The organism is Psychrobacillus psychrodurans (assembly GCF_050209195.1).
Taxonomy (GTDB): Bacteria; Bacillota; Bacilli; order Bacillales_A; family Planococcaceae; genus Psychrobacillus; species Psychrobacillus psychrodurans.
In genome coordinates this window covers 2,594,355-2,652,025 of the sequence record NZ_CP189791.1, presented here as the reverse complement: position 1 = coordinate 2,652,025, position 57,671 = coordinate 2,594,355, and the positions used below count along the sequence as shown (strand labels likewise).

Here is a 57,671-nt window from a genome sequence, read left to right as displayed (position 1 = left end):
AACCAGTTTCAATTGCTGTAGAAACTTTTGGCACTGGAAAGGTAGAAGAAGTTGAATTAGTTTCATACATTCGTGAACTATTCGATCTTCGTCCAGCAGGAATTATTAAAATGCTAGATCTTCGCCGTCCAATATACAAACAAACAGCTGCATATGGTCACTTTGGTCGTACAGACATTGATGTTCCTTGGGAGAAAACAGATAAAGCTGCAGCGTTAAAAGAAAAAGCTGGATTATAAGTAGTATGAACAAAAAAGGCTTTCCTATAATGGAAAGCCTTTTTTCATACAAATAATAACTATCTAATAATACAGCTAATTTTCGTTTCAGGAGGAATTGAACAGCATATATAGTTTTCTTTTACCAGAAAGATCATTAACAAATTATTTTTGAAGGGATTTATAGTATTGACCTTTTTCTACATATTCCCGGATAATTCTTTGTACATCAGCTTTATCGTCTTCATTTAGCTCACGCACCACTTTTGCTGGGCTGCCTAATGCTAATGAATTTGGAGGTATTTTTTTGCCAGGCGGTACGAGACTTCCAGCTCCGATAAATGCACCATCTCCAATTTCAGCACCATCTAAAATAATCGATCCCATTCCTATTAAAGCTCCTTTACGTATAGTACAACTATGTAAAGTCACCTGGTGTCCGATAGTTACTTCATCTTCAATAATAAGTGGCTTATTTGGACTCTGATGTAAACAGCTTAAATCTTGTATACTTACTTTACTTCCAATAATAGTAGGAGCAACATCCCCTCTAATTACCGTATTAAACCAAATTGTAGTCTCTGGACCGATTGTCACATCACCTGTTATTGTGACATAATCAGCTATAAAAGCAGAGTCGTCTATAGTCGGTGTTTTACCTTTATATGGATAAATCATTTCACATACACTCCTTTTGAAATTAGATTATAATTAATCGTATCAGACATAAAGATTGAAAGAAACCTAATACCATGAAATTGCAAGGAAAGAAAAGAGGTTTGTTTATATGTGGAAATGGGAAACAGAAGGAAAGCCTAAAGCAGTAATAGTTATTGTTCATAGTGCTTATGAGCATCACAGAAGATATGCTTGGTTAATTGAAAAGTTAAGAAGTTCTAACTATCATATTGTAATGGGTGACCTGCCAGGCCATGGAGAATTAAAGAAAACAAAAACTATTCATGATGAATCCTTTGAACAGTATAAGAACTACATTAAGCAAGCGTTGCAAGTTGCAGTTACGTATGATCTTCCAATATTTTTAATGGGACATGGCTTTGGAGCCACTTTACTTATAAAAGTTTTGCGTAAACTAGATATTGAATACGCTGGTGTAATACTAACATCTCCATGGTTACAGCTTCAAAAGCTCCCTTCGAAATGGACCAACACACTAGCAAAGTTATCAGTACCACAGAAAATCAATCATGATATTCACTTAAATGAATTAACGAGAAATTATGAAGTGTTCCAACAATTCGCATCAGATCCCACCTATAGAACCTTCATTTCGACAGAATGGTACAAGGAACTCCAAGCACTAATAAAATCTGTGAATCAATTGACCATCTCCATACCAAATAAACCGATTCTTGTTATGACTGGAGAGCGGGATAAGATTACAGATACAAATGCTGCAGCTAGTTGGTTAAGAAAACAAGAACTTTCTGAATATCAATACAAAGAATGGAAAAATTGCTTCCATGATCTCTATCAAGAACCGGAGCGGGAAGAAATCTTTACATATTCTCAGTCATTTATCAATAATGTACTCACGGACATTGGCTATATTGTTTGAAATTAAAATCCTATCTACTAACTGTAGATGGGGTTTTTCTTATTTTGAGCTAAACAAAAGAATGAGTATATACTAAAAGTTGACATAACACCTTTTGGTTATATATAATATAACACCTAAGGGTTACATAACAAAGTTGAAAAAGGAGCTTTTTTCATGAAAGAAAATTTACCTGATATTACGCAAACAGTTTTAGTAGAGGCACCAATACAAAAAGTATGGAATTATGTTTCAACTGCGGAAGGAATCTCTGCTTGGTTTATGCCAAATGATTTTCAAGCTAGGGAAGGATACGAGTTTACTATACAGTCGCCATTTGGACCATCACCATGTAAGGTGCTTGAGATTGACGAACCACATAAACTATCATTTCAATGGGACACAGATGGTTGGTTTGTTACATTTCTTTTGAAAGAGATTGGTACTCAAACTGAATTCACATTGATTCATGGTGGTTGGAAAGATGGAGAAGCACTAGTTCCAAAAGCTAAAATGTCCGGTGCAGCTGTCCGTGGCACGATGGAACAAGGTTGGGTTGGAATTGTACAAAACAAATTTAAGCAAGTTGTCGAAGTTTAATGGAAGAAGTTGTTAAAAAGGTGGATGTTTTTCAAGCGATTGCTGATCCGACAAGAAGAGATGTCCTTAGACTCTTAGCAAACAAAGAGAGGTCTATTGCCGAAATATCTTCCCATTACGATATGAGCAGAACAGCGATTGTTAAACATCTTAATGTATTAACTGATGCAGGTTTAGTGAATGGTCAAAAGTCAGGCAGAGAAAAAGTGTATCATTTACAACCGGAGCCATTGACGGAAGTAAAGCAGTGGCTCGACTACTATGAACAATTCTGGAATAACAAGCTTTCTAGATTAAAGTTCCTAGTAGAAAATGAAGAGTAAGAATTTAATAGTTAAAATAACCCTGTCAGCGCTACTGATGGGGTTATTTTAACTTGGTCAGAGAAGTTCCTTAACTTCTAAAAGGGCAGGATAATTTTCAGTATGTTTAGCTCAGGGGAGCCAGAGTCCTATTTAATTCTATTTCGGGCTCTAATAGGTGCCGTAAATTTTGATATCCCCCCAAAAAAAGTACATTGGTATTTAAATTAGTTGTAAATAAATGAGCTTTATTATATAGTATTAGTGTAATATATAACTAGTACACGAATACACTATGCTGATGGAGATAACAAAAAAAGGGGATGAAAAATTGAAAGGGTTGTTGTTGAGGGAATGGACTCTTTATAAGTCATGGCTTTTCGGTTCAGCAGTATTTAGTATTGGAGTTATTTTAATTCTTCCAATACTATTGCAAAGGTATTTAATAACAGAGGCAGCCATTCAAGAGATAAGGATGGTTTTAATGTTTTTAATGCTTAGTTTTAGTGTTGTTAATCACTTTGCTCAGTTTAATAAATCATTAAATACCGACAATGGAAAAAAAGATATGTGGCTACATAATCCTCATTCTATGCATACATTGATTGGTGCCAAATTATTATTTAGCTTAGGTATTTATTTTGTTAGTAATATTTTCATCACTACAGCAGGGATATATTTCATGTCAAATGTAATTTTAGGTAGCTTCGCGCAATTTCTTATCCTACAGCTTCTAATATTAGTTGTTATGCTATTTGTCGGTATCTCCGTAAGTATTATATGGTTATTCTTCTGGACAATTTATTTGGAAGGTAAATATTGGATCGGAAAATTATCACTTATTGCTACAGTAGTAATATTCTTTTTAATAGCTAGTTTATTACCGAAACTATTTAGTTTTCTTTCATTTAATAAGGTACTGAACCAAGGTGAAATATCTTTAAAATTCATAGAAGGTTATTTACCTACTATTGCATTAAGCAATTTTATCTTTGATATCGGTTCTATTTATATTGTAGAGGAATTATTTAGCTGGATAATGTTTGTTTTGTTATTTTGGAGTGTTTGTAAGTGGTTGGAGAGGGTGGTTACGAGATGACGCAGGATTTCACTCGTGATAAGCCTATTTATAGTCAACTAGTTGACCTAATTTGTGGAGATATCTTAAAAGGAAACTTACAACCAGGAGGCAAAATGCAATCAGTTCGAGAATATTCATTGGAGGTTGGTGTTAATGTCAACACTGTACAACGTGTATATAAGGAGCTTGAATCGATGGGGCTAACAGATACAAAACGTGGTCAAGGAACATTCATCACAACAGACAAGGCGCGTATTTCGCAGTTACGTGAGGATATGAAAATCGAATTGATCAATCAGTTTCTTCAATCTATTTCTGCATTTGGATTTTCAAAGGAAGAGATTGTACAAAGTTTGCTGAGAAAGGATGGGACTAAATGATTCACTTACAAAATGTCTCATTTAATTATCAGAGGCAGGAGGTTATCCAGGATTTAACACTGACGTTTCCTATTGGACAGATAATAGGTATAGCTGGAGAAAATGGGAGTGGTAAGTCAACGCTGTTGAAAATGATAGCGGGTATACAAAGACCTCGAAAAGGAACTATTACAATTCATAAAGCGTCATTGTCTAGATTAAATGCAGTGGACGTTGCGTATTTACCTGATATGGATTTGTTTTATAGCTTTTATACAGCGAAGGAACTTTTCGCATTCTACGCATCTCAATTCCCTGATTTCTCTGTAGAAAAGGCAATGGAAGTAGCGGAATATTTAGAGGTTAATGTAAATGTGAAGTTGAAAAAGCTTTCAAAAGGCAATCGTGGTCGAGCGAAGATGGCAGCCACCCTTGGTAGAAATACTCCTTACTATGTGATGGATGAACCTTTTTCTGGATTAGATCCAATTGTACGTGAGTCGTTAATAAAGGGGCTCATTCGGTATACGAATGTTGAGACGCAATCAATTATATTATCGACCCACGAATTACATGAAGTCGAACCAATACTTGATCAGCTAATAGTTTTAAAAGATGGTAAAGTAATTGCCCAGGATGAATTAGAAGCAATCCGCTTTAACACAAATCAGGATGCAGTAAGCTGGATGAAAAATGTAACGAAAGAGAAGGTGACAGTAAATGAGTAAGCCAATTGTTCAATTAAAGAATATTACCAAAATTATTAGAGGAAAAACACTTATCGATAATATGTCCCTAGAGTTATTTCCTGGTCAAATAACTGGATTTTTAGGTCCAAATGGTGCTGGTAAAACTACTACTATCCGTTTAATGACAGGTCTAATGCATCTTACAAGCGGGACTATTACTATTGAAGGTGCATCTATTGCAGATGATTATGAAAAGGCAATTGCTAATGTAGGGGTTATCGTTGAAAATCCGGAAATGTATAAGTATATGTCTGGCTATAAGAACTTGCTTCATTTTTCCAGAATGCATAATGGTGTAACAAAGGCAAGGATAGATGAGGTGATTAACCAGGTAGGGCTAACTAAGCGAATCCATGAAAAGGTGTCGACATATTCCTTGGGTATGCGTCAACGATTGGGATTAGCTCAAGCCTTGCTACATGATCCTAAGTTCTTAATATTAGATGAACCAACGAATGGTTTGGATCCAGCTGGAATTCGTGAGTTCCGGACGTATCTTCGCAAAATAGCACAGGAGAATAATGTTTCTATTTTTGTCTCTAGTCATCTTCTATCAGAAATAGAGTTAATGTGTGACCGTGTTGTTGTTATTCAAAATGGTAAGCTGATTGATGAACGGATGATTCAAAGTGATGAAAAGACACGTATGCAACTTAAGGCAGAGCCATCTGGAGTAGTAGAAAACTATCTGAGTTCAAATGGCTATGTATTTACATTTCACGAAGGAGTATTTTTACTCGATTTGAAAGAAGAGAAGGTACCAGTACTGATTAACGAACTTGTTGCCCAACAGGTTCAAATTTTCGCTATTTCAGCAGTGCATGAAACGCTTGAAGAGCAGTTCCTTCAAATGACAGGAGGCGGTCAAATTGTTTAGTTTGATACAAAATGAATGGATGAAATTATGGCATAAAAAAGGTACATGGGCCATTTTAGGTATTCTGCTATTAGTAATTATTGGTGTTGGTGTGTTGGATAAGGTGACTATGGAGGAAGTAGATACTTCCAATTGGAAACAGGAACAACAAGTTCTAATTGATGATGCTAATGCGCAGCTTAAAACTCCTGACTTAGATGAATGGTCTATTCAGATGTATGAGGAGCAAAAGGCGATGGCACAGTATCGCTTAGATAATAATGCAGCACCTCAAGTGAATCAAAGTATGGAAGGAAATATGGCATTTGGTGCATCAATCATGGTGTTAATTACATTGTTAACTGTTATTCCGGGAGCATCCATTGTCTCGCAGGAATTTACAGATGGTACTATTAAGATGCTTTTAACACGACCGGTTTCCCGTTTCAAAATATTAACCTCTAAACTAATAACGATTTTCCTATTCGGTCTTTCATTAATAGTATTAACGATTATTCTCACTACAGCAATTGGATTTATCTTATTTGGAACTGCTACTGGAATTGATTTGACTATTGTTGATGGTGTTGTACAGCAAACAAACACGATATCGGATGTATTCTTAACGTATGTGTACTCCCTAGGGGATTTCACTATGTCTATACTTTTTGCATTCTTTATTGGAACGGTATTTAGTTCACCTTCCATTGCTATAGCTTTATCCATGCTATTTTTAATGATGGGACCAATGATTATACTACTCTTACAAAAGTATATACCTGTGGAATATATCTGGTTAACACATTCAGACTTAACACAGCATCTTACAAAAGAATTTTTTGTTGAAGAAACTACTCTCTCCATGTCTCTAACAGTTCTTGTGATTTATGCCATAGTATTTTTGGCATTAAGCTTTATGACTTTTATAAAAAGAGATGTGAAAGCATAAGTAGGCATTTTATGTTATAATTTGTTGGTTGAAATAGAGAATAGAGTTAGGAGATTTGACATGCAAAACCAACATATAATTCGTAACATCATCGTAGAAACACCTTCAAAACCTGGTAATTTTGCTAAAGTTGCAACTGCAATTGGTATGGCAGAAGGCGACATTGGCGACATTACCACACTTAAAAGTGGAGCGTTAACAACTATTCGAGACATTACAATCACTTGTAAATCGAAAAATCAATTGGATCAAGTGATTTCCAATATTGAGGCGATTGATAATGGTGTGAAAATTCATGCCGTTACTGATGATGTATTAAAAGCGCATGAAGGCGGTAAAATTGCTATGAAGAGCAGACTAGATGTTCGCTCATTACGCGATCTTCAACGTATTTATACACCAGGTGTTGCATCTGTTTGTATGGATATTTTACATAATCCTGAAAAAGCTAACTATTTTACTTCCATTGGTACATCTGTAGCTATCGTAACTGATGGAACGGCTATTTTAGGTCTTGGTAACATTGGACCTGTTGCAGGGATGCCTGTTATGGAAGGAAAAGCAGTGTTGTTAGATCAATTTGTAGGATTAAGTGGAATTCCAATTTTATTAAATACAAGTGATCCTGATGAAATTGTTGAGACAGTCAAGCATATTCATAAAGGATTCGGAGCGATATTACTAGAGGATATCGGATCTCCTCATTGCTTCGAAATTGAAGAAAGACTGAAAGCAGAATTACCAATTCCGGTTATGCATGATGACCAGCACGGTACAGCAGTTGTAGCATTAGCTGCTATATTATCCGCTTGTAAAGCTACAAATGTGGATATTAAAAAAGCAAAAATTGGTCAAATCGGATTGGGTGCAGCAGGTCTAGCTATTTGTCGTATGTTAATGGCATATGGGGTGGAAGAAGTTTATGGTTTAGATCGTCAAGAGGCTGCTCAAGAGCGTTTGCTTAATTATGGCGGTCAAACTTTAGAATCATTGGAAGCAGTAATGGAAAAATGTGATATTATTGTTGCTACAACGGGAGTTTCTGGTCTTATTAAAGCTGAAATGGTTCGTAAAGGACAAATAATATTAGCATTGTCTAACCCAAACCCAGAGATTCTACCATCTGAGGCAATCGCAGCAGGTGCAGCTTTTGCAGCTGATGGACGTTCCGTAAACAATGTTATCGGGTTCCCAGGTATCTTCAAGGGTGCTTTAGATGCAGGAGCAAAAGAGATTACATATCCTATGTTAATCGCTGCGTCTTTAGCAATTGTTAATCACACTAAACCGGGCGAACTCATTCCTAATCCATTGGATCCAACATTGCATCACATAGTAGCTAGAGCAGTAGAAGAATCTGCCAATCAAGGAATTGAGTAGTTAAGAAAAGCGCAAGCTCCCTTTAAGGTTAAAACCTGTTTTTATCTTTTTCGAAGGGCTTAAACAGACTTGTTGCTTACTTTTACCGGGTTATTTTTTGAGAGATGTTGGTCGTGACTGACGTCACGACTAGCATCTCTTTTTTCGGTAATTTACTTGATTTACAGCAGTATTATATACTTTCGTAAATAAAAAGAAGATTTCGGTCAAGATGCCGAAATCTTCTTTTTGAATTTGTCTTCATAATTAGTAGCTTCTATTAATGCTTTTTCTTCCGTAGGAATTCGAACGGAAAGCATAGCAAGATTTAAAAGGGTAAAGGCAATACCTGTAAAATATGCTTGAAACATAAATGGTAATAATAATATCTCTAAACAAACAACTACATAGTTTGGATGCCTCATCAAGGTATAAGGGCCGCTTTTAACGACATTTGCATCAGGTAAAATGATGATTTTAGTATTCCAAAATGAACCTAAAGACGCTAAGCACCAAACACGCAATAATTGAACAAATATAAAGAGTAAGAGAAAGAGAGGGAATAAAGGTGAAATCGCGCGATCAAAAATAAATACTTCTACAATAAGACTTATAAAAAAACAAACATGCATCGTTACCATATAGGGATAGTGAGATGCACCAACTTCATAAGCGCCTTGCGCAAGCATCCTTTTTTCATTGTGTTTAGCGATAGCTACCTCGATAAGTCTCTGAATAATCACTAGTGAGATAAGAACGAAGAACAACAAACTAATCCCTCCAATTTAGTAATACAGCTTCTCCACAAAATCCAGGACCTAATGCTACTAGTAATCCTAATTCTTCGTTTTTACGTTGTACCTTCATAAACTCCTCCAATACAAAAAGTACAGTAGGGGAGGACATATTCCCATGATTTTTTAGTACATCTCGTGAGATATGTGTATGTTCTTCCGTTAATTCCAAAGTTTCTTCATAGGCTTTTAATACTTTTTTTCCTCCTGGATGAGCAACAAAGTTTGCTAATTGATTTTTGTCCACATGCTGTTCACCTAAGAATTCATCTACAAACGGTCCTAACCAAGTAGAAATAATAGAAGGAATACTCTTGGAAAATACAACATGCAATCCATTGTTTTTGATATCCCACCCCATCACATCTTCTGAATCTGGCATCCACTTAGAAGCTGTTGAGATTATGTGGGGAACAGATTTTGTAGTAGCTAGGTTTACATCATCTCCACAAACTAATACACATGCAGCCCCATCAGCAAATAACGATGCGCCGATTAAATTACTCTTCGAAAAGTCATTTGGTTGAAAGGTCAAACTACAGAGTTCTACACAAACTACTAATACTTTTGAGGCTGGATGTGCCTTGCAATAATCGTAGGCTCTACTAATCCCAGATGCACCTCCGGCACAGCCTAACCCCCATAATGGAATACGTTTTGTCCGATCAGAAAAAGGCAAATGATTCATCACTCTCGCATCTATACTTGGAGTGGAAATTCCGGTACTACTAACAAATATTATTGCATCAATCTCACTAGGAAGCAGGGGAGATTCTAAAAAAAACTGGCTATTCAAACATTGTTGAATTACTTCGACACTATATTGTGTAGCCAACTCAATATATAAATTATTACGTTCTTCAAAGCTATGTTCACTTTGGTGCCATTCTAAAGGGACACAAAAATTGCGAGTTTGTATATCCCCATTTTCAAACACTTTTAATAATCTATTTAATTGAGGGATTTTATCTTGAAATAGCTCTTTTGTTAGTTTTTCAATGTTTGATTGTTCTAAAGAATATGGAGGGGTATATGTACTTATGGAAGCGATTTTCGGCATAGTGTCACTCCTTTTAAAAAAGAAAGTATATAAAAATGTCCTGTGTAGAATGGATTTACGGGCTAAAGAACGGATAATCCTATGATTTCCGTTACATATGGACGCTTTCAACGGGCGAGGTCGAGCCTTCTCATACGCTACCTGAAGGGGCTCGACTTTTCTCGCTTATCCCGTTGAAGTCGCACATTCCACTGCAAATAACTAGTGTGTTGTCTTCTATTTTAAGATTTGGTAAAGCTTATCTCATAGATGATAAGATGGGTCCAATTTTATTTTGCTAACACACTATTTGTGATTGCTGTTGAATTAGAAATGCTGTTATTCAAGTGATGGATGCAGACAGTAAAATCTCTTCATACTAGAGTTCAGTTCAACATTACCTTAGTGATGAAATAGTAAGTACTATTGACTTTATTTATCCGTTTACTTCAAGTTGACATGAGTGTTTTTTTCCAGTTTTTCTTATACTTATATTTCCCTTATTCATACTAAATATACAGTTATTTTTGCTCTTTCATCTTTTCGATAGCGATGATAAAGGGCGGGTCATTTTGTTGGTTAAGAAACTGATAGCTTAATACGTGGACAAAGGATTGTGATAAATTCTGCACATAATGGAGAATTGAATCCTTTTCTTCTTTACCACCCTGATGTCCATGGTAAACTACTAAAACTATTATTCCACCAACTTTAAGTAATTGAAGTAATGATTCAATTGCCCGCTGAGTAGAATCTCCTCTAGTAATAATTTCATGATCACTTCCAGGCAAGTAACCCAAGTTAAATATCGCAGCTGAAACTTCCTGCTGGATATAAAAATGTAAATTTTCATGCCCATCTAGAATTATAGTTGCTTTGTCTAACTTATTTGCCTCTTCTAATCTTTTGGTAGTTGCTACGATAGCTTCCTCTTGAACGTCAAATGCATACACATGGCCGTGCTCTCCAACAAGCTCTGTTAAAAACAACGTGTCATGTCCATTTCCTGCTGTTGCATCTACAACTATATCTCCTGATTCAACTGTGGACATTATCAATTGTTTTGCGAAAGGTAAGATTCGTTTTAGTTTCATCTTGAAACACCACTGTTTTCATAATATTTTCCTTGGTAACTCTCTCTTGAAGCAAGCTCTGCATCTATTCCATTTAATACATCCCATTTGTTGACACTCCACATTGGTCCTATCATTAACTCTATTGGACCATCTCCCGTTATTCGCTGCACGACCATCTCAGGGGGTAAAACTTCTAGTTGATCTGCTACAAGCTGGATATAAGAATCACGGTCCATGAACTCAAGCATTCCTTTTTCATACTGTTTAACCATAGGTGTTCCTTTTAATAAATGAAGTAAATGTATTTTAATCCCCTGGACATCAAGCTTGGCTACTTCTCTTGCGGTTTCCATCATCATTTCCCGGTTTTCTAAAGGTAGGCCATTTATTATATGCGTACATATAGGAATTCCATGCTTTCTTAATTTGGTTACCCCTTCTATATAGGAAGGAAAATCGTGAGCACGGTTCACCAAATTGGCAGTTCGCTCGTGAATAGTTTGAAGTCCAAGCTCTATCCATAAAAATGTTCGTTTATTAAGCTCTGCCAAATATTCAACCACATCATCGGGTAAACAATCGGGTCTTGTCGCAATAGACAGTCCTATAACTCCTTCTAAAGCAAGTGCCGCTTCAAATTTCTCTTTTAAAACAGGAAGGGGGGCGTGCGTATTCGTATAAGCTTGGAAATATGCTATGTATTTTCCGTTTTTCCATTTTTCATGCATATTTGTTTTGATTTTTTCGAATTGGACTGGAATGGGGTCTACTTTATCGCCAGCAAAGTCTCCGCTTCCGGCTACACTACAAAAAGTACAACCGCCAAATGCTACTGTCCCATCTCTGTTAGGACAATCAAAACCAGCATCTAAAGCTACTTTAAAAATTTTCATACCGAATATATCTCGTAAATAACGATTCCATGTAAAATATCGTTTCCCATCAGAAGGGAATGGAAATTTATTATCGTTCATATAATTCACTCCTTAACAGGATTATTTTAACACGACTTTGTAAAGTTTTGTCTAATCTTCTTGAAGTGCCTTTTGAAAAGGAATACAATATTCTGAGTGCAATAGAAATGAGGTGTTTAAATTGCCAAAAGCAGTGTGGTTTTTAATAATCGGAATGTTTATCAATACAATGGGAAATTCTTTTTTATGGCCGTTACATACAATATATATGCATAAGCATCTAGGTCAAACGCTCACAATGGCGGGATTCGTGCTTATGATTAATGCGGGAACAGGAGTTATTGGTAATTTACTTGGAGGTTATTTGTTTGACAGAATTGGTGGATATAAATCCATTATGTTTGGAATTATATTATCAATGGCATCACTATTGATGTTAACGTTTTGGCATGGATGGCCAGAATACATATGGTTCGTAGCTATCCTAGGTTTTAGTGGTGGAATAATATTCCCAAGCATGTACGCTTTAGTAGGAAGCGTCTGGCCAGAAGGCGGAAGAAAAGCTTTTAATGCAATTTATCTGGCTCAAAACCTAGGGGTGGCTATTGGTCCTGCCGTTGCAGGCTTAGTTGCTGATCATAATATCAATAATATCTTTCTAGCAAATCTATTAACCTATGTACTATTTCTAATTGTTGCAGGAGTTTATTACCGTAAAATGTCAGTGGCTCCAAATGTAAATGCTTCTGTATTGAAAAACAATAAAAAAATTAAACAAAAAGCACCATTCTATGCAATGATGATTGTATCAATTGGTTACATGCTTACTTGGGTAGCTTATGTACAATGGACTTCCACCATTTCTACACATGTGTTGGATTTAGGTATTACTTTAAAAGAATATAGCTTGCTGTGGACGATTAATGGTGCTCTAATACTAGTAACTCAGCCACTTATTAAGCCAATTATTAGCAGGCTAGAGCATCGAATAAAAACACAGATGATCATTGGAATAGTAATATTCATGGCTTCCTTTGTTGTTGTCTCTTATGCAGAAGATTACACAATGTTTATCGTTGCAATGGTTGTCCTAACACTCGGAGAGGTATTCATCTGGCCAGCTGTACCGACAATAGCTGGACAGTTAGCACCGAAAGGAAGAGAAGGATTTTATCAAGGTATTGTGAACAGTATGGCTACGATAGGAAGAATGATTGGTCCATTTGCTGGAGGAATTTTAGTTGATGTATATGGAATACAGGCAATGTTCTTTGTTTTTACTTTACTTATAGCATTAGCGATAGTTCCTACCCTTCTATATGATCGACCGCTTAAGAAAGTAGAGCTTGAGAAGGATGTGATTTGATTTTGGACAATTTTCAAAAAAACTTACCAACTTCTGTTCTTGCTGAAATTTTAGAAAATGCTTTTCAATGGTTTGTTGTGGTAGATGCAGATTCGAAAATTCTATATATTAATGAAGATTATTGTCGTTTTCTTGAAGTAAAGAGAGAGGAAGCTATAGGTAAACCTGTAGCTGACATTATTGAAAACACGAAAATGCATGAGGTGATTAAATCAGGGATTCCTGATAATGCCTCCCCGCATTATATAAAAGGAACATATAGGTAGTGACCCCTTAAAGTTAGAGTTTTTATTATGCAGCTAATTGGCTGGCATGAGTTCGATATTTTACAGGACTCATGCCGGCTAATTTTTGTTTAATCCGTTCATTGTTATAGTAATTGATGTACGTTTCAATCCTTTGTTTTAACGCATCATAAGACATCAATTCTTCACCGTAATACATTTCTTGTTTGAGTAAGCCAAAGAAGTTTTCCATCGCCGCATTGTCTGCACACGTTGCTTTACGAGACATACTCTGGAATATCTTGTTTCGCTTTAAAGTCTTCACCCAAGTATTGTGTTGATAATGCCATCCTTGATCCGAATGTATCGTTGTACGGTAATTTGCGTGCGCTTTAATAATCGGTATTACCTGCTCTAAAGATGCCATCACAAAGTCAAGTGTAGGACGTTTAGACATACTAAAGCTAATGATTTCACAGTTGTACAAATCCATAATCGGACTTAAATATAGTTTTTCTTCTCCTGTACACTTGAGTTCTGTTACATCTGTCACAAGTTTTTGTAAGGCGTGTGGCGTTTTGAATCGGCGGTTTAAACGGTTTTTTGAGACTTTACCTACTTTGCCTTTATACGATCTATAACGAGATTTACGAACGAATTTCACACACTTTAAATCCATTTCCTTCATGATTCGTTGTACTTTCTTATGATTAATCACATGTCCCTGCGCTTGTAATTCCGCATGGATTCGACGATAACCATATCGTCCTTCATGCTTTTCAAATAGTGCTGAAATCAGTGTTTTCCATTCCTGATCTGAATCTTCATTGTTCATTTGATTGATGTGATAATGATAGGTCGCTTCAGGAATCTCAACGATTTTTAGTACATCTTTTAATCGGAATCCTTCTTGCTTGAGTTCGAATGCCAACGTAGCTTGTACTTTTCGAGATAGGCATCCGGGTTCTCCTGAAAAGCTTTTAACTTTTTTAGATATGCGACCTCAAGGCGAAGAAGCTCGTTTTCACGTTCTAATTCTTCTTCACGAGACATTGTACTTTCTTGTTTGGTAGGTTTGGTTTTGGGTTTTTTAGACATAGGAGGCCGTCCCTTCGCTTTTTCTTGCAGGCCTTCTATCCCTTCTTTTAAAAAAATGCGGCTCCAACTCACTATTAACGCTGGATTATTCATATTAAATTCAATTGCCGTATCTTGATAAGAAGCACCTGTTTGTCTCATAAAGTTTAATACATCGAGCTTGAATTGAACAGAATAAACCTGCTTTGTCTTTTTTCTGGATAAGCCCTCTACCCCAAATTCCTTATAAGCACGTACCCACTTATTGATTTGTGATTTATTTGGAATTTCATATTTCTTCGCTAGTAAACTAAACCCAAGAAGACCATTTTGATATTCTTGTACCACCTGCAATTTAAATTCTTCACTATATTTTGCCATAGAAAAAACACCCCAAAAGTTAGATTTTTTTACTCTAACTTTTGGGGTGCAGCACCATATGCTTGCCAATCGTGTACCTCTTTTTGTTGATGGTAAGATTGTAGGAGCTTTCGGTAGTGTCATCTTTCGAGATATGTCCGATTGGAAAAAGCTAAGTTCTCATGTTCAGACTACAATGGAAAGAATTCAGTTGAATCTAGAGGATAATAGTTATAGTGAGTATAGGTTAGGAGACATAAAAGGAAGTTCTCCAGCCATACGGAAGACAAAGGAAACAATTGAAATAATAGCTCCTAGTGATCTTCCGGTATTAATCGAGGGGGAAAGTGGAACAGGGAAGGATATGTTTGCACACAGTATTCATCAGCTATCCGAACGTTCAGACTTTCCATTTGTAAAAGTAAATTGTGCGGCAATTCCTGCAGATTTATTGGAGAAAGAGTTGTTTGGTGTATATAATCCGCTTACTGGTTTAGTGCAAAATGGACGAGTTAAACAAGCCGATAATGGAACTCTATATATAGATGAAATTAGTACACTCCCTCTTACACTCCAAGCAAAACTGTTAAGGGCTATGCAGGATGAAGAAATTTTGCCACTGAATTCGGAGAACAGTGAAAAAGTAAATGTTCGTATAGTTGCTTCATCCAATATATCCCTCTCTCAATTAATAGAGGAAAAGAAATTCCGTGAAGATTTGTTTTATCGTTTACAAGCAATCACCTTAAGAATTCCCCCTCTAAGAGAAAGAATGGAAGACTTCGTAGATTTACTCAACTATTTTCTGCAAAAGTTTATGCTCAAGGCTGGGCGAAGACATGTCACGTTAGCAACAAAAACGCGAGAGATACTCCAATCCTATCACTGGCCAGGGAATGTAAGAGAATTACAAAACATACTGCAGGCTGCAGTTTATTTGGCTGAAAACGATATTATTTTGCCATCAGCACTTCCTGCTCAGGTGAAGCTTAGGAATGTACCATCTTTCCAAACTACTGGAACACTCGAAGACATTTTAGCAGCAGTAGAAAAGAAAGTTCTTCAATCATACCTAGAAGAAGAATCCGATAAAATACAAATTGCAAAACAACTTGGTCTAAGCAGATCCACATTATATGAAAAAATCAAAAAACACAACTTATGAACTAAATCCGATTTTTTGGACATCAATCCAAAAAATCGGATTTTCTATTTTTTGAATTAAACCGTTGTTTATTAGTTTTAATATTATAATAATCCGAAATGTCGGATTATTATCTTTTGAAATGCAAAGGGTACCGTCACAAACTCTATTGATTGAAAATTTCGATTATGATTTAATTACCTATGAAAGCGCTTTTATTTAAGAATTGAAGTTTGATAGATGATTCAATAAAGCCGATTCAACTGCAGAGAAACGGCGGAAGATTTAACTATAAAAATTAAGGGGGATTTGTTTATGGGTGGTAGTATTCTAATGAGTATGATTGGTTTAATAGGGGGACTTGCGTTATTAATCGGTCTAACTTTGAAAGGTGTAAATATTATTATAGTTGGTCCAGTATCTGCACTATTCGTGGCATTAATGAGCGGTATGCCACTATTTCCACAATTAGTGGAAGATGGTGTACCAAACTTTGTGACAAATTATATGCAAGGATTTACAGGATTTATCATGTCATGGTATTTAATGTTTTTATTAGGTGCTGTATTTGGAAAGGTTATGGAGGATAGCGGTGCTGCAGATGCAGTTGCAAAAATGATAGTGGACAAATTAGGGATGAAATTTGCTGTTTTAGCTATTGTTATTGCATGTGCTATCTTGACATACGGGGGAGTAAGTTTGTTTGTTGTAGCTTTTGCTGTGTATCCAATGGCTATATCTTTGTTTAAACAAGCTGATTTGCCACGTCGCTTTATACCTGCAACACTTGCTTTAGGATCCGTAACATTTACCATGACTTCCGCTGGATCTCCGGAAATTCAAAACTGGATTCCGATGGATTATCTAGAGACAACACCTTATGCAGGTGCAGAAGTAAGTATTATCGTAGCAGCCTTTATGGCGGTATTTGGTTACTGGTGGCTGAAGAAAATTATTTCGAAAGCCGTAAAGAATGGTGAACGCTTTGAAGATAGAAAAACAGATCCTACTTTTGATACATCTCGTGCATTACCAAATCCGTTTCTAGCATTTATCCCACTAATAGTAGTATTAGTTATTTCTTATATTTTCCACGATGAACTAAAGCAATCGGCACTAATCTTGGCGTTACTTGGTGGAATTATTGCAACATTTATTGTGAGTTGGAAATACTTTAAAAGTCCATGGGAAGCAGTTTCTGCTGGAACAATAGGGGCTATAATAGCAATTGGAAATACAGCTGCTGTAGTCGGTTTCGGAGGTGTAGCAAAAGCTGTTCCTGCTTTTGGTGTAGCAGTGGATGCTATGGCTAGTATACCGGGATCTCCATTGATAGGTGCTGGTGTCGCGGTATCGGTGATCGCAGGTATGACCGGATCTGCTTCTGGTGGTCAAACTATTGCATTGCCATTATTAGCTCCGGGTTACATTGAAGCAGGGGTCAATCAAGAAGCTTTGCATCGAGTTGTAGCAATATCATCAGGGGCACTTGATTCCCTACCACATAATGGTTATGTGGTAACGACAATTCAATCGATCTGTGGTGAAAAACATAGTGCAGCCTATTGGGCTGTAGCTGCAACAACAGTTGTAACACCATTAATAGGATTAGCAATTGCGATAATTCTTTTTTCTATTGGATTAGGTATTTGATTATATTAAGCGAATCTTATGGTAAGTTGGGGGTAATATAAGTGGTTAAAGATAGAGTTCTTCTTATTACTGGAGCAGCACAGGGCATAGGCTTTGAGATTGCTCAGGAATTTTATAAAGCTGGTGCGAAAGTTGTTTTAACTGATATAAATGAAGAGAAGGTAAAGGATGCTGCCATAGATTTAGGAAATGAAGTACTTGGTATTAAATGTGACGTGACAAAAGAGGAAGACATAGTCAATTCTATAAATGCTACTATTAAAGAATTTGGAAGGATTGATATCCTTATAAATAACGCAGGTATGCAGCATGTTTCAATGCTAGAAGATTTTCCGACAGAACGTTTTGAGCTATTGATCAAAATAATGCTAACCGCTCCGTTTATTGCAACTAAACACGTTCTTCCGCATATGCGGGAGAACGGATTCGGGAGAATTATTAATATGGCCTCTATAAATGGTTTAGTTGGTTTTGCTGGTAAAGCAGCTTATAATTCAGCCAAACACGGCGTAATTGGTCTTACAAAAGTTGCAGCTCTTGAGACAGCGGCAGATGGAATCACAGTGAATGCCGTATGCCCAGGATATGTGGACACACCGCTTGTACGGAACCAATTTAAGGATTTAGCGAAAGTACGAAATGTTCCAGTTGAAGCCGTTTTAGAGGAAGTATTATATCCTTTAGTTCCACAAAAACGATTGTTAGACGTAAAAGAGATAGCTGATTTAACTATGTTTTTAGCAAGTGAAGCTGCAAAAGGTATGACTGGGCAAGCAGTTGTTTTAGACGGTGGTTACACGAGTCAATAATTATAATTATTGACTTTAAGCGATTGTTTTTTAAACGTCCGATTTAATAATCGCTGTGTTTTATTAAATATCACTAGATAGGGAGAAAGAATTCATCTATTCAAATATTCAGGAATATAGTTTGCTAAGTTATCGGATATTTGAGAAAATAATAATGTGTCAAGCTTACTTGAAAGGGGATTGGAAGCATGAAACCTATTTACAATTCAGCTAAAGAGGCTGTTGCAGGGGTGCAAGATGGAATGACTCTAATGGTTGGAGGATTTGGACTTGTCGGAATTCCGGAACAGCTAATATTAGCGTTAGTTGAAAAAGGTGTGAAGGACTTAACGGTTATCTCCAACAATTGTGGTGTGGATGAGTGGGGTCTAGGGCTGCTACTTAAAAATAAACAGATAAAGAAAATGATAGGTTCATATGTTGGGGAAAATAAAGAGTTTGAAAGACAGGTAATATCTGGTGAGATTGAGGTGGAATTGACACCACAAGGAACGTTGGCAGAAAAAATTCGCGCTGGTGGTGCTGGAATTCCTGCTTTTTATACTCCTGCAGGTGTAGGAACCATTGTAGCGGAAGGAAAGGAAGTACGTGTATACGACGGTAAGGAATATGTATTAGAAGAAGCACTTCGAGCTGATTATGCTTTCATACGGGCAGCTAAGGCAGATAAATTTGGGAATCTTATTTATAATATGACAGCGCAAAACTTCAATCCAATGATGGCAGCAGCAGGTAAAATTACCATAGCAGAAGTGGAAGAGATTGTGGAAACAGGCGACCTAAATCCTGCCCAAATACATACACCGAGTATTTATGTTCAAGGTCTGTTCCAAGCAGAACAGGAAAAAAGAATCGAACGTTTAACGACACGTTCTTAAGGAGGAGTTTCGATTGAATACACGTGAAAAAATTGCAAGAAGAGCAGAAAAGGAAATCGAAAATGGAAACTACGTTAATCTAGGAATTGGGATTCCGACTTTAGTAGCGAATTTCATCTCTCCAGATAAAACTGTCGTTTTACAATCTGAAAATGGTTTGCTTGGCATAGGTCCATATCCAACTGAGCAAGAAGTAGACCCAGATCTTATAAATGCCGGTAAGGAAACAGTGACTACTATTCCAGGTTCAGCTTTTTTTAATAGTGCAGAGTCATTTGCGATGATACGTGGAGGACATGTCGATGTAGCCATTTTAGGAGCGATGGAGGTTTCTGAAAAAGGAGATCTTGCAAACTGGATGATTCCAGGGAAGATGATAAAAGGCATGGGCGGAGCAATGGACTTAGTGCATGGTGCTAAGAAAATTATTGTCATTATGGACCATTGTGCAAAAGACGGTTCTGCTAAAATTAAAAAACAATGTGAATTACCTTTAACAGGTAAAGCAGTTGTGAATAAAATAATAACAGAACGGGCAATGATAGAGGTAACCGAGGACGGACTTGAATTGAAGGAAGTTTTCGAGGGTTATTCTGTTCAAGATATTATCGACGCTACAGAAGCGGAGCTTATTATTAAAGATGTTAGAGAAAATGTAGCGATTTAAATTAAAACAGCGAAAGTATTGCTGATTTAAGTCAACCCTCTGGACGGCAATTATCACAAAGAGTAATTGATTAAAGTGTAGCTTGTATTTTAATACAGAATCCATTATCATAAAAACTAATAGAAGTTGACTGAGATAAGGAATAGTAGATAAATATCGTTTCTTTAGAGAGCTAGCGATTGGTGTAAGTTAGCGTTACGAATTATTGAACTCGCCTTTGAGTCTGAATAAGTGAACGATTAGTAGCTTATTCCGTTTTCCGCGTTAAGGAATCAAGTTGAGTGAAGTTTTCACTAATTTGGGTGGTACCGCGTGAGTATATCTCTCGTCCCTTAGTTTTTTAAGGGGCGAGTTTTTTTATGTCTAGCTTTAGCGCCTAGCCCCTCAAGTTGCTTCAGGGTTTCAAGAAAAGGCAGAGGATGCCTGTCCGTGAAACCTTTCCAGCACTTGTCGAGACTTGCATAGGCGCTAACGCTTTTCTAAATTTAAGGAGGAGTTACGATGAGCTTTAATCATGAAGCGATTGAAAAAAAGTGGCAAAAGTATTGGCAGGAAAATAAAACCTATAAAATGACAGATGATCCATCCAAACCAAAATTTTATGCATTGGATATGTTCCCTTATCCTTCAGGAGTTGGCCTACATGTAGGGCATCCACTTGGGTATATTGCAACGGATATATTAAGTGCATTTAAACGTAAGCAAGGCTATAACGTTCTTCACCCAATGGGTTGGGACGCTTTTGGTCTTCCAGCAGAGCAATATGCAATTGATACTGGGAATGATCCCGCAGAATTTACTGCGAAGAATATTGCTACATTTAAACGTCAAATGACCGATTTAGGATTTTCATTTGACTGGGATAGAGAAGTCAATACGACGGATCCTTCTTATTATAAATGGACACAATGGATTTTCATTCAACTGTACAAAAAAGGCCTAGCATATGTAGATGAAGTGCCAGTAAACTGGTGCCCAGCATTAGGTACTGTTTTGGCTAATGAAGAAGTAATCGATGGTGTATCCGAGCGTGGGGGACATCCAGTAGAACGCCGTCCAATGCGTCAATGGGTGCTTCGTATAACTGCTTATGCAGACAGACTTTTAGAGGATTTAGATGATCTTGACTGGCCGGATAGCTTGAAAGAAATGCAACGTAATTGGATTGGGCGTTCAGAAGGTGCAGAGCTTACATTTGAGGTAGCTGAAACTAACGAATCATTCCGAGCATTTACAACTAGACCAGACACTATTTTTGGTGCAACGTATGCAGTATTAGCACCTGAGCATAAGCTTGTGGATGTCATCACAACTGCTGACCAATCAGAAGCAGTGCAAGCTTATAAAGATCAAGTGAAACTAAAAAGTGACTTAGAACGTACAGATTTAGCAAAACATAAAACAGGTGTATTTACAGGTGCTTATGCGGTTAACCCTGTAAGTGGGGAGAAAATGCCGATTTGGATTGCAGATTATGTGTTAGCTACCTATGGAACAGGTGCAATTATGGCAGTTCCTGCACATGATGAGCGCGACTATGAGTTTGCGAAACAATTTGACTTGCCAATAGTGGAAGTAGTTTCTGGTGGAGACATCGAAAAAGAAGCTTACACAGCAGATGGTACACTTGTTAACTCAGAGTTCTTGAATGGCTTAAATAAACAAGAAGCAATAGCAAAAGCAATTCAATGGTTTGAAGCGAATGGTAAAGGTGAGAAGAAAATTACGTATCGTCTACGTGATTGGTTATTCAGCCGTCAACGCTATTGGGGCGAGCCAATTCCAATTATCCATTGGGAGGATGGTACTTCGACACCTGTAGATGAGTCTGAATTACCATTAATGCTTCCGGTAACAACAGATATTAAACCGAGTGGAACAGGTGAATCACCATTAGCTAATATTACCGAATGGGTAAATGTTGTAGATCCAGTAACAGGTAAAAAAGGTCGTCGTGAGACTAATACTATGCCACAGTGGGCGGGTAGCTGTTGGTATTACCTTCGTTATATTGATCCAAATAATAACGAGGCACTTGTCGATCCAGAACTAGCGAAACGTTGGCTACCAGTTGACATTTATGTAGGTGGCGCAGAGCATGCAGTACTTCATTTATTGTACGCACGTTTCTGGCATAAGTTTCTTTATGATATTGGTGTTGTTACTACGAAAGAGCCATTCCAAAAACTATTTAATCAAGGAATGATTCTTGGTGAAGGTAATGAGAAAATGTCTAAATCAAAAGGGAATGTAGTAAACCCTGATGATATTGTAAAAAGTCATGGTGCCGATTCACTTCGTCTATACGAAATGTTCATGGGTCCACTGGACTCTTCGAAGCCATGGTCAACAAACGGTTTAGATGGATCAAGAAGATTCCTTGATCGTATTTGGCGTTTACTTGTCGATGAAGAAGGTAAGTTGAGTTCTAAAGTTACGGACATTTCTTCTGATAATATGGAAAAAGCGTATCACCAAACTGTTAAAAAAGTAACTGAAGACTTTGAAGCAATGCATTATAATACTGCCATTTCGCAAATGATGGTATTTATCAATGAAGGCTATAAAGCAGAGCAAATTTCTAAAGAGTATGTAGAAGGATTTGTGAAGCTTATTTCTCCAATCGTTCCACATATTGCGGAAGAGCTTTGGAGTATCCTTGGACATGATGATACAATCGTTTATGAATCTTGGCCAACTTTCGACGAATCTAAGTTGGTAGACAATGAAGTAGAAATTCCTGTTCAAATTAAAGGAAAAGTCCGTGCGAAATTACATGTTGCTAAAGATGCGACAAAAGAAGAGCTAGAAGCATTAGCTCTTGCTTCTGAACAAGTGCAACAATGGTTGGAAGGTCAAGAAGTGAAGAAAATAATTGCGATTCCAGGTAAAATGGTCAATATCGTAATCTAATGTAGATTTTAAAAGAAGTTATAATAAGAATGAATAAAACATCTCACCTCTAGTTTCTTAGAGGTGAGATGTTTTTTCGATTATACCAATTTAGACTGTGAATAAATATTTTTGGGAAAAATATCCGTTTAGCAAGTAAAAAGCGTTAGAGCGCAAGTAAACATAGACAGAGAGCAAGTAAACCCAATACAATCACAAGTAAGCTACAGGTAGAAGCAAGTAAACAAAAGGTGAAAGCAAGTAAACATAAAAAAGAATCAAAACGATCTAACTTTAATCATGTCTTGAAAGACCTCTAAAATGATATGATAGAAATAGATATGGAATTGTAATTTTCTATAAGCCTTATAATAATAAGAGGGGAGTTTAAGCAATGAATAACTTTATTAAAAGAGTGGGGACTACATACATTCCTGTTGTAGATCCAGAGAAATCATCGAAGTGGTATCAGGAAATGCTAGGCGCAGTTGAGAACTTTAGAAATGATGATAAAGCAATCTTAGAATTTGCTGATCAAAGCTTTTTTCTTGTTAAGGCTCAAGTAGGGGAACGATCTAGTTTTTTTGATAGCTATCAACAGGAACATTTTACAATGACTTTTGAAGTGGATGGTATAGAGCAATTAATAGAATTTCATGAATTTCTTAAGAAAAAGGAAGTAAGTGTCGGGGAAATTGAAGATCGGGGCCATCCAGGTAACAATTTTGTTTTCCGCGATCTAGATGGAAATGTGTTCGATGTATGGAGTGAATTGAGTCCTACTTTCAAAGTGAAATAGGATTAGAAAGATATAGTGTTGTTTGAGCGATTATGGAAATTTTTTATAGAAGGAAGTGCTAAACGATGAATTTGGAAATGGTAATGCAGGAGCTTGAAGCACTTGGTAAGGATAGAACTAAAAAAATGTATATATCCAATGGTGCGCATGAACCGCTATTTGGTGTTGCTACAGGCGCTATGAAGCCAATCGTAAAGAAAATAAAAATAAATCAACATTTAGCTGAAGAGTTATATGCTACCGGGAACTATGATGCAATGTACTTTGCTGGAATCATTGCAGACCCTAAAGCCATGACTGAGTCGGATTATAATCGTTGGATGGACTCGGCGTATTTTTATATGCTATCCGATTATGTAGTCGCTGTAACTTTATCAGAGTCAGATATTGCCCAAGAAGTAGCAGATAAATGGATTCAAAGTGGAGAAGAACTGAGAATGTCTGCTGGTTGGAGTTGTTACTGTTGGCTTCTAGGAAACCGTAAAGACGTGGAATTTTCAGAAAGCAAGATCTTAGATATGCTTGGCATGGTAAAAAGTAGCATTCAGGAATCACCTGAAAGAGCAAAATCTTCTATGAATAATTTTTTGTACACAGTGGGGACTTCTTATTTGCCTCTACACGAAAAAGCACTTGAGACCGCAAAGGAGATAGGTATAGTAGAACTCAAGAAAGACGATAAAAAAAGTAGTTTCCTAAATGCTTACGAAAACATACAAAAAGAAGTCGATAGAGGAAGAATTGGCTTTAAGCGCAGGCATGTAAGATGTTAAAAAAAGTGATTTAGAAAGTATAAAAAGCATTCTACAATGGATGCTTTCAGCTTGACGAGAAAAGTATTTTTATAAACTGTTATGAGTAATAATAAATATCTTTAAAGAGGTTACCCTATCTAAATAAAAATATATATAGTGGAAACCTTTAAGGAGTTGTTTATAAGGCAAGGACCACCACGAAGACTCCTTTGGGAACAGCGTGAGCAGAAGCCCCCGCAGGAAAGACATTGGTCGAACTTTGTTTGACCAATGTCTTTGCGAGTAACCGCAGGAGCATATGTTTTCCCAGTGACGAGGAGGCTGAAGCCAAGCTCACGCAAAGCAAAGTGGTGGTCTTGCCGATTTTAGTATACAATTCTATGCTCCAAAAATTGAGTTTGTCTACAGTCTGAAAGCATTCCACAATGAATGCTTTTTATTTTTATCAATTTTTGGTGTTGTACAAGAATTCAGAAGTATTTGTATAGATCTGTGCACTAGAATCGGTACAAAATTTGTCGGCTAATATGTCTCAGTTCCTTATACAAAAACTTTTTTTATTATTTTTGTTGCAAATACAACGATATTAAGTTAAATTTAATTTATATTTTTTATTGCATTTGCAACAAAGTGGATAGGAGGCTTATTATGAAGGATATCTTGCGCGAAATTGGAATGATAGCTAGAGCGTTAGATTCTATAAGCAATATAGAATTTAAAGAATATGATCTTACAAAAGGACAGTATTTATACCTTGTGAGAATATGTGAAAATCCAGGGATAATTCAAGAAAAGTTAGCTGAAATGATAAAAGTAGACCGAACCACAGCTTCTCGTGCTATAGGAAAACTTGAAATCAATGGCTTTATTGAAAAGAGAGATGATAAACATAACCAAAAAATAAAAAAACTATATCCCACAGAGAAAGGTGAAAACATCTATCCTTTCATAAAAAAAGAAAATGATTATTCAAATATGAAAGCATTAGTTGGATTTTCCGAAAGCGAAACAGAAATCATTAGTACTCTTCTCCAGAGAGTTAGAAAAAATATAGAAATAGATTGGGAATATGTAAAAAAGGGAAACAAGAGAAATTATTAATAATTTTAAGGAGTGACAAATTTAAAGTGATAAAAACAAAACTGTGTACCCTTGGAGATCTACATATACTTCAAAAAATTAGTAGCGAAACATTTAACGAAACATTTGAGCATCAGAATTCGCCGGAAAATATGAATGCCTATATGGAAAGAGCATTTAACTTAAAACAACTTGAGAAAGAATTAACCAATATATCTTCTAAATTCTTTTTTGTTTATTTTGAGAACGAAGTTGCTGGATATTTAAAGGTCAATACCAATGATGCTCAATCTGAAGAAATGGGTGATGAATCACTAGAGATAGAGAGGGTTTATATAAAGAAAAAATATCAGAAACATGGACTTGGAAAATATCTTCTAAATAAATCACTGGATATTGCTCTTGAGTGTCATAAAAAGAAAGTCTGGTTAGGCGTTTGGGAAAAAAATGAAAATGCTATTGCTTTTTATATAAAAATGGGATTTGTTCAAACTGGAGCCCACTCTTTTTATATGGGTGATGAAGAGCAAATAGACTTTATAATGGTCAAAAAACTTATATAATTATTTTCGAAAGGGTGATTATTATGTATACTCCGAAATACTTTAAGGTCACAAATGTTGAGGAAATTTGGAATTTTGTTCAAGAAAATTCTTTTGGAACGCTTATCACCACAGTGCAAGAGAAACCGATTGCCACTCATTTGCCAATGCAGATAATTAAAGAAGGAGATGATTATTATATAACTGGGCATATGGCTTATGGTAACCCTCAATGGAGAACGTTAGAAATCTGTGAAAATATATTGGTTATGTTCCAAGGACCCCACGCTTATATTTCTTCTTCTTGGTATGAAAAAGAAAATGTCCCAACATGGAATTATCAAGCTGTTCATGTATATGGTAAAGCGAGCATCTTAAGCGAAGAAGAGTTAAAACAGGACCTAACAAAGTTGCTTCAAAAATACGAAAAGCACCGTAAAAATCCAGTATTGTGGGATGGGCTATCGCCTCAGTTATTAAACAAAGAACTAAAAGGTATTGTTGGATTTAAGATCAAAGTACAAGAAATTCAAGCAGCATATAAACTAAGTCAAAATCGTAATGAAGAGGACTATCATAATATCATTAACAAACTTTATGAAGAAGAGGATTTGAATTCTCATAAAATGGCAGAAGTGATGAGTAGGAAGTTAAGACAGGACAAATAAAGATTATGTTCCTTTTAAAGAAAGTATCTTTTCATTTGGTATCCAAATACGTACTTTCCTGGTTATAGCAGGATGACGGACAGACAAACCCTATTAGATTACTGATAAAAAAGAGGGTGATCAGACGTTAGTCACGATCAACCTCTCTAAAAATTATTCTGTAAAAATAGGACAACAAACTGCCCAAAGCCTAATGAAGACGATAGAAACAAGTTTCGAACTTAAAGGGGAGGGCTTCCTTTTACCCGGTATTTCGTAAGGTTTTTATTTCATTTCCCAAGAAGTCCAAATGGTCCTATTTTCCATAAGTGGGGATGAACCCTACACTTATGGAAGTTAAGCGCTATTTATCTCATTTTACGTTGCTTATTTCAAGACTTTCGATAAATGACTGCATCATTCGATTACCTTGCTTTGTTCCTATGGATTCTGGATGAAATTGAAGTCCATAAAGAGGGTAAATGACATGTTTGATAGCCATTATTTCATTGTCATCTTCTGCTCGTGCAATCACTTCCAATTGGTCTGTTAAAGACTTTTCTTCAATTACAAGAGAATGATATCGCATGACCGAAATTGGTTCATTAAAAGACTCGAACAAAGCATAATTTTTATACGAAAGGGTGGATATTTTTCCGTGCATAATTGTTTTTGCTTGCACTATTTTTGCTCCAAAAGCTGCCCCAATCGACTGATGCCCAAGACAAATACCTAAAATGGGATACTGTTTGTATAGCTTCCGAATTATTTCGATGGAAATACCTGCATCAGCGGGAGTTCCTGGACCGGGAGAGATAATAATGGCCATCGGATTCAGTTCAACTATTTCACTTATAGTAATGGCATCATTGCGAATGACTTTAACCTCTTTGCCAAGCATACTAATTTGCTGATATAAATTATAGGTGAAGGAATCGTAGTTATCGATTAATAAAATCATCGTTGAACCTCCAAAAGAGCCTTTGCTTTATTGATCGTTTCCTCGTATTCACTCTTTGGAATAGAATCATAGACTATACCGGCTCCAGCTTGGACATGGGCGTAATGGTCCTTGACAACCATAGTTCGAATGGCGAGCGCTAAATCCATGTTACCAGTAACCGAAATATAGCCAACCGCCCCCGCGTAAACACCACGTTTCACAGACTCTAAATTATTGATAATTTGCATTGCTCTAATTTTCGGGGCTCCAGATACAGTACCTGCTGGTAGACAAGTAGTTAACACATCTAGAACATGAGCATCTTTTTTCAATCTGCCTGTCACTTCCGATACAATATGCATGACATATTTATAGTACTCAACTTTCATATATTTCTCGACTTGAACTGTTCCGACTTCAGCAATTCGACCGATATCATTGCGACCTAGATCAACGAGCATCAGATGCTCTGCAACTTCTTTTTCATCTGTTAATAACTCATTTGTTATGAGAGCATCCTCCTCAACGGTTTTTCCGCGCGGTTTAGTCCCAGCAATAGGGTTCGTTGTTACTAATCTATCTTTCACTTTTACTAAGCTCTCAGGAGATGTTCCTAAAATGATATAAGTTTCAAAATCCATATAAAACATATAAGGAGATGGATTGGAAGTGCGAAGCTGTCGATACAACGAGAAAGGGTCTCCATTAAGAGGAGTAGTAAAGCGCTGAGATAATACTATTTGAAAAATGTCACCCTTAATAATGTGATTTTTCGCTTTTTCCACCATCTCCGTAAATTCCTTTTCTTGCATCTGCGGCTTAAAAGAGAGCGTTGGCTCCATACTTTCAGGAATTATTGGTCCCTGCTGAAGCTCAGAGTAAATCTTTTCAATGGCGTTAGTCATTGCATTTTCAGATCGTCCATTTTGGAATAGATCAATGGCCGCAATAGTAACAGTTTGTTTCAAATGATCGAAAATGATAAAGGTATCGTAAAACATGACATGTACATCTGGCATTTCTAGATCGTCGTTTAATAGAACTCCAATTTTCTCAGAGTAGAATGCAGTTTCATAGCTAAAATATCCAATTGCTCCTCCAAAGAAAGTAAATGGATAAGGATCTCGATGTATTGGCAATATCTTTTTAAGCTTTTCTATTACAGATTTTTGTTCTTCTTCTATTTTTCCATTTTCATAGGACAATGAATATCCATGCTGGTTACCTGTTAATTCCCTGATGGGATCCACTGCGATAAAGGAATATCTTCCACTTTCCTTATGCTTTGCGGAGGATTCAAATAACATTTTTTTCTTTCCAAGCAATGAATGATAAATGGAAATAGGAGTCATCATATCCCCTTGAATTTCTTTCATTTGGTAGCTTCTCGTCTCAACTGTCATAACTTTTCTCTCCTTTTCTCAACTAATCTCAGCTCAACTAAACACAAAAAGGCCCTCCATCAAAGGACGGAGAGCCGTGGTGCCACCTTTATTGATCACTATTGTAATCCACTTATTGCAACCAAACAGTTGCTAGTCCTATAACGTAGACGAACGCCAAAGCCTACTGAAACTAATTGTTCAGCATTGGAGCTAAGAAGCCCATTCACTTTATAGCTTGCACTGACTTGCACCACCGTCAGCTCTCTGAAGCAATTCATAAAGCTACTATTCTTCCTCATCGCTTATTATAGTTTATTGTATTATAAGTTATTTTAAAATTCAATCGATTTTGCGGCACTCATCCCGGCAATTTTTCCGGTAACAAGGGCAGAGGTGATATTGTAGCCACCTGTATAGCCATGGATATCCAATATTTCACCACAAAAATATAGTCCTTCTTTTTTCCTTGAAGCCATAGTTTTAGGTTCTATTTCTTTAATGGAGACACCTCCACCAGTAACAAAAGCTTTTTCTAAAGGTTGTGTACCGTACACAAAGACATTAAATTGCTTTAACTCATGAGCAAGTGCACGAATCTTTTCGTGTGCAAGATTTTGGCCATCTTCACTCTCTTGAATAGCGGTGCGCTGTAGTAAAAATAAAAGCCATCGTTCAGGTACAATACCTTTCCAAACATTTTTCACTGCTTTTTTTGGATCTTCTTTAATAGCGGATAGCAAAATTTGGAAAGTTTCTTCCTCATTTTGTTCCGGAAGACTGTCAATTCGAACTGCAACAGGCTGTCCTCCATTTTTCTTTTGTTCCTTTACAACGAATTGACTGCATCTTAAGACTGCAGGGCCACTTAAGCCAAAATGGGTAAATAACATATCCATTTCGTGTGTGATAATTGCTTTTCCTTTTTTATTTAACACTGAAACACCCGCACCACGAAGCGCTAGACCTTGAAGTTCTTTCGACTTGATAAATGCCTCATTGGACAATAAAGGTACCTCTGTTGGATATAAGTCCGTCACAGTATGTCCAGCTTTTTCGGCCCATGGATAACCGTCCCCGGTTGATCCGGTTTGAGGAACTGCTTTACCGCCGACCGCTACTACGATTGCATTAGAAGTAATTTCTTCACCTGAAGCAAGTCTTACGCCAATTACTTTTTCATCATTCATCAATAACTTAGAAACTACTGAATTTAATTTAATTTCTACCTGTAATCTTTTTAATTCATCTAAAAGAGCATTTACAACATCCATAGCTTTATTGGACACTGGGAACATTCTACCGTGATCTTCTTCTTTTAAGGGCACTCCAAGATTTTCAAAAAAATCAATGATATCTTCATTATTAAAAACAGAAAACGGGCTGAATAAGAATCGACCATTTCCAGGGATATTTTTTACGATTTCTTCCTGAGGTAACCTATTAGTAACATTACAACGACCGCCACCAGATATAGCAAGCTTTTTCCCAAGCTTATTTCCTTTTTCAATAAGAAGCACTTTCCTTTTTTCTGCACCAGCTGCCGCAGCAGCCATTAATCCTGAGGGACCCCCGCCAATTACAATAACGTCATACATAATAAATTCACACTTTCGGTTTTTTCTTTATTATACATGATTGTGGTTTTGTTTAGACAGTTGTAAACTGTAAGATAGACATTTTAACTTCATTAAGCTAATATTTTTTGCGACGAGTTAGCTCAGGAGCGGAAGTATCCCACTTCTATAAGAGGTGTGGTGAATACAAATATGTATTCAACTAAGTGGTGTCTACAAAGCCCTGCTTAATAAGGTTAAGGCCTCTGGCGGATGCTGCAGATTCTCAAGCAAGGTCGAGATAAATCTGCGAGCACTGTTTTCTGCGACGAGCTTGTGCAGGAGTATATTCGTAGAGGCGAATATGATAAGATTGGACGGGTTAGATGGCATCAAATTTATTGAAAGGGACAATGATCCTAACGGTCGGTCTCTTATTATCAAGAATACTAGGTGTTCTTTATGTAATACCTTTTTATCAAATAGTAGGGGAAGAGTATATAGCGCTTTATCAATATGCCTATACACCATACTCTATCATGCTGGCAATTGCAGTTTCTGGAGTTCCAGTGGCAGTTTCAAAATTTGTATCTAAATATAACGCTCTAGGAGACTACGCTACTGGTAGAAAGCTAGTAAAATCGAGCATGCTACTTATGGCAGTAACAGGATTCTTAGGCTTTTTAATTCTTTTTTTCCTTGCTGATCCTATAGCTCATCTAATTATTAAAGATGATGAGGCAGTGTTTTCAGTAGTTGATGTAGCTTCTGTGATTAAATTTGTGAGCTTTGCTGTTATTGTAGTTCCACTAATGAGCTTAGTAAGAGGTTTTTTCCAAGGCTATCAACATATGACACCTACTGCAGTTTCTCAATTGTGGGAACAAATTGTTCGAATACTTTTTGTACTAGTCGGTGGCTTTTTTGTTGTTTACATATTTAAGGGTACTGAGAAAACGGCGGTTTCGTTTGCAGTATTTGCAGCATTTTTAGGGGCAATTGCAAGCTTGGTCGTGTTATTTTGGTATTGGAAAAAACTTAAGCCAGAATTTAATGATTTGCTCACGGGCTCGGGTAAACCAAGTTCAGATATTTCTTTATCGAATATTTATAAAGAAATGCTGATTTATACAGTACCTTTTGCACTTGTGGGAGTGATAAATCCTTTATTTCAATTTATCGATATGATTACATTTAATAATGCAATGTCTACGATTGGAATAGGTGGTGATGTATCTAATACTTTGTTAGGTATGTTGAATTTTAGTACTCATAAGCTTGTAATGATTCCAGTTATGCTTGCAACAGGTTTTAGTATGACGTTGATTCCCTTGATTACTAGCTATTATGCCAAACAAGACTTTGTGCAGGTTCGTAAATCATTGGACCAATCTTTTCAAATTTTATTGTTTTTGACGGTTCCTGCAGCAATGGGGATTTCCGTATTAGCAGATGAATTTTACTTTGTGTTTTATGAGGCGAGTGAAAGAGGGGCCGCAGTGCTTGCGCATTATGCACCAGTTGCTATTTTGTTTGCATTATATCCAGTAACAACTTCTATACTTCAAGGAATTGATCGACAAAAGCTAATTATTTTAAATTTACTACTTGGAATTCTAACAAAGCTGGTGCTCAATACGCCACTTATTAAAGTGTTTGAAACAGATGGAGCTATTATGGCAACTGCATGTGGATATATGGTCGCAATTGGGTTAAATCTATTTGCTATACACAAAACTTTACATTACAGATCGACTATGGTCATTCGTAGGGTAATGCTAATCTTAATCGTGAACCTAGCCATGTTGACTCTTGTGTTTTTATCAAAATGGACACTAGGACAGCTAATGACGATTGATACTAAGCTAGAAGGGCTGTTATCAATTATTGTTTGTGCTGGTATAGGAGCTGCTTTTTATGCATTTGTTACTTTACGATTGGGACTTGCTCAAAAACTATTTGGTGATAGACTCACCCGTTTTACGAAAAAAATTGGTTTCTAGGAGAATTAAATGCGATTAGATAAATTTCTATCTCATATGGGATATGGTACGAGAAGAGAAGTAAAAATATTGGTCAAATCGAAAGCTATTCAAGTAAATGAAGCTGTTGTTAAAGACAGCTCCATGCATGTAAATGAATTTAAGGATAAAGTAACAGTTTACGGAGAAGTAGTTGAATATAAGGAGTTCATCTATCTAATGATGAATAAACCACCTGGAGTAGTCTCTGCGACAGAAGATTCTAGGGATCAAACAGTTATTGATCTATTAGATGATGATGTTCGTCATTTTGAACCATATCCGGTGGGTAGATTAGATAAGGATACAGTTGGACTTCTTTTATTGACAAATGACGGAGCTTTAACACATCGACTTCTATCCCCAAATAAGGATGTACCAAAAGTGTATTATGCCAAAGTGGAAGGTGTAGTAGACGAATCGGATATTACGGCCTTTTCCAATGGTGTAATATTGGATGATGGTTATCATACAAAGCCTGGCATACTAAACATCTTAAAGAGTGGTCCTATTTCCGAAATAGAATTATCTATTACGGAAGGGAAATTCCATCAAGTGAAAAGAATGTTTGAATCGGTGGGGAAAAAAGTAGTTTATTTAAAAAGGTTATCAATGGGGATGTTACTATTAGATAGCTCTCTTGAAGAAGGAACGTATAGAGAATTGACTGAAGAAGAATTAGAACAAATACAGCAAAAGAATGACCTCGCTTAACTATTGAGCTTGGTCATTCTTTTCATATTGTTACTATCTAAGATGTCAATTTAACTCGTTTGTTCGTCGTGGTCCATTTGCCTCTTGTCGGACTAATGACTAAGTCATTAAAAGCAAGCACATTCAAATCTCGTTGAATCGTGCGAGGAGTGATGCCAAATTCATCGACTAAGTCTTGTGTTGTAACTGTTCCGTTATCTCGGATGAACATATACATGTCTTTAATTCGAATTAACATCCGATCAGTAGTTGGTTTCAAAAGTAACCACTCCTTCATCATGATATCTCTTGGCTAGACTAGCGGACGACTTGGGTGAAAAGCAACTGAGTAATTGCAATTTACAGCCCCTTTACTAAATTGTAGTCAAAATATTTACTTTCTGACAATTCCATTATAGTAGATTTCTATTGAAATTTCTATAGAAATTATGATATTTACAAATAATTCACATTTCTTTTTAGTTTTGGAATAGGCTATTAGAACATTAAAATTAGCGTAATCTAAGTATTTTAAGAGCACCAAATACTGTCTAGGAATATAAATGGATGATATTTCCCTTTCGCAAGTGAATTCCTTTTGTAAGCAAGTAAAAAATAGTGAGAGCAATTAAACTAGCGTAAAAAAACGTAAATAATTGATAAGCCAAAGTAATAAATGCTCTTCAGGACGTTGACCAAAGTTTAAAACAGGCTATAAATTACCTTCTTTTTTTGTGTCTTACGCTATAAAAAGTGTAAAATGGAATATAAGTATTATTTAGGAGGAAGCAAATATGAACTGGTTAGAACTAGCAGAATCGAAAAAAGCAGATATCATAGCAGAATTGCAAAGATTAATACAAATTCCAAGTGTAATGGATGAAAAAGCTGGTAATGATGAAATGCCTTTTGGTCCTAAACCATTAGAAGCTCTTTTACACATGTTGAACGAGGGTGATCAAGAAGGATTTGTAACTAAGAATGTTGATAACGTAGCTGGACATATTGAAATGGGTATAGGTGAGGATATTTTAGGAATCCTTTGTCATGTAGATGTTGTCCCAGAGGGTAAAAACTGGACATATCCAGCATTTGAAGGTGTAGTGGCTAATGGTAAAGTGTATGGTCGCGGTGCTATAGACGATAAAGGGCCAACGATAGCTGCTTGGATGGCGATGAAACTAGTGAAAGAAGCCGGAATTGAACTTTCAAAAAAAGTACGTCTCATTATTGGAACAGACGAAGAAAGTGGATTCCGATGTATGGATAGATATTTTGAAAAAGAAGCAATGCCCGAAATGGGGTTCGCTCCAGATGCAGATTTCCCGATTATTAATGCAGAAAAAGGAATCGCAAGTTTAATTTTTACTCAAACTGGCTCAGCTGACACAGAAACGATTCAATTTTTCCAAGCAGGAAAACGTACAAATATGGTACCAGATGAAGCATTTGCAGTATTGTTTGGTGGCCTACATATGATAAAAGAAAAATTCCAAGAGTTTGCAGCTGAACATAATGTAGAAGGAGAAGTCACACAAGAAGGTCCTATGGTTAAAGTACTTGTCTATGGTAAATCAGCTCACGCAATGGAACCGGACGATGGCGTTAATGCGGGGGTTGTATTAGCGAAATTCTTGCAAAATATTAATTTGACTCCTCATTCTAAAGCATTCGTTAACTTTTTAGTGAATTCATTTGGGGAAGATAGTAGAGGACATTCACTGGCACTCAATTTTACAGATGAAATTTCAGGGGAAACGACTTTAAATCCAGGGGTCATTCACTATTCGCCTGCACAGGGATCTTGTACACAAGTGAGTATGCGTTATTCTGTCAGCTATCCCTTCGATGAACAATTAAGTGCGTGTAGAGATGCACTTTATGGTACAGGTATTACATTGGATCTGGGTACTAATTCTAAGCCGCATTATGTCGATAAAGAAGATATACTTATTAAATCATTACAGAAAGTATACGAAAGACATACTGGAGAAAAAGCAGAGCTATTATCTATCGGTGGTGGCACATATGCGAGGGTACTAGAAAAAGGGGTAGCGTTTGGTATGGTTTTCCCTGGTAGAAAAGATGTAGCGCATCAAGTGGATGAATATGTAGATATCGAGGATTTAGTTAAAGCAACTGCTATTTATGCAGATGCTATAGTTGAGCTTGCAGGAATTTCAAATTCGGAGGGGAAATGAGTATGGTAAAAATATTATGGAATGATCAATTTGTAAATGAGGAAGATGTGAAAATTGGATTCGAAGATCGTGGATATCAATTTGGAGATGGAATTTATGAAGTCATTAAAATATATAACGGAGATATGTTCACTGCTACAGAACATATTGATCGCTTATATGCGAGTGCTGATAAAATTCAACTAGTAATTCCATATACAAAAGATGTCATGCACAAAATGTTATATGATTTAATCGAAATGAATGAGCTTAAAGATGGGCAGATTTATCTTCAAGTTACACGCGGTACTAGCATGCGTCAACATAATTTCCCGGTACCGGCGGTTGAATCTGTATTAACAGCGTATACAAAGGAGACTGTACGTCCTCTTTCGCAATTAGAAAATGGAGTGAAAGCTTGCTTTGTAGAAGATGTTCGCTGGCTTCGCTGTGATATTAAATCGTTAAATTTATTAGGAAATGTTCTTGCGAAACAGGAAGCGATTAGTAAAGATTGCTATGAGGCGGTATTACATCGTGGAGAAACGATTACAGAAGGTTCATCGTCTAATATGTACGGCATTAAAGATGGAGTTTTATACACCCATCCGGTTAGCAATTTAATACTTAATGGTATTACTCGCCAAGTTATTTTAAGTTGCTGTGAAGAAATAGGGTTATCGGTAGTTGAAGAGGCATTCACAAAATCACAAGCACTAGAAATGGATGAAATGATTATGTCTTCTACGAATGCGGAAGTAATGCCAGTAATTTCAATTGACGGTCAATTAATTGGCAACGGCAAACGTGGCGAATGGACTGAAAAAATTCAAGTGGCTTTTGAAAAAAGAATTCCTTCGTCCGTTAAAATATGAGCAAACATTATTTTATCGCTATAAAGATTCCTGAGCCGGTTGCAACTGAAATTATTCGGGAACGTGATAAAACAAATTTACTACAGACACATAAAGTACTACCCGTAGTTGAGGATCTTCATATAACGCTCTATTATTTAGGTGAAGTTGAGGAAAATACATTAGAAAAAATAATTGATTCTCTTCGCCTGTTAGAGTGGGATTCTTTTGAACTGAAAACACATGGTGTGGCACATTTTGGAAACAAATCCACTCCACGCGTTGTGTATACTGCGATAGAAAAAAGTAATCCTTTGCAATTCTTACAGCAACAAATTGTACATCTTTTAGCGAATTTTATTGAAGTACAGAAAAAAAACGAATTTACTGCCCATATTACAATTGCAAAAAAATGGGCTTCTAAAGAATCGCTAAATTTAACAGAGTTTACACTACATGATTTAGCTTTTGACGTTCAAAGTTTCTCTATTTTTACGATTAATACGAATCGTTCTCCGCGTTATGAAGAAATGTGTATAGTTAAGTGGAGGAGGGATGAAAATGGCACAACTAGTTAAACTGCAAGATTATATCTCGCGTTATGAAATTGATTTAAAAAGGTACCCAACTCAATTTGTGCGATTAAAGAAACAACAGTGGGATCGAACAAAGGAAGAGTGGGAACGAGGATCCTTTAATTCTGATTGGATCGAAAAAGAACAGGAAGTTGTTGTAGAATACGAGAAAAAGTCACTTTTCTCTATTCTTTTTCCAAAGCATAAAAAAGAATTAGTAGAAGATATAGAATGGCAAAATGATGAATTGACCCAAGGGGTACCAATACCAGAAGAATCTACTACGTTACTTTTTGAACCAAAGCTAGTATATAAACCTCAAACAAAAGAAGAGTTAAAGCGAATGTATTTGGATCAGTTATTTCATTTTCAATTAAAATGGGCAAGCTCCACTTTACGTGAAAAGTCTTATGTTGATCCAAAGTATATGCGTGATTCCATGTTGAGGGATTTAACTCAGAAACTACCAGATAATTATTTTTTATTTTATTATCCTATTTTAAAGCTTAAGAAAGCACCAATTGAGTTAGATATTATACTTATACTTCCTACTGAAGTTGTATGCATTGTCGTTCTTGAGGACAAAACTTCCGATGCGTTTATAGGAAGTGGGGATCGGTTCTGGCTAAAGAAAAGTGGAAAAGAAGAGAAAAAAATATTAAATCCAACGATTAATCTAAATCGAATGGAATCTATATTAGGTCAGATCTTCCAAAAGCAAGAAGTAGAGTTACCGATAAAAAAAGTAATACTTTCAAGAAATGGCTATATAGATTATCCTGGAAACTCTTATCAAACCGAATTTATCGATACTAGAAAATTTCCAGAATGGTTTTTATCATTGAAATCTTCCCATTCTCCGATGAAGCATATGCAATTTAAAGCAGCACAAGCAATTTTAGACCTAGTACAAACCACTTCGTACTCAAGATCTAGCTCGGATTTAGGTAGTGCGGAACAAAATGAGTAATATAGTTTTTATCGTAAATGAGCATGCAGGCAATGGGTTAGGTAAAAAGGTGTGGAGAAAATGGAAAAAGGCTATCGATTTTCCCCACACCGTATTTATAACAGAAAGAAAAGGTCACGCAACTGAAATTGCAAAGAATTGTGCAGAATCTATGAATGATTTGCTAATTGTTGGTGTTGGCGGTGATGGGACTATCCATGAAATTATCGTTGGTGTATTGAGTTTTAAACATGTTCGAATTGGTATAATTGCTGCAGGCAGTGGGAATGACTTTAGCCGAACTTTCTCCGTTTTTCATACACCAAAGGACATTCAGGAGTTTGTATTTAGAAAGCTTCCAACAAAAATGGATATTGGTACCGTACAAACTTCTGATACAACCTACCAATTTGTTAACAATGCAGGTTTTGGGTTTGATGCAAAAGTGGCTTATCTTGCTAATTATTCTGTGTGGAAAAGCAGGCTAAACCTATTGCGACTCGGTAAACTTGCATACATAATATATCTCATTAAAGAATTATTTACATTTAAAAAATTTTCTTTTACCTTACATAATAAAGATGAAGTTATCCGATTTGAAGATGTGTGGTTTTTTGTTGTTTGCAATCAGCCGTATTTTGGAGGTGGAATGAAAATTTCACCAACGTCTATACCCAATGATCAATTACTTGAAATGACGGTTGTAAACAAATTATCAAGATGGAAATTATTATTTATTTTTGGTACAGTATTCTTTGGAAAACATACTAAGTTTAATGAAGTTACACAGTTTCAAGCATCAGATTTTAATATGGAGATCCATGATGAGGTGTTTGGTCATGTAGATGGTGAGTTTACTTGTGTAACCGATAAAGATACAGTTTATACATGTTCAGTACTAGCTAACGCGTGGAATATAGCAAACCGTTAAAGAAAAAGGAGTTTTAAAAATGAGGTTAAGAAATAAACCATGGGCAGAGGATTTTATCAATGCTCATCCAGAAATAGTCATACCAAACCCAGAAGAAATCAAAGGGAAATGGAATGTAGAGTTTAAGAATGATTATCCATTACACATCGAAGTAGGTTCAGGAAAAGGACAATTTATAACAGGAATGGCTAAGCAAAATGCAGAAATCAATTACATTGGTATCGAGCTATATGATAGTGTAATTGTGTCTGCATTGGAAAATGCTATTGCTGCCCAGCCATTGCCGAATTTACGATTATTGAAAGTTAACGGTTCAGATCTAGCGAAGTATTTTGAAAAAAACGACGTAGACCGTGTCTATCTTAATTTCTCAGATCCATGGCCAAAAACTAGACATGCTAAACGGCGCTTAACACATGCAGAGTTTTTAGAGTTATACAAATCTATTTTGGTTGACCATGCTGAAATTCATTTCAAAACTGATAATCGAGGTTTATTTGAATATTCCTTAACTAGTATGTCAGCCTTTGGAATGCTTATCAAAGATGTTTCACTAGATTTGCATGTTAATATGCCTGAGGACAATATTATGACAGAATATGAAGAAAAGTTTTCCGCAAAAGGTCAACCGATTTACCGTGTGGAAGCAAAATACGTATAACTTCATTCAGCAGATGAATGATTCAACTCAGTTGGGGTCCAAAATCCCTGCTGAATAAAGTTAAAGCCTTCGGTAGATGCCACATAGGAATTTATCGAGCTCGATAAATTCCTATGTGAGCACGGTTTTCTGCGATGAGCTTGCGTAGGCGCATTTCCTGCGGCGCTGCCGAGGCATATTTGATTAGGGGGTCAGAGGATGGACACGTTTAAATTTCATGAAATGTCATTCACATGGTTAAAGGGAGGAACAACTTTTATGGACGGGGGTGCCATGTTTGGAGTTGTTCCAAAACCATTATGGGAAAAGAAATATCCTGTCAATGAGAAAAATCAAATTGAACTACCTTCAGATCCACTACTAGTCCAATATAAAGGGAAGAATATTTTACTGGAATCAGGTCTTGGTTATCGAAAAATGACTGAGAAACAATTACGAAACTATGGTGTTACGGATCAATCTCAAGTGGAAGATAATCTTGTAGAATTAGGATTATTACCTGAAGACATCCATATTATCATGATGACTCATCTTCATTTTGATCACGCTTGTGGCCTAACAAAATGGGGAGGAGACCAAATAGTATCTACTTTTCCAAATGCCAAAATATATGTTTCCGATGTTGAATGGAATGAGATGAAAAATCCCAATATTCGTTCTAAAAATACGTACTGGAAAGAAAACTGGGAGGCAATTGAGAGTCAAGTTATACCATTCACTAATTCTTTCGAGGTAATAGAAGGAATCGAAATGATTCATACAGGAGGTCATAGTGACGGACATAGTATTGTTGTATTTAAGCAAGCAGAAGATACTGTCATACATATGGCAGATCTAATGCCTACACATGCACACCAAAACCCACTATGGGTGCTTGCATACGATGATTATCCAATGACATCTATATTTGCAAAAGAAAAATGGGTCAAACATGCACTTCAACATAATTATTGGTTCAGCTTCTACCATGATGCTTTCTATCGAATGATCAAATGGTCGGAAGATGGAAAAGAAATAATGGATATAGTGGAGAGAAGTCGGTGAATAAAAAACGAGCAGTGACATTTAGTCATCGCTCGTTTTTTATTTTTGTCAATAATTAGCCATTCAAAGGTTCGAACGGATTAGAGAAAGATGTGGATAAATTTACCTTTCCGCAAGTGAATAGCCTTGGAGTGCAAGTAAACACACGATGCGCGCAAGTAACTTATAATGGAAAGTAAGTAAATTTCTCGTTAGAGCAAGTATTTGGCGGCTTTACGCAAGTAAATAGCCTTAGAGATATCAGAGAGAATTTTTCTAACAAGCTAAATGGCAAGGATGTTTTAACTGAAATTTTCAAAAGACACAGAAAATGGTTTATCATGATGAACCACTCTTTTCCAAAGCTTAGATTTTCACCAAATCCACAACGGATCCTGTTTTTGCATCTGCAGCAAACTCAAATTGCTCAAGTTCACCGTTTTTTACACGAGAAATTCCACCTTTATAAACTTCCATACTAATGGCTGCTTTTTGAAATTTCTCAGGCGTCATATATATCCATGATCCATCAATTGGACCCTCTTGTTTAAAAGAATTTTTAATTTCGTTTAATACTAACTCTGCTGAACGATTGAAATCCATCTTATTTGTAGCTTTGCTTGCAATAACACCAATAACAATTCCAGTTCCAAGGCCCATCATATAATCCCTTAATTTCATTAGTATTCCTCCCTAACCTATTTTTTTTAGTGTATCATACATCTTCGTTACGATTAAATTTTTCGGTTTACGAAGTTTTATTGTAGTAAACCAAACAATATTTTATTACAATAGAAGGTGAAGATAATTATCTATATAGCTTTAGGAGGCTTTTTTATATGAATGAAGAAACGCGCTCACTATTTAAAACGTTGACAGAACTACCAGGAGCTCCTGGAAACGAATATGCTGTTCGTGCATTTATGCGCAACGAACTAACTAAATATTCAGATGAAATTGTACAAGATAATTTAGGCGGGATATTTGGGCTAAAAAAAGGGGATGAAAATGGACCGAAAATTTTAGTTGCAGGTCATATGGATGAAGTCGGATTCATGGTATCTGGTATAACTGATAATGGAATGATTCGTTTTCAACCATTAGGTGGTTGGTGGAGCCAGGTTTTACTTGCACAACGAGTAGAAGTTGTCACTAAAAATCAAACGATTCCTGGTGTAATTGGTTCTATTCCTCCACACTTGTTAAGTGATGAGCTTCGAAACAAACCGATGGATATAAAAAATATGCTAATTGATGTTGGAGCAGATGATAAAGAGGATGCTCTACGAATGGGTATTAAACCGGGTGACCAAATCTTGCCTGTTTGTCCTTTTACCCCAATGGCAAATGATAAAAAAATTATGGCAAAGGCTTGGGACAATCGTTATGGCTGTGGATTAGCAATTGAACTTTTAAAAGAAGTACAAAACGAGCAATTACCGAATATGCTTTATTCTGGTGCAAATGTTATGGAAGAAGTTGGTCTTAGAGGTGCACAAGCATCTGCAAACATGATTAATCCTGACTTATTCTTTGCTCTAGATGCAAGTCCTGCAAATGATGCTTCTGGTAACAAGAATGAATTTGGACAGCTAGGAAAAGGAGCACTTCTTCGAATTTTCGACCGTACAATGGTGACTCACCGTGGTATGCGTGAATTCGTCTTAGATACTGCAGAAACAAATAAAATTCCATATCAGTATTTCATCTCACAGGGTGGTACAGATGCTGGACGTGTTCATACATCAAATGAAGGTATTCCAAGTGCTGTAATTGGTATTTGCTCTCGCTATATTCATACTTCGGCATCTATTATTCATACAGATGATTACGCTGCAGCAAAAGAACTTATTCTTAAACTAGTTAAAACATGCGATCGTACAACTTTAGAGACAATTAAAGCGAACGTATAAAAAAGGATGCCTCTTGAGGCATCTTTTTCTCTAGAAAGAAGGGGTAATGTATGAAAATATTAATAGGTACAAATAATAGAGCTAAAACAAAAGCTGTTAAAGCGATTTCTAGTATTTATTATCCAAATGCTATATTTGAGAATATAGAAGTTCCATCTTTAGTTTCCGATCAACCGATGAGTCAAGAAGAGACTAGGCAAGGTGCTATTAACCGAGCTAAGCATCTGATGGTAGGTTCGGATGCATTGTTTGGGATCGGTTTAGAAGGTGGTGTTCAAGAAATAGATGACCAGCTGTACATTTGTAATTGGGGGGCACTGGTGACTCAAAATGGTGATGTTTTTACGGCAACTGGAGCCGGTATTCCATTGCCTAAGGAAATAGCGGAACAATTACTGGCTGGTGCGGAACTTGGACCTGTAATGGACGTCTTTACTAATAAGAACGAGATACGGCACGATGAGGGAGCAGTTGGTGTATTTTCAAATGGACTTGTTAATAGAAGTGCTATGTTTGAGCATATAATGTTATTATTGATTGGGCAATTTGAATTTTCCTATAAGCCCTTGTAGTTGAAATCGTACGTGATCACCGTTAAAATATATAGCAGTTATGCACTGAATGGAGGAAAGAGAATGACTCGAAAATGGATGCGATTATTTATCGCGTCAATAGCTGTCATTTTATTAGCTGGATGTTCTTCTTTAGAGGAACAAACTGCAGATGGACTTGAAAATGCAAAAGTAGCATTTCAGGGTGATGCAGAAAAACCAAATGAAAAAGTGAACGAAATGAATATATTTATACCTAGTGGTTTTTCAATAGAGGAAGAATCGGATGAGACGAATATAATTCTTTCGAAAGGAAAAGATTCATTTATTCTCTTCATTAATCCGAATGAATTACCGAGCAGTAAACTATATTATGATTTGATGTCGTCAGATAATAATCTAAAGGTTTTAGAAGAAAAAACATTTGAGCAAAACGGACGTTTTGGATTTGCTGCGGTTATTGAAAACAGTGAAGAAAAGTATGAGCTTATAACTAGTATTGGTGGTATTAAGCTAACAACTATTTCAGAGCAACAAGATATTGCAAATAATTTAGAGAAAATGATGTTAATTGTTCGCTCAATTCCAACAAACTAGAGGAGTGGTACATATGCAAAATCTAGCTTCAGTAGATCAATTCAGAGAACTAAAGCAACAAGGAAAAGTCGTATTTAAATTTACAGCTGACTGGTGTCCAGATTGTCATTTCATCGATCCTTTCATGGGAGAGATTGAGGAGAAATTTGGGGATATTACTTTTATTTCTGTAGACCGTGATCAGTTCATCGATTTATGTATCGAGCTTGATATATTTGGTATTCCTAGTTTTCTAGCATATGAAGATGGCGAAGAAAAAGGTCGATTTGTTAGTAAAGACCGTAAAACTAGAGAGGAAATTGAATCATTTCTTCAATCGATTTAATCCATCAAACGGTTCACCTAGTGGACCGTTTTGTTTATGAAAGGAAAAGATAATAGATGAAAGCACTTGAACTTGTAAGACTATTAAAAACTAAGCTTTCCGAAGATATATACACTTATGATTATAATAGAGAAACAAATAAGCTTAGATTGACTCATAAAGCAACAGGGAAAGGAATTGAAATTTCAATCCCTCCAATTTTAGCCAAATATGAAACGAAAAAAGAAGTGGCGATTAATGAAGTCGTATATACGATAAACGAAACTTTTCAAGCAATGGAAAAAGAAATGGCGGGAGAAATAGATCCATCATTATCTGTATATCCAGTTATCCGATCAACTTCTTTCCCACTTAAGTCTAATGAAGGTAATCGTTTTATCATAAAAGATCATACAGCAGAAACACGTATATACTATGCAGTCGATCTAGGAAGCACTTACCGGTTACTAGATGAAAAAATGTTAGCAGATTGGAAAGTAAGGGAGACGGAAGTCCGTGAACGAGCACTCTTCCAAGTTAGAAATTTAGAGAACCGCTTTAAAACCGACGAGGTGGCAGGTAATATTTTTTATTTCTTTAATAACAACGATGGATATGATGCAAGCCGTATACTGAACGAATCGCTATTAAAGGACATGAAAAAGAAAATTACCGGTGATATGACTATTTCTTTACCCCATCAAGATGTTATGATAATTGGTGATATTAGAAATGAAACAGGTTACGATGTTCTGGCGCAAATGACGATGCATTTCTTCACCGTAGGAACTGTGCCTATTACTTCATTATCTTTCATCTACGAAAATGGAGATTTAGAACCAATATTTATCATGGCGAAAAATCGAGTATCAAAGGAGAACGAAAACGAATGAATATTTTTTACAACAAACCTGGAGTTGGGGATGTCTTATTAATCCAATTAACACCTCAAAAAACAGAAAAAGTTATTACGGAAACCAAAGGTGATGTTACACAAGTAATAGATGTGAAAACTAACGAAGTATTGGCTATAAATATATTTGAATTTAGTAAATACAAAGTGTTGGATCTACAAGGTAATGTTCCTTTAACCACAGAAATAGTAGAAACTATCCAACAAATATTAGAGAAAAACGGTGCTTCTTTTACACTAGAAGTAGACCTATCTCCAAAGTTTGTAGTGGGTCACGTGGACTCATTAGAACAGCATCCAAATGCCGATAAGTTAAAAGTATGCCAAGTAAATGTTGGAGAATCGACTTTACAAATCGTATGCGGCGCTCCTAATGTAGAAGCGGGACAAAAAGTAGTAGTAGCTAAAGTGGGAGCAGTAATGCCATCAGGAATGGTTATTAAAGACGCTGAACTTAGAGGCGTTGCATCAAGTGGAATGTTATGTTCCGCACGAGAATTGGCAATTCCAGATGCACCAGAAGTAAAAGGAATTCTTATCCTAGACGAGCAAAAAGAAGTTGGAAGTGAATTTTTAGTTTAATGAATGAAAAGCATACCTCAGCGGTGTGCTTTTTTTGTTTATGAATAGAACAGAATATAAAATGTGCAGTAAAAACCGGGTTCTTGAAAAATAAAGAAATTATATTACCATTACGATTTTCGCGGTCGTTCCTCAATCTCCTCGCTTCACTGGTGGGTCTTCACTTAACACTAATCCCTCTAACGTCGCTTTGCGTTCCAGTCATCAATTCTATGAATATGCAGGGGCATCTAAAGACACTATTCTTTGCAGTTTCTCTATTCGATTCTACATATTTAATCTATGAATTAGTAAAGTAATTTGGTTGAATTATCCAATGCGCAAGTAAAATTTAATAGTCCGCCAGTAAATATAGGATTTGAACAAGTAAATCCTCCACGAACGCAAGTATTCAGCAGATGGGAGCAAGTAAGCAATTGGTGAGAGCAAGTAAAGAAAAATTTAGGTCAAATCATTCATTAACTATAAGGATGTCATTGCTTCTTGAGTCTATAAAATCAGTGTTTCTGGTATTTATCATATAAATTAGCGTTAGAGCGATCGAAATCGCATCTTCGTGCCGCCTGTTCTATAAATTGGAAGATCTTTTAGCCAGTTTTTCTCTCGGAATAGTACATGTCGGTTACAAGTGTTCGTATGTAATTTACTCGTGGAACGGTATATTTATCCATATATATTGAATTCCCAATACATAAGTGGCATTTTTCAATTGGTTAAATACCTAAAACACATGATTTTTTTCCCATTCTATCTTATAAATACAGACGAAACCTATTATTATTGGTAGAATAAGAGGTATCTTTTAGAAAGAGTGATGAATTTGAATTGGTTAAAAAAATTATTTGCATCAGATGAAATAGAATTTGAAGAGGAATATGAACAGCAGCAACAACAGCAACAACACAATGTACATTCTACAACGAAGAAAGCTCCTTTTCGTTTTCCGTTAATTTCAGATGAAGAAAAAAATGGAGCATTATCTGGTTATCCAAAGGAAGAAAAAATAGTTGAAACATATAAAGAGGAACCTTACTTCAAGGAACCCGAATATAAACCATTACATGCACAAAACTTATGGCAGCAACGTGCACAACCTACTGTTATACATCGTGCAGAGAAGAAAAAAGTGGAAGAAGTTCCAGCTATAAATCGAAAGAAAAGAGCATTCACACCTACCGAAGTTCCTTCACCGATTTATGGGTTCTCTAAAGCAGTAATAGAAAATAAAGAAAAAGAACAAGAGATTATAGAAGAATCAGAACCAAAAAACGAACCAGTAATTTCGGAAGTATTAAATAAACCAGAACCTATTGATCCAGAACCAGAAGTGATTGCTGCTGAAGAATTATTGTATGTATCTGAACTCGAAGAAAAGGTTGATGTAGTAGAAGAGGATGTGCCAGTCACCGAGTTAGTAGAAGTTGTACAAGCTGAAGTAGCGGTAACGGAAGCATTAGAAAAAAATGAAACTGTGCCTAATACGGAGTACTTAGAAACTGAAAAACCTTTAAAAGAAAACATTAGACCTTTTAATGTTCTAATGTTGAAATCAGATAAAAGTAAAATGAATAGAATAGATACTATGAACAAAATATCCCCTGTAGCTAATAAGGCGGTTACTACAACAGCGTCAACAATTCCGAGGGAACAAAAACAAGTAATGAATCAAGAATTAAAGTCAAAAATAGTAGAAGAGCAAGAAGAGGTCCAAACTAATTATGTAAGACCTTCTTTTAGTCATTTACTTCCTCCTGAAATGAATGTGGAGGATAGAGAATGGATGGAGGAGCAAGCATTTACATTAGTTGATGCGCTATCTCATTTTCAAGTTGCGGGTGAAATTGTTCAAATGGTACAGGGACCAGCAGTCACACAGTTTGAAATCACGGTTGGTCAGGGAACAAAAGTAAGTAAAATACGTAACTTAGCAGACGATCTCAAACTTGCATTAGCAGCAAAAGATATTCGTATTCAAGCTCCAATTCCAGGGAAGAGCTCTATTGGAATTGAAATACCAAACAGGAATTCTCGTGCAGTTCGTTTATCTGAAGTTATAAATACAGATATATTTTTACATTCAGAGTCCCCGTTAGAAGCAGCCTTGGGATTGGATTTAACAGGTAAACCAGTCACTCTTGATTTACGTAAAATGCCTCATGGACTTATTGCAGGAGCAACAGGGTCTGGGAAATCTGTATTTATTAACTCATTATTAGTAAGTCTGTTGTATAAAGCAACGCCAGATGAAGTAAAATTATTACTAATCGATCCTAAAATGGTGGAGCTCGCACCGTTCAATCACATTCCACATCTTGTCAGTCCAGTGATTACGGATGTAAAAGCCGCAACTGCTGCGTTAAAATGGGCAGTGGAAGAAATGGAACGACGCTATCAATTGTTTGCACATATTGGGGTACGAGATATTACTAGATATAATACACTTGCGACAGAAAAGCGACAGTTTGCACAAAAGCTCCCATATATCGTCATTGTTATAGATGAGCTTGCAGATTTAATGATGATGGCACCAACGGAAGTAGAAGATGCTATTTGCCGAATTGCACAAAAAGCAAGAGCATGTGGGATACATTTAGTATTAGCTACACAACGTCCTTCTGTAGACGTTATTACTGGGTTGATCAAAGCTAATATACCTACTCGAATTGCATTCTCTGTATCATCACAAATTGATTCGCGTACAATTCTAGACCAGCAAGGTGCGGAACGTTTACTTGGAAAAGGAGATATGCTTTATCAAGGGAATGGCATGTCTAGCCCAGTACGTATCCAGGGAACCTATGTCTCTGATGATGAAATTGAGAGTGTTATTGAATATGCTAGAAGTCAAGGCAATCCTGACTATATGTTTGAACAAGAGGAACTTCTACAAAAAGAAATCACTTCAGAGCAAGATGATTTATTCGAAGAGGCTTGTCGTTTTATCGTAGAACAAGGTACTGCTTCCACTTCGTTATTACAACGTAAGTTTCACCTTGGATATAACCGAGCAGCACGCTTGATAGATGCTATGTATGAGAATGGATATATTACAGAGCAAAAAGGAAGTAAAGCAAGAGATGTATTGTTAACGAGTGATACTTTAGATGAAATTTTTAGTTAATAATGTTATCTCGAATAAGATTTCCACTTCAAGGTATGTCAATTTACAAAGTGAAAGTAAAAGTCCAACTGACTGTAAAAGTCCGATATAGAGCATAAACAAAATGCACCACACACCGTGTGGTTTCTTCAATGTTTATTGCATACAGCGCATAACGGGTCAATAGAATGTTGGTCACTTAGGGTATTGACAGGACGCGGCGTTTTTTGCTTAATTTCCATATTCAATCAGTGGGGTTAAAGAACAACCCACTAACAGAAGTTTCACTTTTTTAAAGGTTTATACGAATAAGTGGTATAATAATGAATACGTCTAAATAGGCGCATGTAGTATTTAATGTATATAAGTGGGGCTAATCCCAGGAGGTTTCTACGTATGACAAAGTACCATTTTACAGGCATTAAGGGGTCTGGAATGAGTCCATTAGCGCAAATCTTACACGATACAGGCTATGAAGTTCAAGGTTCTGATATTGAAAAGTATTTTTTTACTGAAAAACCATTACATGATCGAAATATAGAAATATTATTATTCGATGAATTGAATATTAAAGAGGGTATGACTATTATTGCTGGAAATGCGTTTCCCGATAGCCATCCCGAACTAGTCAAAGCTAGAGAGCTTGGCTTAGAGATAATTCGTTATCATGACTTCTTAGGGAATTATATGAGTCAGTTTACCTCTGTAGCAGTTACAGGAGCTCATGGTAAAACATCTACTACTGGTTTGTTATCTCATGTATTAAGTGGATACGAACCTACATCCTATTTAATCGGGGATGGTACCGGAAAAGGTATGTTAAATGCCTCTAACTTCGTGTTCGAGGCTTGTGAATATCGCCGTCATTTTTTAGCGTACAATCCGGACTATGCAATAATGACCAATGTTGATTTTGATCATCCAGATTATTTCCATGATATTGATGACGTATTTCAGGCATTTCAGTCAATGGCGATGCAGGTGAAAAAAGGTATTTTTGCTTGTGGGGACGACAAATACTTACAACAGATAAAATCGGAAGTTCCTGTCGTTTATTATGGTTTTGGAGAACATAATGATTTTGCTGCACGCAATATCGAAATTACACCAAAAGGTACATCTTTTGATGTATTTGTACGCAACGAATTTTATGATCGCTTCTCCATTCCGTTATTCGGTGACCACACTATATTAAATGCTCTAGCAGTTATCTCTCTTTGCCATTACGAAGGAGTTCCTGCAGATACTATCCAAAAAGGTTTAGAAACCTTTGAAGGGGTCAAAAGAAGGTTTACGGAGACGATAGTGGGTAATGATATTATCATTGATGATTATGCTCATCATCCTACAGAAATAAAAGCAACTATTCAATCTGCTAGACAAAAGTATCCAACTCATCAAATTATTGCGATTTTCCAACCACATACTTTTACAAGAACTCAAAAGTTTTTACAAGAATTCAGTGAGGCATTGAGTTTGGCGGATCGGGTCTATTTATGTGATATTTTTGGATCTGCGAGAGAGAATGTAGGGAATTTAACAATTTCAACACTAGGAGATATTATCGAAGGTAGCCATATTCTAACAGAAGAAAATGTAGAGGATTTGCAGACAAAGGAGCATTCAGTTTTCTTATTTATGGGAGCTGGAGACGTTCAAAAATATCAACAAGCTTTTGAAGCAAAGTTAAATAAATAATAAAAAAGCTTAATCTATTTGGATTAAGCTTTTTTTTGAAGGATATTTAAAAGAAAAGTAGTATAGTATAGGTAGGAAGTTTAATTTGATTTGATTAGGGTAAAATTGTATTAAGACATATAAGTTTTTAGGAGGATGTACAATGGAAAATCTTTTATACATAGCCGCTATTATAGCCGCTGTTGCATTTCTAATACTTTGTATTAGTTTAGCAATGACATTATTTTCAGTTAAGAAAACACTTAATAATGTAGCGGGCACATTAGATGGGTTAGAAACAAATCTACAAAACATGACAAAGGAAACAGCTGAACTTCTTCATAAAACAAATGATTTAGCAGAAGATATACAAGCTAAATCGGAGAAGTTAAATACAGTAGTCGATGCAGTTAAAAATGTAGGAACTTCTGTAAATGGATTTAATCATTCTATTCAACGTTTAACAACTTCTGTAACCTCTGAAGTTGAGAAAAATGAAGAAAAAATTGCCCAGGTTGTCCAATGGAGTAACGTTCTATTAGGTGTTCGCGACAAATGGAGAGAACGTAAAGCGTTAGAACGTGCTGGATATTATACCTATGAAAACGACAACCATAAACCACTATAATCGGAGGGATTTACATGACAAATCAAAAACAAACTAAACCTAATTACAATGAAGCAACTTATAATCATGAATATTATGCAAACCAATCATCTTATAATCAGCAAGGTCAATCGCATTATCCACCGGTACCATATTACAACAGTGATTCACGAGAGGATATTTACCGTGAAGAAGAAGTAAATGGTAAAGATTTTATCATCGGTGTGTTAATAGGTGGTATTATTGGTGCAACCACTGCATTATTACTAGCACCAAAAACAGGAACAGAGCTTCGTGGAAACCTTTCTACACAGGCTAGTCAGCTTAAAGAAAAAACGATGGACTTTTCAACAACTGCAAAAGAAAAAACAACTCAACTTTCTAAGCAAATTCAAGAGCAATCTGGACAATTAGTTGATAAAGTAAAAGCCATTAAACCAACTGCCTCTTCACCACTAGATGACGGTACCGCTTCGTCTGAAGGAGAAGAACCAATGGAATTTATGGAAACAATCTCTCATACAACAGAGGAATTAACGGAACAAGAAGAAAATGCAACAGCAATTGCAGAGGCTATCAAAGAAGCGGTTGCTGAAGAAAAAAAGTAATTCAATAGAAAGTAAAAAGCATTGCGTAAGCAGTGCTTTTTTGTTTTCTAAAAATTCAAGAGGTAATTTCCTTCATAATAGAGAATTTATGTATGAGACAATCATTATAGGGGGGAAGTTATGGGTTATATTGAGGATTTACGAAAAAGTGTCGGCAATCATCCTTTAATCTTAGTGGGAGTTGCAGTTGCAGTAATGAATGAAAGAGGAGGATTGCTGTTACAAAAGCGTAGTGATGGTATATGGGGTATTCCCGGAGGGTTTATGGAATTAGGAGAATCTACAGAAGAGACTGGTAGAAGAGAGGTTTTAGAAGAAACTGGAATAGAAATTGGTAAACTTGAATTGGTTGGTGTTTTTTCTGGGAAACAGTATTTTGTTAAATTACCAAATGGAGATGAATTCTACCCCATTACAATCGCTTACGTTTCTAAAGAAATTACTGGTGGTGTTCTTAAGGCTGATGGTCAAGAGACAATAGAGGCTAAGTTTTTTACCATAAATGAGTTACCAGAGGGACTTAATCCTCTTATTAAAAATCTTCTCAGGAAATACCTTTCTTTATAAAGTAGTCAGGCACAAGGCTACGGCCACAAGTAAAATACTTTCACGAAAAAATGCTTTTTGCATAAAATAGAGTGAAAATGATATTAATTTACTGGGGGGTTATTGAATTGAACAAAAACAATTTCAATTTTGAACAAGATAATTCGGACCTCCAATCAGACAGTCAAGCCGCTAAAATCGCTGTAATTGCAGGAGCGATAAGTACGTTTGGCGATGCACTTGCCACTTTGTCTGCGATTCTTGCTATAGAAGAAGAACGACAAGAAAAAAATGGTTCTAGTGATAATAGAAATTTACAGAAACAGATTGATAATCTAACTTATGAAATCCAAAAAATAAAAAACCAGATAAGTAGTCAGAATCGATACTATCTATAGTAGTAATCCAATTTGTTTTAACCTTTTGGCAGTACACTGATTGGATATTATACAGTACTAGGGAATTTCACAGCGCTTACATACTTCATTTATTGCATGTATAAGTATGTAAGCACAAAATCATTTTACATAGTATTCAAATAATAAAAGAAAGTTTATTGAAAGTATAGTAAAATTTGTTTATAAGGTTCAATCGAAATCACGAATCGTTTTACTAAGATAGGAGACTAATTATGAGAGCCATTATATTTGATTTTGATGGGACATTGGCTAATACTTTGCCCATTTGTTTTTGTGCTTTTAAAAATGTGTTTACAGAATATGATAATAAGGATCTTAGCTCTGAAGAAATAAAGGATATGTTTGGTCCATCCGAAACAGGTATTATTAGAAACAATTTATCGAATCCTAAAAAGGAAATGGCAATCGAATATTATTATGAAAAGTATTCTGAACATCATAAAAGTTTAGTAGAGGTTGATCCTGAAATTTTAGAGTTGTTAAGGTACTTGAAAGAGATGGATATAAAAATAGGGATTTTTACTGGCAAGGCAAAAAGAAGCTTAGATATCTCTTTAAAAGTATTAGAAATGGATGGTATGTTTGACGTTATAATAACAGGTGATGATGTTACAAATCCGAAGCCTGATTCAGAGGGATTACTAAAGGCTTTATCTCTATTAGAAGTTAATAATTCGGATGCAATATATATTGGAGATAGTGATGCAGATGTGATTGCGGGAGTACAAGCTAATGTATTTACAATTGGTGTGCAATGGTTACCAGAGTACCAAACAGCTACATTTAAGGAAACACCAAATTTACTTATAAAAAGTGTAAAGGAATTTAAAAGTTTCTTCAAGGTAGTGACCAATGAGTAAAAAGTGGTTAGAGTGGGCAAAAAGAATACAAGCTTTATCACAGTCTGGATTAGCCTTTTCTAAAGATGTTTACGATTTAGAACGGTATGAAGAATTACGTAATATTAGTATAGAGATAATGGCAGAACATACGGCACTAGAAATGGATAAAATTAGAGATATATTTGCTAATGAAACTGGTTATCAAACTCCAAAAGTCGATGTTCGTGGCGTGGTTTTTAAAAGTAATGAGATTTTAATGGTCAAAGAAAATATAGATGATAAATGGGCTTTGCCAGGTGGCTTTTGTGACATAGGACTGTCCCCCTCTGAGAATGTTGTAAAGGAAATAAAAGAGGAATCTGGCTTTGATGTTGTACCTATAAGGTTAATTGCTCTATTGGATAAAAATAAACATCCACATCCACCAGAAGCTTATCACTATTATAAGATATTTATATTGTGTGAAATTATTGGAGGAAAACCTACTATAGGTATTGAAACGAATAATATTAAGTTTTTTTCCGAAGATAATTTACCGCAGCTTTCTACAAATAGGAATACGGAGTCACAAATAAAAACACTCTTTGAATTCTTGAGGAACCCTGAAAAAGAAACGATATTCGATTAAAGTAAGGAGCGAGTACATATGAAAGTGAGGTTGATTTAATGAAAAGATATTTAGGCTTGATTTCGTTGTTGTTGATCATTTCTTTTATCTTTTTAGGTTTTATTTTCCCTCAAGTATTGCATCCCTTACCTGAGTCATTGGATATTTGGCTGTTGTTACTATTATTATTTGGGTCATTTTTCGCTGCACTTTTTAGTGTGAAAGGGCGTTTAAAAACAATCACATTACTTATTTCTTCACTTGGTATGTTAGGTTTATTGGTCTTAACTATTTTCGCAATTGGTATGATATTGTTTGGTAATTTTGGTACATAGACAACAGAGTAAAAGGGGAAAATATGGATAAAATATTTCATGAAATAGCTAATTGGATTACAACAAAGGACAAAAGAGTCACGCTTGGAATCTCGGGTCATGGTGCATCTGGAAAGTCAACGTTTTCTAATAATCTTATGAAGATTTTGGGGCAGGACTGTGTGAATTATATCAATACAGATCCTTACATTATCAGTTCTAATCTTAGAAAGTACGCTTTTATCGATTATGAATATAAGAACCAACATTATCATGATAAAATTACAGCTTGTCATCCTGCCGCTCATAATATATTAGCTTTGGAGAGAGATATTCATATGATGAGAGATGGTTTAGACGTTTATACAATAGGTACGAGTTACTCAAAGAGCACATTACTTTCTTCGCAAAACAAGATTAATATTGTAGAAGGCATGAGCGTCGCATTTACTAATCCTGATCTGTATGATCTAAAAGTGTACTTATATACGGATGGTGAAACCGAATTAATGAGAAGGAGTATACGTGATGTTTCTGAAAGAGGAACAGATATAAATTATTTAAGAAAATCTCATGAAATGCGGACAATTCAATATGAATTATTCATGCATCCTTATCATAAAAACTTTGATATAGTTTTTAAAAATTCCAATGAAGAGTATATCCTTGAAAAAGATTTTTTCAATTTATTTGAGAAGTAAGCTGTATTGTCGGTGGGGTTACCAGTCAGGGAAAGCATATTTAATACGAGGAGAGAAATCATTGCAAAATACATTTCATCATTTAGCTAGGGGAATCTGTATAAAGGATAATAAAGTTCTACTTGCACAAGCGACTGGATATACAAATACCTTCTTACCTGGTGGACACATTGAATTCGGTGAAAGTGCAAAGGATGCTCTAAGTAGAGAGATAGAGGAAGAATTAGGTATAACCTCTAGAATAGGTAGACTGCTTGGATTAGTAGAACATAAATGGGAGAAAAAAGGCATATTAAATTGTGAAATAAATCAAGTATTTGAGGTCGAAAGCGATGAATTTGTAGCAAATATCAACCCAAAGTCAATTGAATCTCATCTTAATTTCTTTTGGTGTAATGCTGATGAGTTGAGTATTATAAACTTACAACCTTATCCGCTTAGTAATCTAATAAAAAAATATTTAGACGGAAATAAGGAAATCTGGTGGGAAAGTACATTAAACGCAGAAATTGATGATTCAAATAGGAACTAATATTTCCTTTTTCGTTAAATGTAATAAAAATCAATAAAAGAGTTCAATTCATGAATTAGGGGCTGTTTGTGTGATTAATTTATAAATGGTATTTTATTGAATTTATTTTATAATTACTTGATGCATTAAAAAATGAATGTCTACGTGATATCACGTAGACATTCATTTTTTTTAAAAAGTCGATTTTGTTGATTGGAGCGGAAGGCGGCGACTCTAGCGGGAATAGCATGCGTTGAAGCCCCGCAGGAACGCAGTGACGAGGAGATTGAAGCCATGCCCGCGGAAAGCGTCCGCCTGGAGCAGAAATCAACGTTTTTATGATTTCACTAACTAATGAATATACTTTTATGAAAATAATTCTATTACTCTTTATATTAATTCATCCAAACACAATCTCTAGTTGATCTCCGCCGAATATTTCTTCATCGAATCGTGAAGGCTGTCCGTTTTTTAATATTTGGAAGGAACCAGCTTGTGTAGGCATATTCCATTCTGTAAAACGAAAAACGTCTTGAAAAATCCAAGGAGTACTATTTACTTCTTGCCATTGAATGTTTGATTCATTAGGAATAATATCAGTGGAAGTCAATTGTACGTTGTCCTTATGGACAATTGCACATTCTTTCGAAAGTTCCACCGGATTGTTTTGGAACACAACATTTATTTGATCAACTAATTTCTTATCAAGCTGATGTGTAAGTTGTTCTAACGTTGGAGAACCAGAAGTTTCCAGTTGTATAATGTCATTCTCTTGAACAGGATAAGATAGTTTTGCCGGACTCCCATTTAGGAATAATCTTGCTGAAAGCGTCGGGATAAAATGGTTTTTATTATTTATCGTAACTGTAAAAGGTTGAAGCTGAGTCAAGAAATTTTCTTTATGAATAGCATACATAACTTGTTCTATTGTTTGCGGAGTCTCTACGGTAATTTTGTCATTCTCTTGCAACACAGTGTCTAAAGATACCTTTTGGCCATTTAGTTTAACTGTCGGTTCTACTATATACATAACCCCTTGGAATGTAATAGATTTAATAGTCGCATCGTCCAATAGATCTCGCACTGTAGCAAATCCTTCTTTACCATCAATTCCCTCTAACAATTCAACTTTATCATTATTTTGAATTAATGATTTTGTATTAGCTTCAATACCATTCAGTTGGATAACAGCTGGTTTTCCATGCTCTCCTGGAATATGAATGATTTGACCATTCACTTGAACGGTTAAAGCTGCTCCAGGTTTTCCATAGAGTTTACGAGCAGAAATATTAGCTGCTAAAAATGCATCGGCAATAGTCATTTCTTTTAGTTCAAATAAACGAACAATTTGATTGTTTACTTGCACGGACATGTATTGAATAGGTGCCCGTTTTGCAGCAATAGCAATGCCGATAGGGGTTACCAACTCAGGAGTAATTGGGATATGCTCAGCCTTTGTTAAGTTTTGAATCGCATCTATACCACGGACCGCTACCCGATTGGCAGGTAAATTTAGCTTCTCAGCTAAAATACTTGGAAGGTTTGGTGTCAAGCTTCCTCCACCGACTAGCATAACTGCCTTCGTAGGTTTGCTATTATTCAGCCGAAGAATTTCACTTGAGATAGAACTAGCTAAAATATCTACTGCAGGCTTAAGCGCCTCAATAACTTCTTCTTTCGGGATATCCTGCTGGAAGCCTAAGATATCTTGAATTTGGATAGTATCCTCCGTATTAATCCTTCTTTTTGCTTCTTCGGCTAATGGGAAGTCTAATAAGTAATGATCACTCAAAGCTTCAGTAATTTCATCACCAGCTGTTGCTACCATTCCGTAGGCGACTACAGTTCCTAAATCTGTGATAGCAATATCGGAAGTTCCAGCTCCAATATCCACTAATGCTACGTTTAATCTTCGCATTGAAGGGGGAATTAACACATTAATCGCAGCAATTGGTTCAAGTGTTAATGCTTCCATCTCTAAGTTAGCACGTTTTAATGCCGAAAGAAGAGATTCTACTACAACACGTGGTAGAAAAGTAGCGATAACTTCTATAGAAGCTTCGTTTCCTTGTTGATCAACTAAACTACCTATTTCTTCCCCATCTAATCTATAATAGACAACACTGTATCCAACACAATAATAATGATTAGTATGCTTGTCTGTATCATTTTGAATTAAATTGCTTTGTGCTTTTTGCACTGCTGATAGCTCAAGCCGATTCATATCATCTTCTGAAAAAATAGGTCTATTTTTAATATCCATTATTACTTCTGCCTGCTCTGTTTTCAGTGCTCTTCCAGCAGCAGCCACACTAACTTTTTCAAGTTTTCCATGCTTTTGTTCTAGCTTTTCTTTAACGGATT

The 57,671-nt window shown here is 36.0% G+C and carries 62 protein-coding genes and 2 other annotated features (2 of these 64 cut by a window edge); of the genes, 49 read left to right on the top strand and 13 right to left on the bottom strand.

Annotated elements, in window-relative coordinates; translation table 11 throughout:
- Window positions 1-239 carry the 3' end of a methionine adenosyltransferase gene (gene metK / locus ACQCPR_RS12810; RefSeq protein WP_090564438.1) on the top strand. 958 nt of this gene lie to the left of the window's left edge, so only the last 239 of its 1,197 coding nucleotides appear in the window; the start codon falls outside the window, past its left edge; it ends in the stop codon at window positions 237-239.
- Window positions 240-383: 144 nt separating this feature from the next.
- On the opposite strand, the gene ACQCPR_RS12805 is transcribed toward metK, so the two are convergent.
- On the bottom strand, window positions 384-896 hold the full coding sequence (locus ACQCPR_RS12805; protein WP_090564436.1) for a gamma carbonic anhydrase family protein: 513 nt from the start codon (window positions 894-896) through the stop codon (window positions 384-386).
- A 109-nt stretch (window positions 897-1,005) separates the two neighbouring features.
- Between ACQCPR_RS12805 and ACQCPR_RS12800 the strand changes: the two genes are divergently transcribed.
- The 9 genes from ACQCPR_RS12800 to ACQCPR_RS12760 all read left to right on the top strand — a co-directional run bounded on the left by ACQCPR_RS12800 (window position 1,006) and on the right by ACQCPR_RS12760 (window position 8,052).
- A complete protein-coding gene (locus tag ACQCPR_RS12800; protein ID WP_090564434.1) occupies window positions 1,006-1,797 on the top strand; it encodes an alpha/beta hydrolase in 792 nt (263 codons plus the stop codon).
- Between the two features lie 156 nt (window positions 1,798-1,953).
- Window positions 1,954-2,376 (top strand): SRPBCC family protein, encoded by a 423-nt coding sequence (locus ACQCPR_RS12795; RefSeq protein WP_090564433.1) that lies wholly within the window; start codon window positions 1,954-1,956, stop codon window positions 2,374-2,376.
- Entirely contained in the window at window positions 2,376-2,699 is a 324-nt protein-coding gene (locus tag ACQCPR_RS12790; RefSeq protein ID WP_090564431.1) for an ArsR/SmtB family transcription factor, read from the top strand. The genes ACQCPR_RS12795 and ACQCPR_RS12790 overlap by 1 nt, the downstream gene beginning before the upstream one ends.
- A 310-nt stretch (window positions 2,700-3,009) precedes the next feature.
- Window positions 3,010-3,777: a hypothetical protein gene (locus ACQCPR_RS12785; protein ID WP_427137170.1), complete on the top strand. Its 768-nt coding sequence runs from the start codon at window positions 3,010-3,012 to the stop codon at window positions 3,775-3,777.
- Entirely contained in the window at window positions 3,774-4,139 is a 366-nt protein-coding gene (locus tag ACQCPR_RS12780; protein ID WP_093496178.1) for a GntR family transcriptional regulator, read from the top strand. Before ACQCPR_RS12785 ends, ACQCPR_RS12780 begins: the two co-directional genes overlap by 4 nt.
- Window positions 4,136-4,846 (top strand): ABC transporter ATP-binding protein, encoded by a 711-nt coding sequence (locus ACQCPR_RS12775; RefSeq protein ID WP_090564426.1) that lies wholly within the window; start codon window positions 4,136-4,138, stop codon window positions 4,844-4,846. The genes ACQCPR_RS12780 and ACQCPR_RS12775 overlap by 4 nt, the downstream gene beginning before the upstream one ends.
- On the top strand, window positions 4,839-5,744 hold the full coding sequence (locus tag ACQCPR_RS12770; RefSeq protein ID WP_427137169.1) for an ABC transporter ATP-binding protein: 906 nt from the start codon (window positions 4,839-4,841) through the stop codon (window positions 5,742-5,744). The genes ACQCPR_RS12775 and ACQCPR_RS12770 overlap by 8 nt, the downstream gene beginning before the upstream one ends.
- Window positions 5,737-6,672, top strand: coding sequence for an ABC transporter permease (locus ACQCPR_RS12765; RefSeq protein WP_090564423.1), 936 nt, complete (start codon window positions 5,737-5,739; stop codon window positions 6,670-6,672). The genes ACQCPR_RS12770 and ACQCPR_RS12765 overlap by 8 nt, the downstream gene beginning before the upstream one ends.
- 60 nt (window positions 6,673-6,732) lie before the next feature.
- A complete protein-coding gene (locus ACQCPR_RS12760) occupies window positions 6,733-8,052 on the top strand; it encodes an NAD-dependent malic enzyme (protein WP_090564421.1) in 1,320 nt (439 codons plus the stop codon).
- A 206-nt stretch (window positions 8,053-8,258) separates the two neighbouring features.
- Here the strand turns inward: ACQCPR_RS12760 and ACQCPR_RS12755 are convergent, their stop codons facing one another.
- The 4 genes from ACQCPR_RS12755 to ACQCPR_RS12740 form a co-directional block, all read right to left on the bottom strand.
- Window positions 8,259-8,801: an isoprenylcysteine carboxyl methyltransferase family protein gene (locus ACQCPR_RS12755; RefSeq protein ID WP_090564420.1), complete on the bottom strand. Its 543-nt coding sequence runs from the start codon at window positions 8,799-8,801 to the stop codon at window positions 8,259-8,261.
- A 1-nt stretch (window position 8,802) separates the two neighbouring features.
- Entirely contained in the window at window positions 8,803-9,885 is a 1,083-nt protein-coding gene (locus tag ACQCPR_RS12750) for a type III polyketide synthase (protein WP_090564418.1), read from the bottom strand.
- Window positions 9,886-10,385: 500 nt separating this feature from the next.
- Window positions 10,386-10,958 carry a class I SAM-dependent methyltransferase gene (locus ACQCPR_RS12745; RefSeq protein WP_427137168.1) on the bottom strand — a complete coding sequence of 191 codons (573 nt, stop codon included), beginning with the start codon at window positions 10,956-10,958 and terminating at the stop codon, window positions 10,386-10,388.
- Window positions 10,955-11,914, bottom strand: a complete 960-nt coding sequence (locus ACQCPR_RS12740) for a TIGR01212 family radical SAM protein (protein ID WP_090564414.1) — start codon at window positions 11,912-11,914, stop codon at window positions 10,955-10,957. The genes ACQCPR_RS12745 and ACQCPR_RS12740 overlap by 4 nt, the downstream gene beginning before the upstream one ends.
- 121 nt (window positions 11,915-12,035) lie before the next feature.
- On the opposite strand from ACQCPR_RS12740, the gene ACQCPR_RS12735 reads away from it, so the two are divergent.
- A complete protein-coding gene (locus ACQCPR_RS12735) occupies window positions 12,036-13,220 on the top strand; it encodes an MDR family MFS transporter (protein ID WP_427137167.1) in 1,185 nt (394 codons plus the stop codon).
- A gap of 2 nt (window positions 13,221-13,222) precedes the next feature.
- The gene (locus ACQCPR_RS12730) at window positions 13,223-13,486 is read left to right on the top strand and encodes a PAS domain-containing protein (protein WP_427137166.1); all 264 of its coding nucleotides are present in this window, start codon (window positions 13,223-13,225) and stop codon (window positions 13,484-13,486) included.
- Window positions 13,487-13,511: 25 nt separating this feature from the next.
- On the opposite strand, the gene ACQCPR_RS12725 is transcribed toward ACQCPR_RS12730, so the two are convergent.
- Both ACQCPR_RS12725 and ACQCPR_RS12720 read right to left on the bottom strand, forming a co-directional pair.
- Window positions 13,512-14,375 carry an IS3 family transposase gene (locus tag ACQCPR_RS12725; RefSeq protein WP_427137165.1) on the bottom strand — a complete coding sequence of 288 codons (864 nt, stop codon included), beginning with the start codon at window positions 14,373-14,375 and terminating at the stop codon, window positions 13,512-13,514.
- Complete coding sequence (locus ACQCPR_RS12720; RefSeq protein ID WP_427137164.1) at window positions 14,339-14,902, bottom strand: transposase; 564 nt, start codon at window positions 14,900-14,902, stop codon at window positions 14,339-14,341. Before ACQCPR_RS12720 ends, ACQCPR_RS12725 begins: the two co-directional genes overlap by 37 nt.
- Window positions 14,903-14,960: 58 nt before the next feature.
- Here ACQCPR_RS12720 and ACQCPR_RS12715 point away from each other — a divergent pair, with 58 nt between their 5' ends.
- From ACQCPR_RS12715 to ACQCPR_RS12665, 11 genes are all read left to right on the top strand, one after another.
- Window positions 14,961-16,046: a sigma-54 interaction domain-containing protein gene (locus ACQCPR_RS12715; protein WP_427137163.1), complete on the top strand. Its 1,086-nt coding sequence runs from the start codon at window positions 14,961-14,963 to the stop codon at window positions 16,044-16,046.
- Between the two features lie 294 nt (window positions 16,047-16,340).
- Window positions 16,341-17,678, top strand: coding sequence for a GntP family permease (locus tag ACQCPR_RS12710; RefSeq protein ID WP_427137162.1), 1,338 nt, complete (start codon window positions 16,341-16,343; stop codon window positions 17,676-17,678).
- A 41-nt stretch (window positions 17,679-17,719) separates the two neighbouring features.
- Window positions 17,720-18,487: a 3-hydroxybutyrate dehydrogenase gene (locus tag ACQCPR_RS12705; RefSeq protein ID WP_340880164.1), complete on the top strand. Its 768-nt coding sequence runs from the start codon at window positions 17,720-17,722 to the stop codon at window positions 18,485-18,487.
- A gap of 188 nt (window positions 18,488-18,675) precedes the next feature.
- A complete protein-coding gene (locus ACQCPR_RS12700) occupies window positions 18,676-19,365 on the top strand; it encodes a CoA transferase subunit A (protein ID WP_090564406.1) in 690 nt (229 codons plus the stop codon).
- Window positions 19,366-19,378: 13 nt separating this feature from the next.
- A complete protein-coding gene (locus tag ACQCPR_RS12695; RefSeq protein ID WP_090564405.1) occupies window positions 19,379-20,032 on the top strand; it encodes a 3-oxoacid CoA-transferase subunit B in 654 nt (217 codons plus the stop codon).
- Window positions 20,033-20,155: 123 nt separating this feature from the next.
- Window positions 20,156-20,368: a binding site (T-box leader), on the top strand.
- 165 nt (window positions 20,369-20,533) lie between these two features.
- Window positions 20,534-22,945 carry a leucine--tRNA ligase gene (leuS, locus tag ACQCPR_RS12690; protein ID WP_340880162.1) on the top strand — a complete coding sequence of 804 codons (2,412 nt, stop codon included), beginning with the start codon at window positions 20,534-20,536 and terminating at the stop codon, window positions 22,943-22,945.
- 373 nt (window positions 22,946-23,318) lie between these two features.
- Window positions 23,319-23,723 carry a VOC family protein gene (locus ACQCPR_RS12685; protein WP_090564396.1) on the top strand — a complete coding sequence of 135 codons (405 nt, stop codon included), beginning with the start codon at window positions 23,319-23,321 and terminating at the stop codon, window positions 23,721-23,723.
- Window positions 23,724-23,788: 65 nt separating this feature from the next.
- Entirely contained in the window at window positions 23,789-24,496 is a 708-nt protein-coding gene (locus tag ACQCPR_RS12680) for a DNA alkylation repair protein (protein WP_090564394.1), read from the top strand.
- A gap of 630 nt (window positions 24,497-25,126) precedes the next feature.
- A complete protein-coding gene (locus ACQCPR_RS12675; RefSeq protein ID WP_090564392.1) occupies window positions 25,127-25,579 on the top strand; it encodes a MarR family winged helix-turn-helix transcriptional regulator in 453 nt (150 codons plus the stop codon).
- A 26-nt stretch (window positions 25,580-25,605) separates the two neighbouring features.
- Window positions 25,606-26,121 carry a GNAT family N-acetyltransferase gene (locus tag ACQCPR_RS12670; protein WP_427137161.1) on the top strand — a complete coding sequence of 172 codons (516 nt, stop codon included), beginning with the start codon at window positions 25,606-25,608 and terminating at the stop codon, window positions 26,119-26,121.
- A 23-nt stretch (window positions 26,122-26,144) separates the two neighbouring features.
- Window positions 26,145-26,768 carry an FMN-binding negative transcriptional regulator gene (locus ACQCPR_RS12665; RefSeq protein WP_427137160.1) on the top strand — a complete coding sequence of 208 codons (624 nt, stop codon included), beginning with the start codon at window positions 26,145-26,147 and terminating at the stop codon, window positions 26,766-26,768.
- Between the two features lie 352 nt (window positions 26,769-27,120).
- On the opposite strand, the gene ACQCPR_RS12660 is transcribed toward ACQCPR_RS12665, so the two are convergent.
- The 3 genes from ACQCPR_RS12660 to ACQCPR_RS12650 form a co-directional block, all read right to left on the bottom strand.
- Window positions 27,121-27,708 carry an anthranilate synthase component II gene (locus ACQCPR_RS12660; RefSeq protein WP_427137159.1) on the bottom strand — a complete coding sequence of 196 codons (588 nt, stop codon included), beginning with the start codon at window positions 27,706-27,708 and terminating at the stop codon, window positions 27,121-27,123.
- Window positions 27,705-29,093, bottom strand: coding sequence for an anthranilate synthase component I (gene trpE / locus ACQCPR_RS12655; protein ID WP_090564384.1), 1,389 nt, complete (start codon window positions 29,091-29,093; stop codon window positions 27,705-27,707). The genes ACQCPR_RS12660 and trpE overlap by 4 nt, the downstream gene beginning before the upstream one ends.
- A 59-nt stretch (window positions 29,094-29,152) precedes the next feature.
- Window positions 29,153-29,383: a binding site (T-box leader), on the bottom strand.
- Between the two features lie 24 nt (window positions 29,384-29,407).
- On the bottom strand, window positions 29,408-30,670 hold the full coding sequence (locus tag ACQCPR_RS12650) for an NAD(P)/FAD-dependent oxidoreductase (protein WP_090564382.1): 1,263 nt from the start codon (window positions 30,668-30,670) through the stop codon (window positions 29,408-29,410).
- A 344-nt stretch (window positions 30,671-31,014) separates the two neighbouring features.
- Between ACQCPR_RS12650 and ACQCPR_RS12645 the strand changes: the two genes are divergently transcribed.
- Entirely contained in the window at window positions 31,015-32,631 is a 1,617-nt protein-coding gene (locus tag ACQCPR_RS12645; RefSeq protein WP_090564380.1) for a putative polysaccharide biosynthesis protein, read from the top strand.
- 9 nt (window positions 32,632-32,640) lie between these two features.
- Entirely contained in the window at window positions 32,641-33,363 is a 723-nt protein-coding gene (locus ACQCPR_RS12640; RefSeq protein ID WP_427137158.1) for a pseudouridine synthase, read from the top strand.
- Between the two features lie 37 nt (window positions 33,364-33,400).
- On the opposite strand, the gene ACQCPR_RS12635 is transcribed toward ACQCPR_RS12640, so the two are convergent.
- The gene (locus ACQCPR_RS12635; RefSeq protein ID WP_090564512.1) at window positions 33,401-33,622 is read right to left on the bottom strand and encodes a DeoR family transcriptional regulator; all 222 of its coding nucleotides are present in this window, start codon (window positions 33,620-33,622) and stop codon (window positions 33,401-33,403) included.
- Between the two features lie 514 nt (window positions 33,623-34,136).
- Here ACQCPR_RS12635 and pepV point away from each other — a divergent pair.
- The 7 genes from pepV (at window position 34,137) to ACQCPR_RS12600 (ending at window position 40,536) form a co-directional block, all read left to right on the top strand.
- Window positions 34,137-35,543, top strand: coding sequence for a dipeptidase PepV (pepV, locus tag ACQCPR_RS12630; protein WP_427137157.1), 1,407 nt, complete (start codon window positions 34,137-34,139; stop codon window positions 35,541-35,543).
- A gap of 2 nt (window positions 35,544-35,545) precedes the next feature.
- On the top strand, window positions 35,546-36,397 hold the full coding sequence (gene dat, locus ACQCPR_RS12625; protein WP_090564373.1) for a D-amino-acid transaminase: 852 nt from the start codon (window positions 35,546-35,548) through the stop codon (window positions 36,395-36,397).
- A complete protein-coding gene (gene thpR / locus ACQCPR_RS12620; protein WP_427137156.1) occupies window positions 36,394-36,954 on the top strand; it encodes an RNA 2',3'-cyclic phosphodiesterase in 561 nt (186 codons plus the stop codon). Before dat ends, thpR begins: the two co-directional genes overlap by 4 nt.
- Window positions 36,938-37,921, top strand: a complete 984-nt coding sequence (locus tag ACQCPR_RS12615) for a nuclease-related domain-containing protein (RefSeq protein WP_090564369.1) — start codon at window positions 36,938-36,940, stop codon at window positions 37,919-37,921. Before thpR ends, ACQCPR_RS12615 begins: the two co-directional genes overlap by 17 nt.
- Entirely contained in the window at window positions 37,914-38,831 is a 918-nt protein-coding gene (locus ACQCPR_RS12610; protein ID WP_427137155.1) for a diacylglycerol/lipid kinase family protein, read from the top strand. Before ACQCPR_RS12615 ends, ACQCPR_RS12610 begins: the two co-directional genes overlap by 8 nt.
- A gap of 19 nt (window positions 38,832-38,850) precedes the next feature.
- Entirely contained in the window at window positions 38,851-39,492 is a 642-nt protein-coding gene (gene trmB, locus ACQCPR_RS12605; protein WP_090564365.1) for a tRNA (guanosine(46)-N7)-methyltransferase TrmB, read from the top strand.
- A 198-nt stretch (window positions 39,493-39,690) separates the two neighbouring features.
- The gene (locus ACQCPR_RS12600; RefSeq protein WP_090564363.1) at window positions 39,691-40,536 is read left to right on the top strand and encodes a YtnP family quorum-quenching lactonase; all 846 of its coding nucleotides are present in this window, start codon (window positions 39,691-39,693) and stop codon (window positions 40,534-40,536) included.
- Window positions 40,537-40,881: 345 nt separating this feature from the next.
- Here the strand turns inward: ACQCPR_RS12600 and ACQCPR_RS12595 are convergent, their stop codons facing one another.
- Entirely contained in the window at window positions 40,882-41,196 is a 315-nt protein-coding gene (locus ACQCPR_RS12595; protein WP_427137154.1) for a hypothetical protein, read from the bottom strand.
- A gap of 158 nt (window positions 41,197-41,354) precedes the next feature.
- Between ACQCPR_RS12595 and ACQCPR_RS12590 the strand changes: the two genes are divergently transcribed.
- The 17 genes from ACQCPR_RS12590 (at window position 41,355) to ACQCPR_RS12510 (ending at window position 55,328) form a co-directional block, all read left to right on the top strand.
- Complete coding sequence (locus tag ACQCPR_RS12590; protein WP_090564359.1) at window positions 41,355-42,428, top strand: M42 family metallopeptidase; 1,074 nt, start codon at window positions 41,355-41,357, stop codon at window positions 42,426-42,428.
- A 50-nt stretch (window positions 42,429-42,478) separates the two neighbouring features.
- A complete protein-coding gene (locus ACQCPR_RS12585) occupies window positions 42,479-43,000 on the top strand; it encodes a DUF84 family protein (protein ID WP_090564357.1) in 522 nt (173 codons plus the stop codon).
- Between the two features lie 63 nt (window positions 43,001-43,063).
- Window positions 43,064-43,576, top strand: a complete 513-nt coding sequence (locus ACQCPR_RS12580; RefSeq protein WP_090564355.1) for a hypothetical protein — start codon at window positions 43,064-43,066, stop codon at window positions 43,574-43,576.
- Between the two features lie 13 nt (window positions 43,577-43,589).
- Window positions 43,590-43,901, top strand: coding sequence for a thioredoxin family protein (locus ACQCPR_RS12575; protein WP_090564353.1), 312 nt, complete (start codon window positions 43,590-43,592; stop codon window positions 43,899-43,901).
- Window positions 43,902-43,957: 56 nt separating this feature from the next.
- Entirely contained in the window at window positions 43,958-44,773 is an 816-nt protein-coding gene (locus tag ACQCPR_RS12570; RefSeq protein ID WP_090564351.1) for a DUF1444 family protein, read from the top strand.
- The gene (ytpR, locus tag ACQCPR_RS12565) at window positions 44,770-45,375 is read left to right on the top strand and encodes a YtpR family tRNA-binding protein (RefSeq protein ID WP_427137153.1); all 606 of its coding nucleotides are present in this window, start codon (window positions 44,770-44,772) and stop codon (window positions 45,373-45,375) included. Before ACQCPR_RS12570 ends, ytpR begins: the two co-directional genes overlap by 4 nt.
- A gap of 820 nt (window positions 45,376-46,195) precedes the next feature.
- Window positions 46,196-48,496: a DNA translocase FtsK gene (locus ACQCPR_RS12560; protein WP_427137152.1), complete on the top strand. Its 2,301-nt coding sequence runs from the start codon at window positions 46,196-46,198 to the stop codon at window positions 48,494-48,496.
- 375 nt (window positions 48,497-48,871) lie between these two features.
- Entirely contained in the window at window positions 48,872-50,173 is a 1,302-nt protein-coding gene (gene murC / locus ACQCPR_RS12555) for a UDP-N-acetylmuramate--L-alanine ligase (protein WP_427137151.1), read from the top strand.
- A gap of 142 nt (window positions 50,174-50,315) precedes the next feature.
- Window positions 50,316-50,780, top strand: a complete 465-nt coding sequence (locus ACQCPR_RS12550; RefSeq protein WP_090564341.1) for a DUF948 domain-containing protein — start codon at window positions 50,316-50,318, stop codon at window positions 50,778-50,780.
- A gap of 14 nt (window positions 50,781-50,794) precedes the next feature.
- Window positions 50,795-51,367 carry a YtxH domain-containing protein gene (locus tag ACQCPR_RS12545; protein ID WP_090564338.1) on the top strand — a complete coding sequence of 191 codons (573 nt, stop codon included), beginning with the start codon at window positions 50,795-50,797 and terminating at the stop codon, window positions 51,365-51,367.
- A 120-nt stretch (window positions 51,368-51,487) separates the two neighbouring features.
- A complete protein-coding gene (locus ACQCPR_RS12540) occupies window positions 51,488-51,934 on the top strand; it encodes an NUDIX hydrolase (protein WP_427137150.1) in 447 nt (148 codons plus the stop codon).
- 107 nt (window positions 51,935-52,041) lie between these two features.
- Window positions 52,042-52,311, top strand: coding sequence for a hypothetical protein (locus tag ACQCPR_RS12535; protein WP_090564334.1), 270 nt, complete (start codon window positions 52,042-52,044; stop codon window positions 52,309-52,311).
- Window positions 52,312-52,541: 230 nt separating this feature from the next.
- The gene (locus ACQCPR_RS12530; protein ID WP_427138945.1) at window positions 52,542-53,192 is read left to right on the top strand and encodes an HAD family hydrolase; all 651 of its coding nucleotides are present in this window, start codon (window positions 52,542-52,544) and stop codon (window positions 53,190-53,192) included.
- Complete coding sequence (locus ACQCPR_RS12525; protein WP_090564330.1) at window positions 53,185-53,802, top strand: NUDIX hydrolase; 618 nt, start codon at window positions 53,185-53,187, stop codon at window positions 53,800-53,802. The genes ACQCPR_RS12530 and ACQCPR_RS12525 overlap by 8 nt, the downstream gene beginning before the upstream one ends.
- Window positions 53,803-53,840: 38 nt before the next feature.
- Window positions 53,841-54,116: a histidine kinase gene (locus ACQCPR_RS12520; RefSeq protein WP_090564329.1), complete on the top strand. Its 276-nt coding sequence runs from the start codon at window positions 53,841-53,843 to the stop codon at window positions 54,114-54,116.
- 23 nt (window positions 54,117-54,139) lie between these two features.
- Window positions 54,140-54,796: a uridine kinase family protein gene (locus tag ACQCPR_RS12515; RefSeq protein WP_090564327.1), complete on the top strand. Its 657-nt coding sequence runs from the start codon at window positions 54,140-54,142 to the stop codon at window positions 54,794-54,796.
- 61 nt (window positions 54,797-54,857) lie between these two features.
- Window positions 54,858-55,328, top strand: a complete 471-nt coding sequence (locus ACQCPR_RS12510) for an NUDIX domain-containing protein (protein ID WP_427137149.1) — start codon at window positions 54,858-54,860, stop codon at window positions 55,326-55,328.
- Window positions 55,329-55,707: 379 nt separating this feature from the next.
- Here the strand turns inward: ACQCPR_RS12510 and ACQCPR_RS12505 are convergent, their stop codons facing one another.
- Window positions 55,708-57,671, bottom strand: partial view of a cell division protein FtsA gene (locus ACQCPR_RS12505; protein ID WP_090564323.1) — the 3' portion only. The gene runs 172 nt beyond the window's last position; the window shows 1,964 of its 2,136 coding nt (coding positions 173-2,136); its start codon lies off the right edge, out of view — the gene reads right to left on this strand; it ends in the stop codon at window positions 55,708-55,710.

What these genes read in the sequence shown, in the direction of transcription:
- ACQCPR_RS12770 (WP_427137169.1), top strand. Translation starts at nt 4,839, where the DNA reads ATGAGTAAGCCAATTGTTCAATTAAAGAATATTACCAAAATTATTAGA.
- trmB (WP_090564365.1), top strand. Translation starts at nt 38,851, where the DNA reads ATGAGGTTAAGAAATAAACCATGGGCAGAGGATTTTATCAATGCTCAT.
- ACQCPR_RS12540 (WP_427137150.1), top strand. Translation starts at nt 51,488, where the DNA reads ATGGGTTATATTGAGGATTTACGAAAAAGTGTCGGCAATCATCCTTTA.
- ACQCPR_RS12525 (WP_090564330.1), top strand. Translation starts at nt 53,185, where the DNA reads ATGAGTAAAAAGTGGTTAGAGTGGGCAAAAAGAATACAAGCTTTATCA.
- ACQCPR_RS12650 (WP_090564382.1), bottom strand. Translation starts at nt 30,670, where the DNA reads ATGTATGACGTTATTGTAATTGGCGGGGGTCCCTCAGGATTAATGGCT.
- ACQCPR_RS12545 (WP_090564338.1), top strand. Translation starts at nt 50,795, where the DNA reads ATGACAAATCAAAAACAAACTAAACCTAATTACAATGAAGCAACTTAT.
- ACQCPR_RS12570 (WP_090564351.1), top strand. Translation starts at nt 43,958, where the DNA reads ATGAAAGCACTTGAACTTGTAAGACTATTAAAAACTAAGCTTTCCGAA.
- ACQCPR_RS12600 (WP_090564363.1), top strand. Translation starts at nt 39,691, where the DNA reads ATGGACACGTTTAAATTTCATGAAATGTCATTCACATGGTTAAAGGGA.
- ACQCPR_RS12750 (WP_090564418.1), bottom strand. Translation starts at nt 9,885, where the DNA reads ATGCCGAAAATCGCTTCCATAAGTACATATACCCCTCCATATTCTTTA.
- thpR (WP_427137156.1), top strand. Translation starts at nt 36,394, where the DNA reads ATGAGCAAACATTATTTTATCGCTATAAAGATTCCTGAGCCGGTTGCA.
- ACQCPR_RS12590 (WP_090564359.1), top strand. Translation starts at nt 41,355, where the DNA reads ATGAATGAAGAAACGCGCTCACTATTTAAAACGTTGACAGAACTACCA.
- dat (WP_090564373.1), top strand. Translation starts at nt 35,546, where the DNA reads ATGGTAAAAATATTATGGAATGATCAATTTGTAAATGAGGAAGATGTG.
- ACQCPR_RS12515 (WP_090564327.1), top strand. Translation starts at nt 54,140, where the DNA reads ATGGATAAAATATTTCATGAAATAGCTAATTGGATTACAACAAAGGAC.
- ACQCPR_RS12790 (WP_090564431.1), top strand. Translation starts at nt 2,376, where the DNA reads ATGGAAGAAGTTGTTAAAAAGGTGGATGTTTTTCAAGCGATTGCTGAT.
- ytpR (WP_427137153.1), top strand. Translation starts at nt 44,770, where the DNA reads ATGAATATTTTTTACAACAAACCTGGAGTTGGGGATGTCTTATTAATC.
- ACQCPR_RS12660 (WP_427137159.1), bottom strand. Translation starts at nt 27,708, where the DNA reads ATGATTTTATTAATCGATAACTACGATTCCTTCACCTATAATTTATAT.
- murC (WP_427137151.1), top strand. Translation starts at nt 48,872, where the DNA reads ATGACAAAGTACCATTTTACAGGCATTAAGGGGTCTGGAATGAGTCCA.
- ACQCPR_RS12685 (WP_090564396.1), top strand. Translation starts at nt 23,319, where the DNA reads ATGAATAACTTTATTAAAAGAGTGGGGACTACATACATTCCTGTTGTA.
- ACQCPR_RS12610 (WP_427137155.1), top strand. Translation starts at nt 37,914, where the DNA reads ATGAGTAATATAGTTTTTATCGTAAATGAGCATGCAGGCAATGGGTTA.
- ACQCPR_RS12550 (WP_090564341.1), top strand. Translation starts at nt 50,316, where the DNA reads ATGGAAAATCTTTTATACATAGCCGCTATTATAGCCGCTGTTGCATTT.
- ACQCPR_RS12675 (WP_090564392.1), top strand. Translation starts at nt 25,127, where the DNA reads ATGAAGGATATCTTGCGCGAAATTGGAATGATAGCTAGAGCGTTAGAT.
- ACQCPR_RS12720 (WP_427137164.1), bottom strand. Translation starts at nt 14,902, where the DNA reads ATGGCAAAATATAGTGAAGAATTTAAATTGCAGGTGGTACAAGAATAT.
- ACQCPR_RS12775 (WP_090564426.1), top strand. Translation starts at nt 4,136, where the DNA reads ATGATTCACTTACAAAATGTCTCATTTAATTATCAGAGGCAGGAGGTT.
- ACQCPR_RS12805 (WP_090564436.1), bottom strand. Translation starts at nt 896, where the DNA reads ATGATTTATCCATATAAAGGTAAAACACCGACTATAGACGACTCTGCT.
- ACQCPR_RS12715 (WP_427137163.1), top strand. Translation starts at nt 14,961, where the DNA reads ATGCTTGCCAATCGTGTACCTCTTTTTGTTGATGGTAAGATTGTAGGA.
- ACQCPR_RS12640 (WP_427137158.1), top strand. Translation starts at nt 32,641, where the DNA reads ATGCGATTAGATAAATTTCTATCTCATATGGGATATGGTACGAGAAGA.
- ACQCPR_RS12680 (WP_090564394.1), top strand. Translation starts at nt 23,789, where the DNA reads ATGAATTTGGAAATGGTAATGCAGGAGCTTGAAGCACTTGGTAAGGAT.
- ACQCPR_RS12780 (WP_093496178.1), top strand. Translation starts at nt 3,774, where the DNA reads ATGACGCAGGATTTCACTCGTGATAAGCCTATTTATAGTCAACTAGTT.
- ACQCPR_RS12585 (WP_090564357.1), top strand. Translation starts at nt 42,479, where the DNA reads ATGAAAATATTAATAGGTACAAATAATAGAGCTAAAACAAAAGCTGTT.
- ACQCPR_RS12740 (WP_090564414.1), bottom strand. Translation starts at nt 11,914, where the DNA reads ATGAACGATAATAAATTTCCATTCCCTTCTGATGGGAAACGATATTTT.
- ACQCPR_RS12710 (WP_427137162.1), top strand. Translation starts at nt 16,341, where the DNA reads ATGGGTGGTAGTATTCTAATGAGTATGATTGGTTTAATAGGGGGACTT.
- ACQCPR_RS12645 (WP_090564380.1), top strand. Translation starts at nt 31,015, where the DNA reads ATGGCATCAAATTTATTGAAAGGGACAATGATCCTAACGGTCGGTCTC.
- ACQCPR_RS12700 (WP_090564406.1), top strand. Translation starts at nt 18,676, where the DNA reads ATGAAACCTATTTACAATTCAGCTAAAGAGGCTGTTGCAGGGGTGCAA.
- pepV (WP_427137157.1), top strand. Translation starts at nt 34,137, where the DNA reads ATGAACTGGTTAGAACTAGCAGAATCGAAAAAAGCAGATATCATAGCA.
- ACQCPR_RS12795 (WP_090564433.1), top strand. Translation starts at nt 1,954, where the DNA reads ATGAAAGAAAATTTACCTGATATTACGCAAACAGTTTTAGTAGAGGCA.
- ACQCPR_RS12595 (WP_427137154.1), bottom strand. Translation starts at nt 41,196, where the DNA reads ATGAAATTAAGGGATTATATGATGGGCCTTGGAACTGGAATTGTTATT.
- ACQCPR_RS12580 (WP_090564355.1), top strand. Translation starts at nt 43,064, where the DNA reads ATGACTCGAAAATGGATGCGATTATTTATCGCGTCAATAGCTGTCATT.
- ACQCPR_RS12745 (WP_427137168.1), bottom strand. Translation starts at nt 10,958, where the DNA reads ATGAAACTAAAACGAATCTTACCTTTCGCAAAACAATTGATAATGTCC.
- ACQCPR_RS12615 (WP_090564369.1), top strand. Translation starts at nt 36,938, where the DNA reads ATGGCACAACTAGTTAAACTGCAAGATTATATCTCGCGTTATGAAATT.
- ACQCPR_RS12665 (WP_427137160.1), top strand. Translation starts at nt 26,145, where the DNA reads ATGTATACTCCGAAATACTTTAAGGTCACAAATGTTGAGGAAATTTGG.
- trpE (WP_090564384.1), bottom strand. Translation starts at nt 29,093, where the DNA reads ATGACAGTTGAGACGAGAAGCTACCAAATGAAAGAAATTCAAGGGGAT.
- ACQCPR_RS12760 (WP_090564421.1), top strand. Translation starts at nt 6,733, where the DNA reads ATGCAAAACCAACATATAATTCGTAACATCATCGTAGAAACACCTTCA.
- ACQCPR_RS12520 (WP_090564329.1), top strand. Translation starts at nt 53,841, where the DNA reads ATGAAAAGATATTTAGGCTTGATTTCGTTGTTGTTGATCATTTCTTTT.
- ACQCPR_RS12800 (WP_090564434.1), top strand. Translation starts at nt 1,006, where the DNA reads ATGTGGAAATGGGAAACAGAAGGAAAGCCTAAAGCAGTAATAGTTATT.
- ACQCPR_RS12575 (WP_090564353.1), top strand. Translation starts at nt 43,590, where the DNA reads ATGCAAAATCTAGCTTCAGTAGATCAATTCAGAGAACTAAAGCAACAA.
- leuS (WP_340880162.1), top strand. Translation starts at nt 20,534, where the DNA reads ATGAGCTTTAATCATGAAGCGATTGAAAAAAAGTGGCAAAAGTATTGG.